Source organism: Streptomyces sp. NPDC052701, assembly GCF_040678355.1.
In the GTDB taxonomy this organism is placed as follows: Bacteria; Actinomycetota; Actinomycetes; order Streptomycetales; family Streptomycetaceae; genus Streptomyces.
This window is the reverse complement of sequence record NZ_JBFATO010000006.1, coordinates 28683-86353: the sequence shown is the minus strand read 5'-3', so window position 1 is coordinate 86353 and position 57671 is coordinate 28683. Positions and strand designations below refer to the sequence as shown.

The 57671-nt window shown below is 74.6% G+C and carries 41 protein-coding genes, 1 other RNA gene and 2 pseudogenes; 21 read left to right on the top strand and 23 right to left on the bottom strand.

Translation table 11 applies throughout. The features are described from left to right. Window positions 1-3: 3 nt before the first annotated feature. From AB0L29_RS10040 to AB0L29_RS09995, 10 genes are all read right to left on the bottom strand, one after another. Window positions 4-2289, bottom strand: coding sequence for a UvrD-helicase domain-containing protein (locus AB0L29_RS10040; protein WP_365825276.1), 2286 nt, complete (start codon window positions 2287-2289; stop codon window positions 4-6). Window positions 2290-2349: 60 nt separating this feature from the next. Further along, window positions 2350-3183: a zf-HC2 domain-containing protein gene (locus tag AB0L29_RS10035; protein WP_365825274.1), complete on the bottom strand. Its 834-nt coding sequence runs from the start codon at window positions 3181-3183 to the stop codon at window positions 2350-2352. After that, window positions 3183-3704, bottom strand: coding sequence for a sigma-70 family RNA polymerase sigma factor (locus AB0L29_RS10030; RefSeq protein WP_010039908.1), 522 nt, complete (start codon window positions 3702-3704; stop codon window positions 3183-3185). The genes AB0L29_RS10035 and AB0L29_RS10030 overlap by 1 nt, the downstream gene beginning before the upstream one ends. A gap of 370 nt (window positions 3705-4074) precedes the next feature. After that, window positions 4075-4668: an ABATE domain-containing protein gene (locus AB0L29_RS10025; protein ID WP_365825272.1), complete on the bottom strand. Its 594-nt coding sequence runs from the start codon at window positions 4666-4668 to the stop codon at window positions 4075-4077. Between the two features lie 172 nt (window positions 4669-4840). Further along, window positions 4841-5992: a uroporphyrinogen-III synthase gene (locus AB0L29_RS10020; protein WP_365825270.1), complete on the bottom strand. Its 1152-nt coding sequence runs from the start codon at window positions 5990-5992 to the stop codon at window positions 4841-4843. Window positions 5993-6114: 122 nt separating this feature from the next. Further along, window positions 6115-7497 (bottom strand): nitrate/nitrite transporter, encoded by a 1383-nt coding sequence (locus AB0L29_RS10015; RefSeq protein WP_365825268.1) that lies wholly within the window; start codon window positions 7495-7497, stop codon window positions 6115-6117. 417 nt (window positions 7498-7914) lie between these two features. Next, the gene (locus AB0L29_RS10010) at window positions 7915-9132 is read right to left on the bottom strand and encodes an acyltransferase (RefSeq protein WP_365825266.1); all 1218 of its coding nucleotides are present in this window, start codon (window positions 9130-9132) and stop codon (window positions 7915-7917) included. Between the two features lie 71 nt (window positions 9133-9203). Then, window positions 9204-11402, bottom strand: coding sequence for a glycosyltransferase (locus AB0L29_RS10005; protein WP_365825264.1), 2199 nt, complete (start codon window positions 11400-11402; stop codon window positions 9204-9206). Next, window positions 11402-12544: a hypothetical protein gene (locus AB0L29_RS10000; RefSeq protein ID WP_365825262.1), complete on the bottom strand. Its 1143-nt coding sequence runs from the start codon at window positions 12542-12544 to the stop codon at window positions 11402-11404. Before AB0L29_RS10000 ends, AB0L29_RS10005 begins: the two co-directional genes overlap by 1 nt. Window positions 12545-12733: 189 nt before the next feature. Continuing rightward, complete coding sequence (locus tag AB0L29_RS09995) at window positions 12734-13711, bottom strand: LysR family transcriptional regulator (protein ID WP_365825260.1); 978 nt, start codon at window positions 13709-13711, stop codon at window positions 12734-12736. An 83-nt stretch (window positions 13712-13794) separates the two neighbouring features. Between AB0L29_RS09995 and AB0L29_RS09990 the strand changes: the two genes are divergently transcribed. The 4 genes and pseudogenes from AB0L29_RS09990 to AB0L29_RS09975 all read left to right on the top strand — a co-directional run bounded on the left by AB0L29_RS09990 (window position 13795) and on the right by AB0L29_RS09975 (window position 16909). Beyond that, on the top strand, window positions 13795-15081 hold the full coding sequence (locus AB0L29_RS09990) for an MFS transporter (protein ID WP_365825258.1): 1287 nt from the start codon (window positions 13795-13797) through the stop codon (window positions 15079-15081). Window positions 15082-15318: 237 nt separating this feature from the next. After that, window positions 15319-15771 (top strand): annotated as a pseudogene (locus AB0L29_RS09985) (hypothetical protein); the annotation flags it as partial. Between the two features lie 5 nt (window positions 15772-15776). Continuing rightward, a complete protein-coding gene (locus tag AB0L29_RS09980; RefSeq protein ID WP_365825256.1) occupies window positions 15777-15905 on the top strand; it encodes a hypothetical protein in 129 nt (42 codons plus the stop codon). Beyond that, window positions 15899-16909, top strand: a complete 1011-nt coding sequence (locus AB0L29_RS09975) for a LacI family DNA-binding transcriptional regulator (RefSeq protein WP_365825254.1) — start codon at window positions 15899-15901, stop codon at window positions 16907-16909. Before AB0L29_RS09980 ends, AB0L29_RS09975 begins: the two co-directional genes overlap by 7 nt. Before the next feature lie 161 nt (window positions 16910-17070). Here the strand turns inward: AB0L29_RS09975 and AB0L29_RS09970 are convergent, their stop codons facing one another. The 6 genes from AB0L29_RS09970 to ftsE all read right to left on the bottom strand — a co-directional run bounded on the left by AB0L29_RS09970 (window position 17071) and on the right by ftsE (window position 22149). Then, window positions 17071-18051: a PHB depolymerase family esterase gene (locus AB0L29_RS09970; RefSeq protein WP_365825252.1), complete on the bottom strand. Its 981-nt coding sequence runs from the start codon at window positions 18049-18051 to the stop codon at window positions 17071-17073. 105 nt (window positions 18052-18156) lie between these two features. Then, window positions 18157-18562, bottom strand: a transfer-messenger RNA (tmRNA) gene (gene ssrA, locus AB0L29_RS09965). 151 nt (window positions 18563-18713) lie between these two features. Beyond that, window positions 18714-19193, bottom strand: a complete 480-nt coding sequence (smpB, locus tag AB0L29_RS09960; RefSeq protein WP_365825250.1) for an SsrA-binding protein SmpB — start codon at window positions 19191-19193, stop codon at window positions 18714-18716. Window positions 19194-19239: 46 nt separating this feature from the next. Further along, window positions 19240-20430, bottom strand: a complete 1191-nt coding sequence (locus AB0L29_RS09955) for a S41 family peptidase (protein WP_365825248.1) — start codon at window positions 20428-20430, stop codon at window positions 19240-19242. A gap of 68 nt (window positions 20431-20498) precedes the next feature. Next, a complete protein-coding gene (ftsX, locus tag AB0L29_RS09950) occupies window positions 20499-21416 on the bottom strand; it encodes a permease-like cell division protein FtsX (RefSeq protein ID WP_365825246.1) in 918 nt (305 codons plus the stop codon). Window positions 21417-21459: 43 nt separating this feature from the next. Then, complete coding sequence (gene ftsE / locus AB0L29_RS09945; protein ID WP_190202671.1) at window positions 21460-22149, bottom strand: cell division ATP-binding protein FtsE; 690 nt, start codon at window positions 22147-22149, stop codon at window positions 21460-21462. A 303-nt stretch (window positions 22150-22452) separates the two neighbouring features. On the opposite strand from ftsE, the gene AB0L29_RS09940 reads away from it, so the two are divergent. Then, on the top strand, window positions 22453-22644 hold the full coding sequence (locus AB0L29_RS09940) for a hypothetical protein (protein WP_365825245.1): 192 nt from the start codon (window positions 22453-22455) through the stop codon (window positions 22642-22644). Between the two features lie 121 nt (window positions 22645-22765). Here AB0L29_RS09940 and AB0L29_RS09935 read toward each other — a convergent pair whose 3' ends face one another. The 4 genes from AB0L29_RS09935 to AB0L29_RS09920 all read right to left on the bottom strand — a co-directional run bounded on the left by AB0L29_RS09935 (window position 22766) and on the right by AB0L29_RS09920 (window position 28352). Then, on the bottom strand, window positions 22766-23380 hold the full coding sequence (locus tag AB0L29_RS09935) for a hypothetical protein (RefSeq protein WP_365825243.1): 615 nt from the start codon (window positions 23378-23380) through the stop codon (window positions 22766-22768). Window positions 23381-23741: 361 nt separating this feature from the next. Then, window positions 23742-24848 carry a peptide chain release factor 2 gene (gene prfB, locus AB0L29_RS09930; RefSeq protein WP_365825241.1) on the bottom strand — a complete coding sequence of 369 codons (1107 nt, stop codon included), beginning with the start codon at window positions 24846-24848 and terminating at the stop codon, window positions 23742-23744. Between the two features lie 367 nt (window positions 24849-25215). Further along, window positions 25216-26466, bottom strand: a complete 1251-nt coding sequence (locus AB0L29_RS09925; RefSeq protein ID WP_365825239.1) for a serine/threonine-protein kinase — start codon at window positions 26464-26466, stop codon at window positions 25216-25218. Window positions 26467-26642: 176 nt separating this feature from the next. Beyond that, window positions 26643-28352 (bottom strand): serine/threonine-protein kinase, encoded by a 1710-nt coding sequence (locus AB0L29_RS09920; RefSeq protein WP_365825238.1) that lies wholly within the window; start codon window positions 28350-28352, stop codon window positions 26643-26645. A 391-nt stretch (window positions 28353-28743) separates the two neighbouring features. On the opposite strand from AB0L29_RS09920, the gene AB0L29_RS09915 reads away from it, so the two are divergent. The 9 genes from AB0L29_RS09915 (at window position 28744) to AB0L29_RS09875 (ending at window position 46435) form a co-directional block, all read left to right on the top strand. Continuing rightward, complete coding sequence (locus tag AB0L29_RS09915; protein ID WP_365825236.1) at window positions 28744-32628, top strand: FHA domain-containing protein; 3885 nt, start codon at window positions 28744-28746, stop codon at window positions 32626-32628. 184 nt (window positions 32629-32812) lie between these two features. Beyond that, complete coding sequence (locus AB0L29_RS09910) at window positions 32813-34213, top strand: ABC transporter substrate-binding protein (protein WP_365825234.1); 1401 nt, start codon at window positions 32813-32815, stop codon at window positions 34211-34213. A 67-nt stretch (window positions 34214-34280) separates the two neighbouring features. Further along, a complete protein-coding gene (locus AB0L29_RS09905) occupies window positions 34281-35564 on the top strand; it encodes a sugar ABC transporter permease (RefSeq protein ID WP_365825592.1) in 1284 nt (427 codons plus the stop codon). Then, complete coding sequence (locus tag AB0L29_RS09900) at window positions 35561-36475, top strand: carbohydrate ABC transporter permease (protein WP_365825232.1); 915 nt, start codon at window positions 35561-35563, stop codon at window positions 36473-36475. The genes AB0L29_RS09905 and AB0L29_RS09900 overlap by 4 nt, the downstream gene beginning before the upstream one ends. A 139-nt stretch (window positions 36476-36614) precedes the next feature. Further along, window positions 36615-38879, top strand: a complete 2265-nt coding sequence (locus AB0L29_RS09895) for a bifunctional glycosyltransferase family 2 protein/CDP-glycerol:glycerophosphate glycerophosphotransferase (protein ID WP_365825230.1) — start codon at window positions 36615-36617, stop codon at window positions 38877-38879. A gap of 140 nt (window positions 38880-39019) precedes the next feature. Beyond that, window positions 39020-41263, top strand: a complete 2244-nt coding sequence (locus AB0L29_RS09890; protein WP_365825229.1) for a bifunctional glycosyltransferase family 2 protein/CDP-glycerol:glycerophosphate glycerophosphotransferase — start codon at window positions 39020-39022, stop codon at window positions 41261-41263. Window position 41264: 1 nt separating this feature from the next. Further along, complete coding sequence (locus AB0L29_RS09885) at window positions 41265-43496, top strand: bifunctional glycosyltransferase family 2 protein/CDP-glycerol:glycerophosphate glycerophosphotransferase (RefSeq protein ID WP_365825227.1); 2232 nt, start codon at window positions 41265-41267, stop codon at window positions 43494-43496. Next, window positions 43493-44776 (top strand): hypothetical protein, encoded by a 1284-nt coding sequence (locus AB0L29_RS09880; protein WP_365825225.1) that lies wholly within the window; start codon window positions 43493-43495, stop codon window positions 44774-44776. Before AB0L29_RS09885 ends, AB0L29_RS09880 begins: the two co-directional genes overlap by 4 nt. Window positions 44777-44854: 78 nt before the next feature. Further along, the gene (locus AB0L29_RS09875; RefSeq protein ID WP_365825223.1) at window positions 44855-46435 is read left to right on the top strand and encodes a hypothetical protein; all 1581 of its coding nucleotides are present in this window, start codon (window positions 44855-44857) and stop codon (window positions 46433-46435) included. Here AB0L29_RS09875 and AB0L29_RS09870 read toward each other — a convergent pair. Then, complete coding sequence (locus AB0L29_RS09870) at window positions 46425-46838, bottom strand: organic hydroperoxide resistance protein (RefSeq protein WP_365825221.1); 414 nt, start codon at window positions 46836-46838, stop codon at window positions 46425-46427. The genes AB0L29_RS09875 and AB0L29_RS09870 overlap by 11 nt on opposite strands. Window positions 46839-46942: 104 nt before the next feature. Here AB0L29_RS09870 and AB0L29_RS09865 point away from each other — a divergent pair, with 104 nt between their 5' ends. The 3 genes and pseudogenes from AB0L29_RS09865 to AB0L29_RS09855 all read left to right on the top strand — a co-directional run. Continuing rightward, window positions 46943-47401 carry a MarR family transcriptional regulator gene (locus AB0L29_RS09865; protein ID WP_365825219.1) on the top strand — a complete coding sequence of 153 codons (459 nt, stop codon included), beginning with the start codon at window positions 46943-46945 and terminating at the stop codon, window positions 47399-47401. Between the two features lie 164 nt (window positions 47402-47565). Next, the gene (locus AB0L29_RS09860) at window positions 47566-49167 is read left to right on the top strand and encodes a glycosyltransferase (protein ID WP_365825217.1); all 1602 of its coding nucleotides are present in this window, start codon (window positions 47566-47568) and stop codon (window positions 49165-49167) included. A gap of 79 nt (window positions 49168-49246) precedes the next feature. Beyond that, window positions 49247-49375, top strand: a pseudogene (locus tag AB0L29_RS09855) (UDP-glucose 4-epimerase GalE); the annotation flags it as partial. 21 nt (window positions 49376-49396) lie between these two features. Here AB0L29_RS09855 and AB0L29_RS09850 read toward each other — a convergent pair. Next, entirely contained in the window at window positions 49397-50023 is a 627-nt protein-coding gene (locus tag AB0L29_RS09850; protein ID WP_365825216.1) for a TetR/AcrR family transcriptional regulator, read from the bottom strand. 230 nt (window positions 50024-50253) lie between these two features. Between AB0L29_RS09850 and AB0L29_RS09845 the strand changes: the two genes are divergently transcribed. From AB0L29_RS09845 to AB0L29_RS09830, 4 genes are all read left to right on the top strand, one after another. Next, entirely contained in the window at window positions 50254-51177 is a 924-nt protein-coding gene (locus AB0L29_RS09845) for an ABC transporter permease (protein WP_365825214.1), read from the top strand. Continuing rightward, window positions 51170-52060, top strand: a complete 891-nt coding sequence (locus tag AB0L29_RS09840) for an ABC transporter ATP-binding protein (RefSeq protein ID WP_365825212.1) — start codon at window positions 51170-51172, stop codon at window positions 52058-52060. The genes AB0L29_RS09845 and AB0L29_RS09840 overlap by 8 nt, the downstream gene beginning before the upstream one ends. 87 nt (window positions 52061-52147) lie before the next feature. After that, on the top strand, window positions 52148-54343 hold the full coding sequence (locus tag AB0L29_RS09835) for a CDP-glycerol glycerophosphotransferase family protein (RefSeq protein ID WP_365825210.1): 2196 nt from the start codon (window positions 52148-52150) through the stop codon (window positions 54341-54343). Next, complete coding sequence (locus AB0L29_RS09830; RefSeq protein ID WP_365825208.1) at window positions 54340-56004, top strand: glycosyltransferase family 2 protein; 1665 nt, start codon at window positions 54340-54342, stop codon at window positions 56002-56004. Before AB0L29_RS09835 ends, AB0L29_RS09830 begins: the two co-directional genes overlap by 4 nt. Window positions 56005-56041: 37 nt before the next feature. On the opposite strand, the gene AB0L29_RS09825 is transcribed toward AB0L29_RS09830, so the two are convergent. After that, the gene (locus AB0L29_RS09825) at window positions 56042-57514 is read right to left on the bottom strand and encodes a hypothetical protein (protein ID WP_365825206.1); all 1473 of its coding nucleotides are present in this window, start codon (window positions 57512-57514) and stop codon (window positions 56042-56044) included. Window positions 57515-57671 lie beyond the last annotated feature (157 nt).

Genomic DNA, 57671 nt, shown 5'->3' with positions numbered 1-57671 from the left:
GAATCAGTCCCTGAGCAGATCCGGCACCCCGTCCGCGTCCGGCTCGTCGCGTTCGCCCGACACCACCGTCAGCTGCTGCGTGGCCCGGGTCAGGGCGACGTACAGCACCCGCAGTCCGGCGGGGCTCTCGTCGGCGATCTCCGCGGGCGACACGACGACCGTGGCGTCGTACTCCAGGCCCTTGGCCTCCAGGCTGCCCAGCGCCACCACCCGGTCGCCGAGCCCGGCCAGCCAGCGCCGGGCCTCCTCGCGCCGGTTCATGGCGACCACGACGCCGACCGTGCCGTCGACCCGGCCGAGCAGACGCGCCGCCTCCTCGCGGACCGTCTCCCCGAGGGAGTCGCCCACGACCGCGAAGCGGGGCTCCACGCCGGTCGAGCGCACCGCGGCCGGCGACTCGGACCCCGGCATCGCCAGGGCGAGCACCTTCGAGGCCAGCTCGGCGATCTCCGCGGGGTTGCGGTAGTTCACGGTGAGCCGGAAGCGGCGGCGCGGACGGGTGCCGAGGGCCTCGTCGCGGGCCTCGGCGGCCTCCTCGGGGTCGGACCAGGAGGACTGGGCGGGATCGCCGACCACCGTCCAGGTGGCGTGCCGGCCGCGGCGGCCGACCATGCGCCACTGCATCGGCGTGAGGTCCTGGGCCTCGTCGACGATGACGTGCGCGTACTCGGTGCGCTCCTGCGCCAGGCGCTCGGCCCGCTCGCGCTGCGACTCCTCGCGCACGGGCATCAGCTCCTCCAGGCCGGTGAGCTGGTCGAGCGGGTCGATCTCGCGCTTCCTGCGGGGGCGGGCCGGGGTGCCGAGGACGGCCTGGAGCTCGTCGAGCAGGGCGATGTCGTGCACGGAGTGGCCCTCCCGTCTGAGCGAGCGGGCCACCTTGCGCACCTCGCCCGGGTTCAGCACCCGCCGGGCCCAGCGGCCCAGCCGCTTCTCGTCGGCCATGGCGCGCAGCACGGCCTGCGGGGTCAGCTCCGGCCACCAGGCGTCGAGGAACGCGAGGAAGTCGTCCTCGGAGGCGACGTCCTCGTCGAAGGAGGAGCGCAGCTCGGCGGCCAGCTCCGGGTCGATGTGCCGGGCGGCCTGGCCGGACTTGTCCCACAGGGCGTCCAGGAGGAGCCTGCGGGCCCGGGGGCGCAGGAGGTTGACGGGCGCGGTGCCGCCCAGGGCGCTGCGCCGGATCCGGTCCAGTTCCCCGGCCTCCAGCTCCAGGCGGCGGCCGAAGGCGACGACCCGCAGCCGGGCCGGCGGGTCGTTCAGTTCCAGGGCGCCGCGCGCGGCCTTGCGGAGCACCTTGAGCATGCGGGAGGAGCCCTTGGCGCGGGCCACCGACGGGGAGTCGTACAGGGTGGCCTCGGCGCCGTCCACCAGCGAGCCGATGGCGCGGACGGCGACCTGGCCCTCCTCGCCGAGGGAGGGCAGCACGCCCTCGGTGTACGCCACGAGCAGCGGGGTCGGCGAGACGATCAGGATGCCGCCCGCGTACCGGCGCCGGTCCTGGTAGAGCAGGTACGCGGCCCGGTGCAGGGCGACGGCGGTCTTGCCGGTGCCGGGGCCGCCCTCGACGTACGTCACGGAGGCGGCGGGGGCGCGGATGACCAGGTCCTGCTCGGCCTGGATGGAGGCGACGATGTCCCGCATGGTGTGGCCGCGGGCGCGGCCGAGCGCGGCCATCAGGGCGCCGTCGCCGATCACGGGCAGCTCGTGGCCGCGCAGGAACGCCTTCAGCTCGGGGCGCATCAGGTCGTCCTCGACGCCGAGCACCCTGCGGCCCTTGGAGCGGATGACGCGGCGGCGCACGACCCGGCCGGGGTCGACCGGGGTGGAACGGTAGAAGGGGGCCGCGGCGGGGGCCCGCCAGTCGATGACCAGCGGGGCGTAGTCCTCGTCGAGGACGCCGATGCGGCCGATGTGCAGGGTCTCGGCGATGTCGGCGGTGTTGTCCGGGCGCACCGCGCCCTCGGCCGGCTCGACGGCGGTGTACGCCCCGTCGGGCCCCTTCTTGCCGTCCTTGCCGGGCAGCAGGTCGATACGGCCGAAGAGGAAGTCCTCGAACTCGTTGTTCAGCCGGTTGAGGTGGACGCCGGCCCGGAAGACCTGCGCGTCGCGCTCGGCCAGCGCGCCTGGTGTGCCGACCTGGCCGCGCCGGGCCGCGTCGCGCATGAGGAACTCCGCCTCGTGGATCTTCTCCTCGAGGCGGCGGTACACCCGGTCCAGGTGTTCCTGTTCGACGCTGATCTCACGGTCGCGGACGGAGTCGAGCGCGGTTTCCTGTTGAGCCTGAGCGGCCACCGGGCCCCCTTCTGACGTGCTGGGCAGCCGTCAACCGTACGCGAAGGGGACCCGGAAAGGCTACGCGTCGACCTCGACCAGCCGCTGGCCGTCGAAGGTCATGACCTCGAAGTGGTCGATCTCGTTCGGCTGCGGGGCGGCGGCGCCCTGGATGTACAGGGGCTGCTTGGCCCGGTCGGTCTTGGCGTCCGGCAGGCCGTAGCCCCAGTCCGGCACGGACCAGGAGGTCAGCGTCCAGCGCTCGCCGTTCTTGCCGACGGCGATGAGCGAGCACTTCTCCGGCCCCTTGACGTTCTTGAGCTCCATGACCGCGTCGGTGCCGTAGGGCTTCTCCTGCAGCGCGATGGTCGCGGTGACCTTGGTGTTCGGGTCGGTGGCGGAGACCTTGTCGGTCATGAGGCGGAAGGCCTCCTTGGCCGGACTCGCCGCGAGCGGCCGGTTGGCGCCGCCGCCACCGCCGCCGCCGTCCGCGCCGCTCGTCGCCACGGCGACGAACGGACCGCCGATGATCAGCGCACCCGCGGCGGCCACCATGTAGAAGCTGCGGCGGCGCTTGCGGGCGCGGTGGTCGGCCACCTCGTCGACGAGTTTCTCCACCACCCGCGGGCTGGGCCTCGCCGACAGCGACTCGCCGATCGCGGGCGTACCGGCGCCCGGCAGGTCCGCGAGCGCGGCCAGCATCGGCTCCATCCCGGCGAGCTCGTCGAGCTGCTGGGCGCACCACTCGCAGGTCGCGAGGTGGGCCTCGAAAGCGGTTGCTTCGGCGTCGTCGAGAATCCCGAGGGCGTAGGCGCCGACGGTCTCGTGCTCGTTCGGCACCGGAGATCCCTGCATGGAGCCAGACATACCCGCACCGCCCGCGCCGAATCCCTGATATCCCCCGTACTCGCTCATCACGCCGTCACCCCCCGCTCCTCCAGTGCCAGCTTCATCGAACGCAGGGCGTAGAACACCCTGGAGCGGACGGTGCCGCTGGGTATGCCCAGGGTCTCGGCCGCCTCGTTGACGGTACGCCCCTTGAAGTACGTCTCGACGAGCACCTCCCGGTGGGCCGGGGTCAGGTCGTCGAGCGCGTCCGACAGCGTCATCAGCCACAGCGCCTTGTCGATCTCGTCCTCCGCGGGGATGACCTCCAGCGGCGACGGATCGACCTCCTGCGGCCGGGCCTGCCGGCTGCGGTGGCCGTCGATGACGATGCGCCGGGCGACCGTCACCAGCCAGGGGCGTACCGATCCGGTCGCACGGTTGAGCTGACCGGCGTTCTTCCAGGCACGGATGAGCGTCTCCTGCACGACGTCCTCGGCGCGCTGCCGGTCTCCGGCGACCAGGCGCAGCACGTAGGCGAGCAGGGGTCCGGCGTGCTCTCGATACAGCGCACGCATCAGCTCCTCGTCAGGCTCCGAGGGCTGGGACATGCGATGTCGGGCCCTCGTTCCACGTTCATTGGCCACGGCCGCATCCTTGCGCACGCCCACCTCCGGTGTCCGGGGGTTCCCCCAGTCGGTCGCTCGACCACCGGTACGCAGGAGGGGGTTGGAGTGTTCAAAGTGAAGTGACAGTTTTCCGCCGGGTGACGTGACGAGCGGGACATGCGGCTACATTCCCCCCGCTCGTTCTTTACATTTCCGACACGGACGGCAGGGGCGCGCCGCCTCCCCCTGCGAGGCCGCAGGCAAACGGCGTGTAATCGAAATCACTTCGACGGCGAGGGCTCAACTTCCATACACAAGCCGCGAAACCGGCATCCAGGGCCTGTCGTCGAACTCCCGTCCGCCCCGCCAGGCGCTAGGCGCGGGCGAGGGCCGCGCGGCGGCGGTGCCGGGCCACCCGTTCGCGGTTCCCGCAGACCTCGCTGGAGCACCAACGCCTCCTGCGTCCCCGGGAGGTGTCCAGGTACACGATCGGGCAGTCGTCGCCGGCGCACTGGCGCAGGCCCGCCCGGGCGACGGGATCGGTGAGCAGGTCGACGGTGTCCCGGGCGACGGCCGCGAGGAGGGCGGCGCAGCCGGGCGGGCCGTCCAACCGCCTCACCAGCAGCCCGTCTTCGCCGAGGACCGCGCGCGGGGCCGGGGGCGCCGGGCGGGCGAGGTCGTTGACGCGGGCGAGCGCGAGGTCGTACGCCCGTCCCCCGGGCGCCGGCCGGGCGCGCACCAACCGGCCGGTCTGGCAGCGCAGTTCCCTGAACCCGGCCAGCCAGGAGGCGTCGGCGTGGGCCAGCGGGGTGCCCGCCGGGACGAGTCCGGAGCCGGCGATCCAGGCGCGCAGCGCCTCGACTGAGTCGAGCCGTTCCCCGGGATGCGTGGTCGACAGGAGGTCCAGGCAGACCCGCCCGGCGTCGAACCGCAGCTCGTGGGGGGCCGTGGCCGTACCCAGTGCCATGTTCCTTTCACCGCCTAGGGGTTCACCCCGGTCGCGAGGGGCCGGTGAGACGCCGGTGGGGGGCCGGGAAACCGTTCCCTCCCACAGTGCCCGCCCGCCGCCGCGCCCGGAACCCCTGCGACGGCCGCGCACGCGCCGGGGCGCGCCCCGGGCGCCGGAGCGGCGCGGGCCGTCACCCGTCCGCGTACTTGGAGCCGGCGGCCGGATCCAGGGCCAGCCGGTATCCCCGCTTGACCACCGTCTGGATCAGCTTCGGCGTCCCCAGGGCCGCGCGCAGCCGGGCCATCGCCGTCTCCACCGCGTGCTCGTCGCGCCCGGCGCCCGGCAGGGCGCGCAGCAGCTCGGCGCGGGCGACGACCCAGCCCGGCCGCCGGGACAGGGCCCTCAGCAGCGCCATGCCGGCCGGCGGCACGGGCCGGAGCTCGCCGTCCACCAGCACCGCGTGCCCCCGGATCTCCACCCGGTGCCCGGCGATCGGCAACGACCGCGCCCGGGCGGGCAGTTCCCGGCACAGCAGCTGCACGAGGGGGCCGAGCCGGAAGCGCTCCGGCTGGACGGTGTCGATGCCGCGGGCCTGCAGGGGCAGCGCGGTGACCGGGCCGACGCAGGCCGGCAGCACGTCGTGGCCGAGGGCGGCCAGCACCTCGGGCAGCAGCCCGCGCTCCTCGGCCCGCGACAGCAGCGACGCCGCGGCGGGCGCGCTGGTGAAGGTGAGCGCGTCCAGGCCGCGGGAGACGGTGGCTTCCAGGAGCCGGTCGACGGGCCCGAGGTCCTCCGGCGGCATCCACCGGTAGACGGGCACCCCCACGACCTCGGCCCCGCCGGCCCGCAGCGCCTCCACGAAGCCGGGCAGCGGCTCGCCGTGCAGCTGGACGGCGACGCGCAGACCGTCGACGCCCTCCTCCATCAGCCGGTCCAGCACCTCGGCCATGGACTCGGACGAGGGCGACCACTCCTCCGTCAGCCCGGCGGCCCGGACCGCGCCCTTGACCTTGGGCCCGCGCGCCAGGATCCGCACGTCGCGCAGCCGCGCCAGCAGGTCCTCGCCCAGCCCCCAGCCGTCGGCGGCCTCGACCCACCCCCGGAAACCGATCGCGGTCGTGGCCACGACGACGTCCGGCGCCTGGTGGACGATCTCCTTGGTGGCCGCCAGCAGCTCGCCGTCGTCGGACAGCGGCACGATGCGCAGGGCGGGGGCGTGCAGGACGGCGGCGCCGCGCCGCCGGAGCAGCGCCCCCAGCTCGTCGGCCCGGCGCGCGGCGGTCACGCCCACGGTGAATCCCGCGAGTGGACCGTGTTCTGGTCGCTGTTCCTGCTCGTCCATGGTGGCTCTCGTCCCGCACTCGAGTCGTCGTACAGGTATCCGTACGGCCGTACCTGCATGCCGGTCGAGCCTGTCAACGGCGCGTGACAGGCTCGGTTCGGCGCGATGTCGCCGGTGTTACGTCACACCTCGGCGTAGCCGAGCTGCGGCTTCGCCCCGGCGGCGACCACCGTACGGCGCCGGGAGGCCGAGCGGCGAAGGTATACGGCCCAGGTCACGGCGAAGCAGACGCCGTAGTAGGCGAGGAAGGCGACGAACGCGCCGGTGCCGGAGCCGGAGGAGAGGAACGACTGCCGGAAGGCGAGGTTGATCCCGACGCCGCCGAGCGCGCCGACGGCGCCGATGAGCCCCATGGAGGCGCCGGACAGCCGGCGCCCGTAGGAGGCGGCCGCCTCACCGGTGAGCCCTCTGGCGTGCGCCTTGGCCTGGAAGATGCCGGGAATCATTTTGAACGTCGAGCCGTTGCCCAGTCCGCTGAGCACGAACAGCACCACGAACGCGACGGTGAACAGCGCGAGCGACCTCTCCACGGAGGCGCCGATCAGGACCGCGGTCGCCACCCCCATGCCGACGTAGTTCCACAGGGTGATCCTCGCGCCGCCGTACCGGTCGGCGAGCCGGCCGCCCAGGGGCCGGATCAGGGAGCCGAGCAGCGGGCCGACGAAGGTGACGTACGCGGCCTGCAGCGGCGTCCGGCCGAACTGGTTCTGCAGCACCTGCCCGAAGGCGAAGCTGTAGCCGATGAACGACCCGAACGTGCCGATGTAGAGGAACGCCATGATCCAGGTGTGCGCGTCCCCGGCGGCGTCCCTGGCGGCGCCGGTGTCGTTCCTGACGTTCTCCAGGTTGTCCATGAACAGCGCGGCGAGGACGGCGGCCACGACGATGAGCGGGATGTAGATCCCGAGCAGCACCCGCGGGCCCCCGCCGGCCCCGATGATCGCGAGCGCGACGAGCTGGATCACGGGCACGCCGATGTTGCCGCCGCCGGCGTTGAGCCCGAGCGCCCAGCCCTTCCTGCGCAGCGGGAAGAAGGCGTTGATGTTGGTCATCGAGGAGGCGAAGTTGCCGCCGCCGACGCCGGCGAGCAGCCCGACGAGCAGGAAGGTGGAGAAGGACGTGCCCGGCTCCATCACCGCGAACGCGGCGACGGCCGGGACGAGCAGCAGGCCGGCCGAGACGATCGTCCAGTTGCGCCCGCCGAACAGCGCGACGGCGAAGGTGTAGGGGACGCGGACGACGGCGCCCACGAGCGTGACCATGGACGTCAGCATGAACTTGTCGGCCGGGGTCAGCCCGTACTCCGGCCCCATGAAGAGCACCAGCACGGACCACATCGTCCACACCGAGAACCCGATGTGCTCGGACAGCACGGAGAGCAGGAGGTTGCGCCGGGCGACCCTCTCCCCGGTCTGCTTCCAGAAGGTCTCGTCCTCCGGATCCCAGTGCCGGATCCAGCGGCCGCCCCTGCTCGGGGGTGCGGGGGCCGTGCTCGGGGCTGTCATGTCGCCTCCACGGTGCTCCGGGGCTCGGGTGTGCCTGGGGAACGGCTGAGTCCCGAAGGTAGGGAGGGCGCGTTTCCTGCCTGTGGCCCTGGGTGACCGGCAGGGAACTTTGCTCTCACCTCGGGCGGGGGCGGGATGAGAGGTCCGGGCGTGCCGTCCGCGCCGCCGCGCGGGGAGCGGCGGCACGGCGGCGCGGCGGTGCGGTGAGGCGGTGAGGCGGGGCGGCGCGGTGAGGCGGTGAGGCGGGGCGGCGCGGTGCGGTGAGGCGCGGCGCGGCGCGGTGAGGCGGCACGGCGGGGCGGTGACGAGCGGGCCCGCCCGGTGCGCCGCGGCGGCCGGTTCCGGGGCCCTCCTCACCGGTGTGCCGGTGAGGAGGGCCCCGGTGCGGGAGGCCGTGCGGTCACCGCCCGGTGTCCGTCACCCGCGGCGTGCCGCGCCCCCCGCACCCCCGCGCCCCGGTTCCGGGCCGTCCGGCCACAGGCGCGGACCGCGCCCGGCGGCCAGGTCCTCCATCCAGCCGAAGCAGAGGACGCAGCCCCCGATCAGCACCCAGGTGAAGGCCAGCACCGGCCAGGGGCTCTCCAGCAGCCAGGAGAAGTGCTGCCACAGCACGTCGATGCCCCACAGCCGGTCCCACATCGTCGCGGCCGCCAGGATGCACACGTTGTGCCACAGGTAGATCGTCACCGCGCGGGAGTTGAGGAGCGTGATCACGCGGTCCCAGCGGCGCAGGCGGCGGGGCCACTCGGCCCAGGAGGGGCTGACGTGCAGGAGCAGCAGGACCGTGGCGAAGGACCACACGCACTGCGCGAAGGGCAGGGCGTCCAGGTCGTGGCCCTCCTCGAAGCCGTGCGTCAGCGCGTACCACAGGCCCAGGCAGGCGATCGCCGGGGCCACGGAGGGGACGACGTAGCCCGGGAGGCGCTTCAGGACGCCCTGCTGGTGGGCCATGCCCAGGATCCAGCAGGCGCCGAAGGTGCTGAAGTCCGTGAGGGCGGAGGGGATCCGCTCGCCGGGCAGGGTGAGGTACCCGAACTCCAGGGCCGCCGACAGCGCGATCGGCGACAGGACCGTCGCCCACGGCAGCGCGCGCAGCGCCTTGAGCAGGAACGGGGAGAGCAGGACGTACCAGAGGTAGGCGCGGATGTACCACAGGGGACCGGCGAGGTCCGAGGCCCAGTCGTCGCCGAGCACGCCGTGGATGCCGGGCAGGCCCTCGGCGTACGGCGGGTCGCTCAGCGGCAGGATCCAGAAGGTGAGGTGCAGCCACCACCAGCCGGGGTGCCCGTCCTCGTCCGGGCCCCAGCCCTGCAGCAGCATGCCGGTCACGCCGATCGCGCCGAGCAGCCACAGCGGGGGCAGCAGACGGCGCAGCCGGCCGCGTACGACCTGCAGGGGCGGGCGTTTCAGGGAGCGGGCCATCAGGTTGCCGGCCAGGGCGAACATCACGCCCATGGAGGGGAAGACCAGCGGCAGCCACGCCCAGCCCGTGAGGTGGTAGAGGACGACGCGGAAGAGGGCGACCGCGCGCAGCAGGTCGAAGTACCGGTCGCGGACGGGCGCGCGGCGGGCCGGTCCGGCCCCGGTCCGCGCGGCCGGGTCGTCCGTGCCGGGCGGCGCGGCGGGTGCGGTCATGTGCGGTGTTTCCCGGGTCGTCGTGGGCGCGGGCGTCGCCGGCGGGTCGAAGGGCGGGGAGGGCGGCGTGCTCACCGGGCCGGCCCGCCGTCCAGGACGCGCTCGCGGGACTCGTCCCGGGTGACGGGCGGGGCGGACACCGCGCCCATCCGCCGCAGCTTCTGCCAGCGCAGCCGGCCCCCGGTGAGGGCGGTGATCCAGGACTGGAGCAGCACGACGTACATCAGCTGCCGGTAGAGGATCTGCTGCAACGGCAGCGAGATGAGCGGGGTGAGCTTCTCGCGGTCCAGGACGAAGGCGTACGCCGCGCAGGCCGCCTGCACGGCCAGCACGCCGAACCAGGCCAGGACCGTCTTCTGCGTCGGCCCGAAGACCAGGCCGTAGACGAGGAACACGTCGATGAGCGGGGCCAGCAGCGGGGCCAGGACCATGAACAGGGAGACCAGGGGCAGGCCCACCCGGCCGAAGCGGCCCGAGGGGCCCTTCTCGACGAGGGCGCGGCGGTGCTTCCAGATCGCCTGCATGGTGCCGTACGACCAGCGGTAGCGCTGGGACCACAGCTGCTGGACCGACTCCGGGGCCTCCGTCCAGGCGCGGGCGTTCTCGGCGTACACCACCCGCCAGCCGTCGCGGTGGATCGCCATGGTGATGTCGGTGTCCTCGGCGAGGGTGTCGTCGCTCATGCCGCCGACGCGCTCCAGCGCGCTGCGCCGGAAGGCGCCGACCGCGCCCGGGATGGTCGGCATGCACTGCAGGACGTCGTACATCCTGCGGTCGAGGTTGAAGCCCATCACGTACTCGATGTGCTGCCAGGCGCCGATGAGGCTGTCCTTGTTGCCGACCTTGGCGTTGCCCGCGACGGCGCCGACGCGCGGGTCGGCGAAGGGCTGCACCAGTTCGCGGACGGTGGACGGTTCGAAGACGGTGTCGCCGTCCATCATCACGATCAGGTCGTGGCGGGCGTTGGCCACACCCCGGTTGAGCGCGGCCGGCTTGCCCGCGTTGAGCTGCCGGATCACCCGGACGCCCGGCAACCGCATCGCCTCGACGATCCGCGCGGTGCCGTCGCTGGAGCCGTCGTCGATGACGAGGACCTCGATCGGGTGGTCGCTCTCCATCAGGGAACGGACCGTGTTCTCGATGCACTTGGCCTCGTTGTACGCCGGGACCAGCACCGACACCGGTTCGGTGACCGGGTGCGGGCCCCAGCGGAAGTCCGGGCGGCGGGTCCGCCGGGCGTGCAGGCCGGACAGCAGCAGCATCAGGCCGAAGCGGGCGAGGACCAGGACGCCGACGGCGGCGAGCCCGACGACCAGGATCCCGGTGATGTTCTCGGAGGCCTTGACCAGGACGATCCAGGCCCTGCCCTTCCACAGTTCGGCACCGGTGACCCGGGTGTGCGCGCTGGGCGCGTCGAGGGCCTCGGTGAGGTTCTGGAACTCGTACCCCTGGCGGTCGAGCCGGGGCAGGAACTTCTCCAGGGCCTCCACCGTCTGGTGGCGGTCGCCGCCGGAGTCGTGCATCAGCACGATCGCGCCCTTGCCGCCCTCGGGCGTGGCACGGCGGATGATCTCGTCGACGCCCGGCTTGCGCCAGTCCTCGCTGTCGGTGTCGTTGACGACCGTGAGGTATCCGCGGTCGCCGATGTACTCCGTCACCGGCCAGGTCCTGTTGTCCAGGGCGCGGGCGAAGGAGGAGTAGGGGGGCCGGAACAGGGAGCTGCGGATGCCGGCCGCGCCCGCGAGCGCGAGCTGGTTCTGGGACAGCTCCCAGTCGATGCGCTTTCTGGACTGGTAGGAGAGGTCGGGGTGGTTGAAGGTGTGCAGCCCGATCTCATGGCCCTCGTCGACCATGCGGCGCACCAGCTCCGGGTGGCGGGAGGCCATCGTGCCGGTGACGAAGAAGACGGCGTGCGCCCGGTGTTCCTTCAGGACGTCCAGCACCTTCGGCGTCCAGACGGGGTCGGGGCCGTCGTCGAAGGTGAGGACGATGCGGTGGTCCGGCACGCGCAGGCTGGTGGTGCGGTCGCCGCGGGTGTCGATGACCGGGCCGCCCTCGAGGATCTCCTGCGGCACCTTGTCCTTGGCCGCCGGCGGCTGGACCCGGTGGTCGGCCAGGATCTCGCTGTGCACGAAGCCGCGCAGCAGGAGCATGGCCGTCAGGGCGACGAGGACGAGCACCGGCAGCAGCAGGCGCATGGGCAGGCGGCGGCGCCGGAAGCCGGCGCGGGCCGCGGTCGCGGGCCCGGGACGGCGGGTGCGGGATGCCATCAGAGGACGTGCTCCGGGGAGGGTGCGGGGGCGGCGGGCGGGGCCGGCTGCCCGGCGGGGCTCTCGGCGGCGGGCGGCGGGGTGGCCTGGCCGCCGGCGACCGTGCCGGTGCCGTCGCTGCCGCCGCCGTCCGGGGTGCCGGTCGGGCCGGTCGTGGGTTCGGCCGTCGGGGTCGGTTCGGGGTCCGGGGTGGCCGACGGGTCCGCCGGCTCGGTCGGCTTCGTCGGAGCCGGGTCGGTCACGCCGCCGCCGGACGGCTTCGGGGTCGCCGGCCGGACCGGGGCCGGGGCGGGGTCCGGGTCCGTGCCCGGCCCGGCGGGGTTCGCGGTGACGCCGGGCACGGTGGCGGCGGCGCCCGGCGGCGGGGTGGTGGCCGTGCCGGTGGGGGGCGTGCCGCCCGGCGCGGTGGTGCCGGTGCCGGCGGGCGGCCCGGACCGCGCGGGCCGCGGCGGGGTGTCGACCTGGCCTGCGGGCCGGTCGTCCTGCTGGCCCGGCACGGGCAGCCAGGGCGCGTCGGAGTTGCCCGACAGCATCGTGGCGACGATGACGACGGCGTAACCCGCGCAGGCGAGGGCCACGGCCATGCCGATCCGGCGGAAGCGGCGGCTGCGGCGGCCGGAGGCGTCGACGAAGACCGGCCCGTCGGAGGAGGACGCGGGTCCGGCGCCCGGTGCGCCGCCGGCCCGGCGCACGAACCCGTCGCCGAGCTGCACGGCGTCGAGCTGGACGGTCACCTCGTGCGGGTCGTGGGTGTGCCCCGCGGTGCCGGCGTCCTGCTGCCAGGGATCGCGGACGTCACGGACGGCGGGGCGGCCGGCCGCCGGGAGGGGGCGGGTCCCGCCCCCGAGGACTTCGGTGTCCGGGCTCCCGGTGGCGGCGGGGGCCGCGCCGGACACGGAGGAGAGCACCTCCGTGGCGGCCTCGCCCTCGCTCTGCCGGGGGATGCCCGGCAGGAGCCGGGTCTCGGCGGCGGAGGCCAGGCGCTTCGCCGCGCCCGCGGCGTCCCCGTCCGCGGGGACCGCGCCCTCGGGCAGGACCTGTGTGTCACCGCGGTCCCGGCCTCTGCCGCCGGCCGGGATCTCCTTGGTGGCGGATGCGGCCTCGGGCCACACTCGTTGGGCGTCTTCTCGCCAATTTTTCACGCGCGCACTTCCCCCCACGGGACGTTCACGGGTACGCATGCGACGTGAGCACCTGCCGCCGGAACGGGCCCCCACCCGTTCCTAGCGCCCCGTTTATCACACTGTGCTCGGGCGTCGAATGTAGCGCACGCGGAGGATGTGTGTTTGCACTGTGCCGATTCGTATCAGCCACGAGACGACATCCGGACCTCAGGAAGACATGGACAGATCATCCATGGCCGGAATCCATCCCCCGGTGGGCCGCCGCAGCCACCCCTCCTCGGCCGCGACCTGAGCCGCCGCCCGTCGAAGCGCGTCGAGCGCGGGGTGCGCCAGCCCTTTGCGCCACACCAGGGACACCGGCGACAGCGGGACCGGGTCGACCAGGGGCCGCAGCACGGTGGAAGGCAGCGGCGGGAAGTCGACCACCGCGAGGATCGGGTGACCGGTCCTCGCCATGATCCGCTGGAACTCCTCGTCCCCGACGGCCAGCGGCACGGGGGGCGCGAGCTCGATGCCCCGCCCCTCGAACAGCAGCCGCGCCAGGTCGGTCCACTCCGGGGTGCGCGGGTTCCCGGCGCCGGCGTACACGGTCTCACCGGCCAGCGCGGCCAGCGGCACCTGCGCCAGGGAGGCCAGCGGGTGGTCCTCGGGCAGGACGACGGCCATCGGCTCGTACCGCACGGGCTGCCGGCACAGGCCCGCCCGCAGCGCCGGGGGCAGGCCCGCGTACCGGCCGAACGAGGCGTCCAGGCGACCCGCGAGCAGTTCGCCGGCGGCGCCGGTCAGGCCGCTCTCGTAGCGGGCCATCAGCTCGTGCTCGGGGGCGAGTTCGCGGGCCCGGTGCAGCACCCGGCGCGGGGTGGCCAGGCCCGGGGAGTTGAGGTCGACCAGCAGCGGCCGGGCCTGCCCGAAGGCGGCGAGCAGCTCGTCCTGCGCCTGGAGCACGCGCCGGGCGTGCGGCAGCAGCCGCTCGCCGTCGGCCGTGAGCGTCACCTGGCGGGTGGTGCGGACGAACAGTTCGGCGCCGAGCTCCCTCTCCAGGCGCCGGACGTCCCGGCTGAGCGCCTGCTGGGCGACGTACAGGCGCGCCGCGGCCCGCGTGAAGTGCAGCTCCTCGGCGACCGTGACGAAGGCGCGCAGGAGGCGGGGGTCGAGGTGGGCGCGTGTCGGGGGTGTGCCGGGCATCCGGCGAACTTACAACGGGAACGCGTGAATCGGTACCGAGCAGGTGTTGGACCCCTTGATCCCCCGGGGGCGACGGTGGACGCATGCCGCAGCCGACCCCGCCACCGACGTCCCCCACGCCCCTGCTCCTCACCGTCACCGGCGACACCCTCGTGGCCGCCGACTTCAGTCCCCGTGTCCGCCGTCGCCCGCCCGGCCCGTACCGCCGTCTCCTCGCCCTGCCGGGCGCCCGGGCCTTCACGCTCGGGAACCTGATCGCCCGGCTGCCGATGGGCATGTTCAGCGTGAGCGCGGTCGTCATGATCGCCGGTGCGCGCGGCTCGTACGCCCTCGCCGGCGCCGTCACGGCGACCGGGCTCGCGGCGACCGCGGTGGCCGGCCCGTGGACGGCGCGGCTCGTCGACCGCCACGGCCAGGCCCGGGTCGCCGTGCCCGCCACCGCGCTGGCCGCCCTCGGCTCCGTCGCGCTGGTGCTGTGCGTGCGTCACGGGGCGCCGGACTGGACCCTCTTCGCCGCGTACGCCGCCACCGCCACGACCCCCAACACCGGCGGCATGTCCCGCGCCCGGTGGGCCCACCTGCTCAAGGGCGACCCCGGGGCCCTGCACACCGCCAACTCCTTCGAGCAGGCCGTCGACGAGCTGTGCTTCATGCTCGGGCCGGTGCTCGCGGCCCTGCTGTGCGGGGCGTGGTTCCCGGAGGCGGGCACGCTCGTCGGCGCGGCGCTGCTGATGACCGGTGTCCTGCTGTTCGCCGCGCAGCGCTCGACCGAGCCGCCGCCCCGGGGGCGCGCCGGGACCGCCGGGCCGCCGCTGCGCGCGCCCGGCATGCCGCCGCTGCTGGCCGTGTGCCTGGCGACGGGCGCGGTGTTCGGGGCGATGGAGGTCGTCACCATCGCGTTCGCGGACGCACAGGGCCACCGGGCGGCGGCCGGTGTCGTCCTCGCCCTGCAGGCGGCCGGCTCCTGCGCGGCCGGCCTGGTGTACGGGGCGATCCGGCCGGCCGGGCCCGCGCGGGAGCGGCTGCCCTGGTGCGTGGCCGCGATGACGGCCCTGCTGACCCTCCCGCTGCTGGCCGCCGCCCTGTCCGGCTCGCTCCCGCTGCTGGCCGGCGCGCTGCTGGTGGCGGGGATGGCGACCGCCCCGACGATGGTGACCACCATGACGCTGGTCCAGCAGTACACCCCCGGCGACCGTCTGAACGAGGGCATGACCCTCGCGGTCACCGGCCTGCTCGGCGGCATCGCCTGCGGCAGCGCGCTCGGCGGCTGGACGGCGGAGCACGCCTCGGCCGCGGCGGGCTTCGGCGTGCCGGTGACGGCGGCCGCGGTGGCGCTCCTGCTCGCGCTGGCGTCGGCGGCGCGCCGCTGAGCGGGCGCCGGAGGACGCCCGCGGCGGCCCGCGTCCGGCGCCCGGTGACGGCGGCGGGGCGGGCCCTGCGCCCCGGTCGCCCCGTCGAATCGCTTCACCGATTCTCGCGCGACCCATTGACGGTCCCACGACCCGCGCATACCTTCCCCCGTCGAAGCGCTTCGATGCCGCGTGTCGAACCGTTCGACGACACGTGTGGTGCCCGACCTGCCCATCCGGCTCCCCTGGAGGCACGGGATGTTGACGGTACGAAGGCGTGCGGTGGCGGCGGCGGTGATCCTGGCCGGAGCACTGCCGGCGACCTCCTGCGACGCCCCGGACCTCATGGAGGACGACAAGGGCGACGCGACGGCGGGCCTGCTCCCCCGGCAGGGCCTGCTCACCGATCCGACCGCCGAGGCCGCCGGGCGCGGCTGGGACCGGAGGACCGCCCCGGGCGTGCGCACCACCAGCGTGTACGACACCGACGGCGTCATGGGCTCCGGCAAGTGGTAGGGCGTGTCCGGCCACGCCGAGTACGCGCTGGTCCACTACGACAAGGACCTGTTCGAGAGGTACGGCCGCCCCGGGCCGGGGACGTTCGCCGAACTGACCGCCGTGATGGACGCCTTCGTCGAGGAGGGCGTCACCCCGCCGGCCGACGCGGGCGCCGAGTACACGGCCCAGCAGTACCTGTGCCAACTGGCCCTGGGGTCGTGACGGTCCGCGTGCACGCGCCGCTGCCCGGCGTCACCGGCGTCGCCCTCACCCGCTTGGGCGGCGGGCGCGAGGTGCGGGCGCGGGCCGGTACCGGTGTCCTGGCGCCGGAGCCGGGCCGGTGGTGAAGATCACGGACGTGGCGCGGCGCGCCGGGGTCTCCCCCAGTACCGTGTCCTACGCGCTGAGCGGCAAGCGCCCGATCTCCCGGGAGACCCGGCTCCGCGTCGAGGCGGCCGTCCGCGAGCTGGGCTACCGGCCGCACGCCGGCGCCCGGGCCCTGGCCGGCAGCAGGTCGAACGTACTGGCGCTGGTGGCCCCGCTGCGCGCCGGGACCCACGTGCCGGTCGTGATGCAGTTCGCGGTGTCGGTGGTGACCACGGCCCGCCGGTACGACCACGACGTCCTGCTGCTCACGCAGGAGGAGGGCGAGGAGGCGCTGCGGCGGGTGGCGGACACGGCGCTCGTGGACGCGCTGATCGTGATGGACGTCGGACTCCAGGACCCGCGGCTGCCCTTGCTGCGCTCCCTGGGGCGGCCGTCCGTGCTGATCGGCCTGCCCGCCGAGCCGGCCGGGCTGACCTGCGTCGACCTCGACTTCAGGGCGGCGGGCGAGGTGTGCGTGGAGCACCTGGCGCGGCTCGGGCACCGGGTGGTGGCGCTGGTCGGCTCGCCGCCGGAGGTGTACGTACGGCGGACCTCGTACGCCCGGCGGCTCGTACAGGGCTTCACGGCCGCCGCCGACCGGCACGGGCTGTTCTGCGCCGTGCACCCCTGCGGGACGGGCCCCGGTGCGGCCCGCCGCATCGCCGAGCGGCTGCTGCGCGAACAGCCCGCGCTGACGGGTGTCGTGGTCCACAACGAGCCGCTCCTGGAACCGCTGATCGACGCCTTCGAGCAGCTCGGGCGGCGGGTGCCCGGCGACCTGTCCGTCACCGCCGTCTGCCCCGGCGAACTCGCCGCCTCGCTGCGCGTCCCGGTCACCTCCGTCGCCCTGCCGTCCGCCGAGGTGGGCGAGCGGGCGGTGGAGCTGCTGATGGGCAAGCTGGGCGGCACGGCCGTACCGGAGGCGACCCTGCTGGCGCCGCGGCTGACGCGGCGGGCGAGCACGGCACGGCGGGCGCCCGCGTGACGGGGCCGGGACCGGCGCCCTCCTGCCCGGGGGAGGACGCCGGCACCGGCGGGCGGGCGGCCCGGCAGGTGAGGGGCCGCACGGACGCGTGCCCGGTGCCGGACGGCGGTCCGCGTCCGCCGGCGCTCACCCCGCGCCGGCCCGCGGGTGCGCGGGCCGGGTCAGCCGAGCCCCCAGGCCCGCCCGAGCCGGTACGCGGCGCACAGGTCCACGTCGAGGGCGTACGCCCCGGCCGTACCGCACTGCTCCGGCCCGCTGCCGGGATCGACGGGCTGGCCGTGCCCCATGCCGGTGAGGGCGTACGTCTCGACGACGGCGTCTCCGGCCGGGTTGCGGAAGACCTGGTGGGGATGCCCGCCCACGGTGTCGGTGGTGTCCGCCGTCGGGTCGGCTCCGTGGACGTCGGTCCACTGCTCCACCAGGTCCGTCATGGTGGCGGGTGTGACGGTGCGGTCGGCGGTGCCGTGCAGAACGGTGAGCCTGGGCCAGGGGCCCGGGTGGCCGGGCCGCGCGGCCCGCACCCGGTCGCCCCACTGCCGGGGCGTCTGGGTGGCGCCGACGTACATGCACACGTACGGCGACCCGGCGGCCTGCGCGCACCCGTAGGGCAGCCCGGCGACGATCCCGCCCGCCGCGAACTTCTCCGGGTACGCCGCCATCATCACGGCGGTCATGCCGCCCCCGGCCGACAGCCCGGTGACGTACACCCGCGACGGGTCGCCGAGGACGTCGGCGAGCTGCCGGTCGACCATCTGGGCGACGGACGCGGCCTCGCCCCGGCCGCGCTGGATGTCCCCGGTCTGGAACCAGTTGAAGCAGGACGAGGCGTTGTTGGCGCTCTGCTGCTGCGGCAGCACGAGCGAGAATCCCCACCGGTCGGCGAGCTGGAGCCAGCCGCTGCCGGTGCCGTACCCGGCGGCATTCTGCGTGCAGCCGTGCAGGGCGACGACGACGGGGCGCCCGGCGGGCAGCCCGTCGGGCACGTAGCGGATCATGCGCAGGGCGCCCGGGTTGGAGCCGAAGCCGGTGACCTCCTGGAGGGAGGCGGCGGCGGCCCGGCCGGGGGTCAGGAGGGTGGTGATCAGGGCGGCCAGCAGGGTCGCCAGGAGGATGCGGCGGTCTGCCGCTCTGGTCTGGGTCATGGGGAGGGACCGTAGAAGCCTGAACGATCCCTCGGTATGTTCTCGGACCCCACAAACACAACGAGGGCCCGGTGGCGCGCAGCCACCGGGCCCTCAACATGGAGATTGTGGAGATGGCGGGAATCGAACCCGCGTCCAACGGTGTGGAACCAGGGCTTCTCCGTGTGCAGTCCGCTTCGCTTTTCTCGGCCCCGGAGATCACGCGGACAAGTCTCCGACGGGCTCAGTCACTGTGTGGTTTCCCTCTTCACCCCGTGACCGGGATCGAGGTTTAGTTCCCTAGCTGATGCCAGGATCCGGGTCGGGAACAGCCCCGGGCTGACACTCCCTTAAGTAAGGGGCAGTTGCCTAGCTACCTGAGATCAGGCAGCGAGGGCGAACTGCGTCGCCTTGGGAGAATCGCTCTTGATAGTGGCGATTATTTTTTTCGGCCTGTGGTTTACGAGATCATGGCCGCTTCCTCGACACGCTTCCCCTGCTTCGACAGCCGCTGTCGAAACCGATCATCCCCATGTTGATTTCTCAAGGTGCGCACCCGCTGTGAGGTGCAGGTGCCATCTTACGTGACCGACGTCCGTCGGTGCCACCGTGTTTCCGGCGGTCACCCGTCGTCGTACCGGGTCCAACGCGGCCCGGCCCCGGCACATTCCCGGCCCGGCGCGCTAGGCGCGGGCCTTGCGGCGCACCGCCGACATGGCGCGCTCAGCCTCGCGCCGGTCCTGCTTCTCACGGAGGGTCTGGCGCTTGTCGTACTCCTTCTTGCCCTTCGCCAGCGCGATCTCGATCTTGGCCCGGCCGTCCTTGAAGTACAGCGCCAGGGGCACGATCGTGTGACCGGTCTCCTGGGACTTGGACTCCAGCTTCTCGATCTCGTGGCGGTGCAGCAGCAGCTTGCGCTTGCGGCGGGCGCTGTGGTTGGTCCAGGTGCCCTGGCTGTACTCCGGCACGTGCACGTTGTGCAGCCAGGCCTCGCGCCCGTCCATCTGCACGAACCCGTCGACCAGCGACGCCCGCCCCTGGCGCAGCGACTTCACCTCGGTCCCGGTGAGGACCAGACCGGCCTCGTAGGTGTCGATGATGAGGTAGTCGTGCCGCGCCTTCTTGTTCTGGGCGATCAGCTTGCGCCCTTTTTCCTTAGCCATAGTGCCGCCCATTTTCGCACTGCGCGGGGGGTGCGGGGGAAGTCGATTAACGCGGCTCCCCGGGGCCGCCGGCGGGGCCCCCTATGCCGCTCAGGACCGTCCCGGCCTGCTGCAGGGCGTCCTCGCCGGCCTCCAGGTCGGGCGTGATGCCGCGGCCGTCGACGCTGCGGCCGGAGGGGGTGCGGTAATGGCCGACGGTGAGCTCGGCGACGGAGCCGCCGGGCAGCCGGCCCGGCATCTGGACCGAGCCCTTGCCGAAGGTGCGCGACCCCACCACGATCGCGCGGCCGCGGTCCTGCAGGGCCCCGGTGAGGAGCTCGGCCGCGCTCATCGTGCCCCCGTCGACGAGCGCGACCACGGGCCTGGCGGTGTCGCCGCCGCCCTCGGCGTGCAGGGCCCGCTGCTCGCCCTCGACGTCGTAGGTGGCGACGAGACCGCCGTCGAGGAAGGCGGAGGCGGCGGTGACGGCCTCGCCGACCAGGCCGCCGGGGTTGCCCCGCAGGTCGAGGACGATCCCGGCGCCGGCCGGGGCCCGCCGCACGGCGCCGCGCACCCGGTCCCCGGTGCCCTTGGTGAACGCGGCGACCTTGATGACGGTGACCCCGCCGGCGAGTTCCCGGACGGTGACCGGCTCCGTGGACAGGCGGGCCCGGCGCAGGGTGACGTCCCACACGCGCGTGCCGCGCTGCAGGCCGAGGCGGACGGTGGTGCCGGCGGGCGCGTCGGTGGTGTCGCCCCGCAGCAGGGAGACGACCTCGGTGACGGGCCGCCCGTCGACCTCGTGCCCGTCGACGCTGCGCAGCCGGTCGCCCGCGCGGATCGCGGCCTCGGCGGCGGGCGACCCGGCCCGCACCCGCGTCACCTCGATCCGGCCGTCGCGCTCGCGCCGCGCCCACAGGCCGACGCCGGTGTACCGGCCGTCGAGGGCCTCCTCGAACTCCTCGTACTCGTCCGGGGAGTAGACGGCGTCCCACCGGTCGCCGCTGCGGCTGACGGCGCGCCGCGCGGCCTCCACGGGGGACTTCCCCTCGGCCATCGCCTCCTCGGCCGCCCTGGCGACGTCCGCGTGGCGCCCGGCGGGGACGGCCGCACGGACCGCGTCCGGTGCGGACTTCCGGTCGGCCTCGGGGAGGGTGCCGGTGGCGGCACCGGCGACGAGCACACTGGTGAACACGAAGGTCAGGGCGGCCCCGCGGCGTAGGCGGCGGGGCTGACAGAACAGGTCACGACCTGACATGCCGGTGAGTCTAGGACAACGCGAGGGGCCGTACGGCGCGTTGACCGCACGGCCCCTCTTGGCATGCGTCACACCTTCAAGTACTTGCGCAGCGCGAAGAACGCGGCCAACGCGGGCATCAGCACGCTCGCGGCCAGGATCAGCGGGAGCTTGGTGACCACGGCGTCCCAGCCCACGAAGTTGATCAGGTTCAGCTTCGAGGACAGCGCCATGCCGTGGTCGATCGTGAAGTACCGGCCGACCACCAGGAAGAGGCACGCCAGGCAGCCGCCGATGAGTCCCGCGACGGCGGCCTCCATGATGAACGGCGCCTGGATGTAGAAGCCGGAGGCGCCGACCAGCCGCATGATCCCGGTCTCCCTGCGGCGGCTGAACGCGGAGACGCGGACGGTGTTGACGATCAGCAGCAGCGCGACGACCAGCATCAGCGCCATCACGCCGAGCGCCGCCCGGTTCATCAGGTTCAGCAGCTCGAACAGGTTGTCCAGGATGCCCTTCTGGTCCTGCACCGACTGCACGCCGTCCCGCCCGTCGAAGGCGGTCGCGATGACCTGGTACTTCTCCGGGTCCTTCAGCTTGATGCGGTACGACTCCTGCATCTGGTCCGGCGTGAGGGAGGCGGCCAGCGGCGAGTCGCCGAACTGCTCCTTGTAGTGCTTGTACGCCTCGTCCTGCGACTCGTGGGTGACCTTGTCGACGACCGACATCTTCTCCAGGTCGGTGCGGATCTGCTTCTTCTGGTCCTCGGTGACCGCGCCCTTGGCGCAGCTGGGGTCGGACTCGGCGTCGCTCTTGTTGCAGAGGAAGATCGAGACGTTGACCTTGTCGTACCAGTAGCCCTTCATGGTGTTGACCTGGTCGCTCATCAGGAGCGACCCGCCGAACAGCGCGAGCGACAGGGCGACGGAGACGATGACCGCGAAGGTCATCGTCAGGTTGCGGCGGAGACCCACACCGATCTCCGACAGGACGAACTGGGCGCGCATGGCGTCTGGTTATGCCTTTCCGTGGAGCGTCTTCAGACGGCGGTCAGTGCTGGTAGCCGTAGACGCCGCGTGCCTGGTCGCGGACGAGGCGGCCCTTCTCCAGCTCGATGACGCGCTTGCGCATCTGGTCCACGATGTTCTGGTCGTGCGTGGCCATCACGACGGTCGTGCCGGTCCGGTTGATCCGGTCGAGCAGCTTCATGATGCCGACCGAGGTCTGCGGGTCGAGGTTGCCGGTGGGCTCGTCGGCGATCAGCAGCTTGGGCCGGTTGACGAAGGCCCGCGCGATGGCCACGCGCTGCTGCTCGCCGCCGGAGAGCTCGCCGGGCATCCGGTCCTCCTTGCCGCCGAGCCCGACGAGGTCGAGCACCTGCGGCACGGACTTGCGGATCTCGCCGCGCGACTTGCCGATGACCTCCTGCGCGAAGGCGACGTTCTCGGCGACCGTCTTGTTCGGCAGGAGGCGGAAGTCCTGGAAGACCGTGCCCAACTGGCGGCGCATGTGCGGCACCTTCCAGTTGGACAGGCGTGCGAGGTCCTTGCCCAGGACGTGCACCTGCCCGTGGCTGGCCCGCTCCTCGCGGAGGATCAGCCGCAGGAAAGTGGACTTTCCGGAGCCGGAGGACCCCACGAGGAACACGAACTCGCCCTTCTCGACCTCCAGGGAGACATCCCTGAGGGCGGGGCGGTTCTGCTTGGGGTAGACCTTGGAGACGTTGTCGAATCGGATCACGGATGCACCACGGGTCGCCGGGGGTAGATGAGCGTGACCATACGCGAACCGGGGAGGACACCGCAGTCACCGACCGGTGTTGTGGGAAGGTTGTGCGCATTTGTGGTGACGCAGGAGTGTCATCCGAGGGGTACGGGGTATCGCGCGCCCGGCCGTGTGCGCCCCGCGGCCGGTGCGTGGCCGGGACCGCCTCCGTGACGGTGCCCCGCGCAGCCTCCGGAGGAACCTGGCACAGTGGAGGGGAACGTTCGCGCCCCCGCGAGCGTTGAGACACAGGGAACCGGTGCAAGGAGGGCGAAGCGCATGACGTACGACCGGCTGGTGTGCGCGAACTGCGCGGCGCCCGTGAGCGAGGGCCGGTGCCCCGTGTGCCGGGCGAACCGCGAGCGGCTGCAGCAGGAGAACTTCTTCGCGGGGCTCACCCCTGTGACGCTGATCGCACTGCTGGCCGTGCTGATCGCGGCCGTGGCCCTGCTGGCCCACCAGAGCGCGTAGGACCGTACCGGAAGGCCGTACGAAGCCGCCTCCTCCCGGGGGACGACGGGCATGACGAGGGGCCCGGAGCGATACGCTCCGGGCCCCTCGTCGCGTACGGGCCGTACGCGGGCGGCTACCCTCAGGCGGCCGCGCCGCCACGGCCGCCCATCAGGCGCGGAAGCACGCGGAAGCCGACACCGCCGGCGATCATCGTCGCGGCGCCGACCACCAGGAAGGTGGTCTGCGCGGCACCGGTCTCGGCGAGCTCCTCACCGCTGCCCTGGGCCGACGTGCCGGCCGCCGGGGTAGTGTCCGAGCCGGTGTCGGTGAGGGCCGACGAGCCCTGCTCCTGGGTGGAGGTGCCGGAGCCGCCGTCCGGGTCGGCGGCGTTGCCGCCACCGTTGCCGTTGCCACCGCCGTTGCCGGGGGCGGTCGGCTCGACGGTCGGCTCCTCGGGCTCGGTCGGCCCTTCGGTCGGCTCCTCCGTCGGCTCCTCGGGCTCGGTCGGCTCCTCCGTCGGGTCGGTGGGCACGTCCGTCACGGGCGGGTCGGTCGGGACCTCGGTCGGCGGGTCGGTGGGGACCTCCGTCGGCGGGTCGGTCGGGGTCGGCGACTCGTCGGCGCACAGTACGCCGAGCAGGCAGTCCTCGGACTCCGTGGCGGATGCCGCGCCCGCGGCGGTCAGCGAGGCACCGGCCGCGATCACGGCGCCGGCCGCGATGCGCGCGACGCGGATCCGCGTCTTCTTGGTCATGGGTTGCTACCCCCAGTAGCTGAATCGTCAGTGAGGCGGCGCCCGGGGCCGTGATCGACGGAGGTAGCTGCAGTGGAAGCCCCCCGGTTCACATGCGCCCCAGAGATACGCATGCCACGCTTCACCCTTCCCACTTTTCAAAGCAACGTCAAGGCCGTTGCGTGCGCGATGCCCAAGTACGAGCGTTTTGCGGGATGTTGGAGCCTGTGAGTGTGATGTAAAACCCAGACATCCGGCGCGGAGCCGACAGGGGGCCCGGAACGCGACAAGGCAACTGCCGCCAGGAAGGCGGCAGTTGCCTTGTCGACAAAACGTTCTTCGCGCTTCGCGCCGTTGCCCGGTGCTGCCCGGTGCTGCCCGGTTACTTCTCCCGCTGCTTGCGCCAGCGGATCCCGGCCTCGAGGAAGCCGTCGATCTCACCGTTGAACACGGCCTCGGGGTTGCCGACCTCGTGCTCGGTCCGCAGGTCCTTGACCATCTGGTACGGGTGCAGCACGTACGAACGCATCTGGTTGCCCCAGGAGTTGCCGCCGTCGCCCTTGAGGGCGTCCATCTTGGCCTGCTCCTCCTGGCGGCGCCGCTCCAGCAGCTTGGCCTGGAGCACGTTCATCGCGGTGGCCTTGTTCTGGATCTGCGAGCGCTCGTTCTGGCAGGAGACGACGATGCCGGTCGGGAGGTGGGTGATGCGCACCGCGGAGTCCGTGGTGTTCACGCCCTGGCCGCCGGGACCGGAGGACCGGTAGACGTCGATGCGCAGCTCGGACTCGTCGATCTCGACGTGGTCGGACTGCTCGACGACGGGGAGCACCTCGACACCGGCGAAGGAGGTCTGCCGGCGCCCCTGGTTGTCGAAGGGCGAGATGCGCACGAGCCGGTGCGTGCCCTGCTCGACGGAGAGGGTCCCGTAGGCGTAGGGCGCCTGCACGGCGAAGGTGGTCGACTTGATGCCGGCCTCCTCGGCGTACGACGTCTCGTAGATCTCGGTCTTGTAGCCGTGCTGCTCGGCCCACCGCAGGTACATCCGCTGGAGCTTCTCGGCGAAGTCGGCGGCGTCGACGCCGCCGGCCTCGGCGCGGATGTTCACCAGCGCCTCACGGGCGTCGTACTCGCCGGAGAGGAGGGTGCGCACCTCCATCTCGTCCAGCGCCTTCTTCACGGCGGCGAGTTCGGCCTCGGCCTCGGCCCGGGTGTCCGGGTCGTCCTCCTCCTCCGCCATCTCGAACAACACGGCGAGATCGTCGATCCGCCCGCGCAGCGCCTCCGCCTTCCTGACCTCGGCCTGGAGGTGGGAGAGCTTGCTGGTGATCTTCTGCGCCTCGTCCGGGTTGTCCCACAGGGACGGCGCGGCCGCCTGCTCCTCGAGCACGGCGATGTCTGCCCTCATCCTGTCGAGGTCCAGAACGGCCTCGATCGACTCCATGGTCGAGGAGAGGGACTTGAGCTCTTCGGATACATCGACGACTGCCACGCATCCAGCGTAACGGCTCCGCCGGCCGGCGAGCGCCGGGCCGCCGGCGCCCGGACGGCGGGCCCCGGCGGCCGCGGGGCCCGGCCGGGACGGCCCCCGGCGCGAGGGCCCGGCCGGGAGGGGAGCCCCGCCGGGGCCCCGGATCCGCCGGAGGAGGACCGGGAGGGCGGGGCGCCGCCCGGGCACCGCGGGTGAGGGCCGGGGTGAGCCGCGGGCGGAACCGCCTCCCCCCGGCGACCGCGCCGGCGGACGGGCGAGGCCCGAGGCGCCGGGCCCCGGGCAGGGTCGGTCCGCCGCGGCCGGTGGGCGGGGTCAGGGGAGACCGCGGTGGGTGGGCGGGGTCAGGGGGAGACCGCGGTGGGCGGGGTCAGGGGGAGGCCGGGGCCGAGTTCCTCGTGTCGTGGGGGGTCGCGTCCGCGTCGTCGCCGGACGTCGCCAGCCAGGTGCCGAGGCCCACCGCGGCGACCAGGGCCACCGCGCCCGCCCCGAGCGCCACCCGGCGGCGCCGCGCCGCCGCCCGGTTGCGGGCGGAGCCCGGACGGGGCGCGCCCGCGGCACGCGGGGCCCGGGCCGTGCCACGCGCTCCCCCGGCCAGCTCGTCCGGCCCCGGCACCCTCATCGACGTGTGCGTGTCCCGGTTGGAGTCGGCCGGCTTCGCTCCCGGCACCAGCGGGACCGCGCCCCGGCGCCGCACCCGCTCCCCGGTCCCCGGCTCGGGTCCGGCGGCCGGCGGCTCCTCGCGCGCCTCGTCCGCCTGCGCGGTGTCCGGCTCGTCCACGTCCAGCGGCGGCATCCCCGCCAGCATCGGCAGCAGCTCCCGCAGCCGCGCCGCCAGCTCGGAGGCGCGCAGCCGCGAGGCCGGGGCCTTGGCCAGGCACTGCACCAGCAGCTGCCACAGCTCGTCCGGGATGCCCGGGAGCGGGACGACCCTCTCGGTCACGTGCCGGCGCAGCACCGCGCCCGGGTGGCCGCCGCCGAACGGCGTGAAGCCCGCCAGGAGTTCGTACAGGACCGTGGCGAGCGCGTAGATGTCGACGGAGGCCCGCGGCGGCAGGCCCTCCACGATCTCCGGCGCCAGGTAGTCCGGCGTGCCGATGATCTTCGTGGCCCGGGTGCGGCGCGGCGTGTCGATGAGCTTCGCCACGCCGAAGTCCGTCAGCAGCGCCCGGTGGGAGCCGCCCGGGCCCAGCGGGCCCTGCATGTCCAGCAGGACGTTCTCGGGCTTGACGTCCCGGTGCACGACCCCGGCCGCGTGCGCCGCCGCCAGCCCGTCCGCGACGTCGGCCACGATCGCGACCGCCGCCTCGGGCGCCAGGCGCCGGTCCCGCTCCAGCCGGGTGCGCAGATCCGTGCCGCGGACGAGGTCCATGACCAGTGCCAGGTCGCTGCCGTCGACGACGAGGTCGCGCACGGAGACGACGTTGGGGTGCTCCAGGCCGAGCAGGGCAGTCCGCTCCTGCACGAAGCGTCCGACGAGCTCCTCGTCGGACGCGAGGTCCTCGCGCAGCAGCTTGATGGCGACGGGGCCCTCCGGCCCCTCGCCCAGCCACACCGTGCCGGCACTGCCCCGCCCCAGGATCTGGTGGGCGGTGTACCGGCTGCCGATCTTCCGTGCCAAGGCTGCTCCTACCGACGCGTGTTGTCGTTAAAAACTACGCGTCCGGCGAGCCGGCCTTCACGGCGGAGGCGGAAATCACCCGCCGGGTGTCGACAAATCCCCTGAGTCGCCTCCCGGGAGCCGCTCCCCCGGACGGAGCCGCTCCCGGATCCGCTCCCGGAGCCGCTCCCCCGGAGTCACTGCTGCGGCGAGCTGCTGCCCAGGTCCTCGATCCAGCGGGTCACGTCGCCGAACCACTCGCTGAGCTGTCCCCAGTAGCTCTTGCCGGTGCCGATCCAGTCCTGCAGCGGGCTCAGCTCCCAGATCAGCCAGCCCGCGACGAACAGGATGACCAGGGTGAACAGGCACCCCTTCAGACAGCCGAGCCCGGGGATCCGCATCGGGTTGGCGCTGCGCTGCCGCCGCTGCCGGGGCTCCCGCGCGGGCCGCTGCGGCTCGGGCGGCGGAGGGGGCGGCGCGTACCGCTGCGGCTGCGGCTGCCGGGACCGCTGCGGCGCGTACGGCTGCGGCTGGTGCTGCTGCGGGTGGCCGTGGTCGGGCTGGGGCCGGGACCGGCGCTGGGGCCGGCGCGGTTCCTGCTGCGGCTGCTGCGGCTGGCGCGGCTGCTGCTGGGGCCGGGCGACCTGGCGCTGGGGGCGGCGGCGCAGCGGGTCCTCGTCGGGGTCGAGGTACTGCACCTGCGTCTGCTCGTTGCGGTCGCGCGCGGCCCGCAGCTGGTTCTGCCAGGGGTGCGGATCCTCGGGCTGACCGGGCTGACCGGGCTGTCCCGGGGGCACCGGCGGCATGACCGCGGTCGGGTCGGCCGCCCCGCGGTGGGGCAGGACGGCGGTGGGGTCGGCGGCACCGGCCGGGGCTCCGGTCTGCGGCAGGACGCTCGTCGCCGCGTTCGGGTCGTACGACCCCGCCCCCCGGGGCAGCACCTGCGTCGGGTCGGCGTCCCCCGGGCCGCCCGGCGTGCCCGGCACGGGCGCGGGCGCCGGGTCGGGCGCGAGGAGCGCGCCGACGTTCTCGGCGGCGGCGATCTGCGCGGAGGTGGCGTGCACGCCGATGCCGTCGGCGACGACCCGCAGGCCGCGGGCGAGGTTGACGGCGCTGGGCCGCTCGTCCGGGTTCTTGCGCAGGCAGCGCTCGATGACCGTCCAGAGGGGGTCGGGGACGGTGGAGGGGCGGCGCGGTTCGGCGCTCAGGTGCTGGTGCAGGACTTCGAGCGCGGAGCCGCCGCCGAACGGCGGGCGGCCGGTGACCAGCTCGTAGAGCAGGATGCCGGCGCCGTAGATGTCGACGGCGGACGTCTGCGGGTGGCCCTCGGCGGACTCGGGCGCGACGTACGCGGGCGTGCCGACGAACTCGTGGGTGCGGGTCAGGCCCGGGGAGTCGGCCAGGCGGGCGATGCCGAAGTCGGTCAGCATCGGGTGCATCCGGCCGTCGTCCTGCTTGAGCAGGACGTTCGCCGGCTTCAGGTCGCGGTGCACCACGCCGTCGGCGTGGCTGGCGGCGAGCGCGTCGGCGATCTGCGCGGTCAGCAGCGCGGCGGCCACGGGCGTGAACGGACCGTTCTCACGCAGGTGGCGGTGCAGGTCGGGGCCGTCGACCAGGTCCATGACCAGTGCCAGCAGGTCCCCCTCGACCACCAGGTCGCGGACCCGGACGATGTTGGGGTGGGTGAGCCGGAGCAGGACGGAGCGCTCCCGCAGGAACCGCATGACGACGTCGGCGTCGTTCGCGAGTTCCTCCTTGAGGACCTTGATCGCCACGGTCTCGCCGGGCTGTCCGGGCACGGCCGCCTCGGCGCCCGCGGTCTCCCGCTGGCGGGCTCGCCAGACGGTGCCCGTGGCGCCGCGTCCGAGCGGCTCCTCGAGCAGGTACTTGCTGCCGACTGGCCGCACGTCACGCGCTCCCTGCTGCTTGCCTTGTCCTGTCTGCCTGTGCTCCGACCCACTGTAGTGCCGTGGCGGGAGGGCCGGGCTGTCGTCTTCCTGCGGGTCTTGCGTACCCGTCCCCGCACACGTTCGAAGGAAAGACGCTCGCCTCGGTCTCCAGGTTGCCGAAAACCGACGTGACCGATCTCAAGCGGTCGCCGGTGTGGCGTCCGGCAGGCATTTTTGCGGGCAGAGCCGACCAATCAAGATCACTTGCCACCGAGCGGCGGGCGCGTTGTCGGTGGCAGGTGCGAGGATGCGTGTCAGTACTGGCCGACGTGCTCACGCGGGGTGGGGGATTCGTGCCCGCGCCCGCGCAGACCCGCGCAGACCCGCGCAGAAGGGACCGCTGACGGCGATGCAGATCCGGCTGACCGTCGTAGACCCGCTGGGCCCGCCCGGCCGGACGGGCCGCGCCGCGAGCTGCGACGTGCTGGTCACGGCACCCGCCGGTACGGCCCTGGCCGCGGTGACGTCCGCACTGGCCTCGGCGGTCGCCGGCGAGGGCGCCGCCGCCCGGGAGGCCGGCGGCCCGGTCGTGCTGTACGCCGGGGCCCAGCGGCTCGACGCCCAGCGCTGCACGCTCGGCGAACCCCCGCTGACCGACGGTGCCGTGCTGTCCGTGGGCGCCCCGGGCGAGCCCGAGCCGCACCCCGAGCTGGACGGCGCCCCGGCCCGGCTGCAGGTCGTCGCCGGTCCCGACGCGGGCGGGGTCCACCTCCTGCACGGCGGCGAGATCCGCGTCGGCCGCTCCGCCGACGCCGACGTCCCGCTCGACGACCCGGACGTCTCCCGGCTGCACTGCGCGGTGACCGTGGCCGCCGACGGCCGCGTCTCGGTCGCCGACCTCGGCTCCACCAACGGCACGACCCTGGACGGCAGGCCCGTGGGCCCCCGTCCGGTCCGCTTCGCCCCGGGCGCGCTGCTGCGCATCGGCGAGTCGGCGCTGCGGCTCGCCCCGGCCGGGGGTGCGGGAGCCCGGGTGCGGACGGCGCCGGACGGGGAGGGGCACGTGCGCGTGTCCGGGCCTTCCGAAGGCACGACGGCTCACCCGTCCCCCGGGCTCTCCGGCACCACCCACCACACCCACGGCTCGGCGGACTGGGCCGCCCCCGGCCCGGCCGCCCCCCGGGGGCACACCCCCGGCGAACCGCACGCGGTCCCGGAACAGGGCGCGGCACCGCGGATCGAGGACCGGGGAGCGGACCACCGGGCCGCCGGGGCACCCGGTGCGTCCGGCCCGGCATCCGCCGGAGGCGGCGCGCCGTGGGTGCGGGCGACCGAGGCGGACGACGCGCGCCGGGCCCCGCGTGAGGAGGCCCCGCGGGCTCCCCGGGGCCGTGGCGCGCGGCAGGCCGTGCCCGGCGACGGCGACACCCCCGCGGGACGTCCCGGAGCGGCGGCCCGCACCGGGGCTCCGGCCGGCGCGGGCACGGTCCCGCCCGCCCGGACCGCCGAGGGGAGCGCCCCGCGCGCGGCGGCTCCCGGGGGCACGGCAGCGGATGCGGCGCCCCACCCCGGACCGCGCCCCGGTGCGGCGGCTCCGGCCGGCGGGGCATCGCACCCACCGGCCCCCGGCGACCCCCGCCCCGGCACCGCGGCCCCCGGCGGCACGGGAGCCTCAGGTGCCGCGGGCCCCCGCACACCGGCCCCCGGCGCCCCGCTTCCCGGCCCGGCCGTCCCGGGCGGCACGCCCCCGGGGACACCGGTCCCCGGCGCACCGGCCGCCCGCACTCCCGCCCGTGACGGCTCCCCCGGCGGTGTGGCGGCCTCCCCCGGCACGGCCGCCGACGGCGCATCCCCTCGCACCGGCCCCGACGGCGGCCGCAAGGGCACCCCTCTGCGGGGCACCGACATGCCCCAGGGCATACGCCGACGCGGGGGCCTGGCGGCCTGGGCGCGGCGGCTGGCCGGGGGGCGCGGGGAGCAGGAGGAGGCCGGGCGCGAGGCGTACGGCGAGGAGCCGGCCGGCGTGGCCGAGGAGCATACGGCCGCCGCGCACCCCGTGCGGGAGACCTGGCCGGACCCGGCCACGCTGCTGCTGACCGCGCTGGGCCCGGGACCGCGGCTGTGGGAGCGCGGGCCGGGGCATCCGGAGGCGCTCGCGGTGCGGCTCGGCACGGCCGACCGGGCGGCGCCGGACGGCACGGGCCTGCTGCCCGCGGTGCCGGTGACCGCCGGGCTGCGCGAGGTCGGCGCGCTGGGCCTGGCCGGCCCGCGTGCGCGGCTCGCCGGGCTGGCCCGCGCGGTGCTGGCCCAGCTCGCCGCGCTGCACTCGCCCGACACCCTGGAGATCGTCCTGATCGGCGCGGACCCCTCCCGCCCCGTGGCGGAGCGCACCGCCGAGTGGTCCTGGCTGGGCTGGCTGCCGCACGTCCGCCCGGGCCACGGCCAGGACTGCCGGCTGCTCCTCGCCTACGACCTCGACCAGGCCACGGCCCGTACCGACGAACTCCTGCGCCGCCTGGAGGACCTCTCGGCGGAGGACCGGCACGGGTCCGTCCCCGGCATCCCGGCGCAGGCCGCCCCGGGCGATCCGGCACACCGGGACCGGTCCCGGGGCGCCGCCCGGCGGCCCTCCTGGGCCCGGGACGGCGACGGGGAGGGGGAGGGCTTCCCGGGGCCGTACACCGTGGTCGTCGTGGACGGGGACCCCGGCGACGACGCCGTGCGCGCGGCGGTGGCGCGGCTGGCCCTGGAGGGGCCGCGCGCCGGGATCCACCTGGTGTGCCTAGCCGAGACGGCCGCCGCCTCCCCGTCGTCACCGGTGACGGAGACGTACGAGGCGGCCTGCGCGGTGTCGCCGGCGTTCCGGGAGTGCGGTGCGGTCGCCCTGCTCAGCGGTGACGTGGCGACGGCCCTGCGGCTGATGCGCGTGGCCCGCACCGGTCCCGCGCGGGCCGCCGAGGCCCCCGCCCCCATCAACCACGGCACCGTCGCCACCGTCGACGCCGTCTCCCTCCCCTGGGCCGAGCGGTTCGCGCGGGCCCTGGCGCCGCTGCGTCCCGAGGCGGCCGCCGACGAGCGGCACACGCGGGTGTCCGCGCCGCTGCCGCAGGCCGCGCGGCTCCTCGACGAGCTGGGGCTCGCCCGGGCCACGCCGGCGTCGCTGATGGCACGCTGGGCGGACGCGGCCGACGACCCGGCGGCGCTCGGCGGGCGGGTGTGCGCCGTGCTGGGCGCCGGGCCGCGCGGTCCGGTCGGGGTGGACCTCGCGGCCGAGGGACCGCACCTGCTGATCGAGGGGCCGGCGGGCAGCGGACGCACGGAGCTGCTGCGGGCGGTCGTCGCGTCGCTGGCCGCCGCCGAGCGCCCCGACCGCCTGGGCATCGTGCTGGTGGACGGCCGCGGCGGCACCGGCGCGGGCGGCGGGCCCGGCGACGGCCTGCGCGTGTGCACGGACGTGCCGCACGTCACCACCCATCTCACCGCCAGCGACCCGGTCCGCATGCGGGAGTTCGCCCAGTCGCTGAGCGCTGAGCTGAAGCGGCGCGCGGAGCTGCTGGGGCGGTCCGACTTCGCCGAGTGGCACGCCGGCCGGGTGCTGTCGGGCCGGCTGGTCGCCCAGCGCGGCACCCCGGCGCGCGGCGGCACGACGGCCGGGGACCCCACCGGCGACCTGGACTCCCCGGCCAGTGCGACGCTGCGGCTGCGGCCGGGCAGGTCCGGGCGGCGGACGGAGGCCGCGCCCCCGCTCCCCCGGCTCGTCGTGGTCGTCGACGACCTGGACGCCCTGGTCTCCCCCGCGCTCGGCTCACCCGGACGGCCCGCCGCCGGATCGGTGATGCGCGCGCTGGAGGCCGTGGCCCGGGAGGGCGAGCGGCTGGGCGTGCACCTGGTGGCGGCCACCGGCCCCGGGGGCCGTGCGGCGCAGTCCGAACCGGCCCGGCAGGCCGCGCTGCGGATCACGCTCGACGCCCCGGCGCCGGGCCGTGCGGGCGTCCCCCTGTTCGAGGGGGGCCGGGACCCCGGAGGAGAACCGGCACCCGGGCGCGGGCGTCTGACCTGCCCGGACGGGAGCGTCATCCCGTTCCAGGGCGGGCGGGTCACCGGCCGCATCCCCCGGACGGCGACGCTGCGCCCCACGGTGGTGCCGCTGGAGTGGCACCGGATGGGTGACCCGCCGGCCCGGCGCCCGGTGCGGGAGCTGGGCAACGGGCCGACGGACCTGGCCCTGCTCGCCAGCGCCCTGGAGCGGGCGGCGCGGGAGGTCGCGGCGGTCAGGGTGCCGTCCCTGCTGTAGGGGACGAGACTGGCCCGGGGGACGGCCGGGTACGGCTGCCCCCCGGCCCGACGCCGCGTCACGACGCGGTCACGATCTCCGCCTCGACGGCCGACGCGCTCTTGCCGACCCGATCTCCCGGGCGTACACCAGATCGCACGGGACAGCGCTCGACGTTCGACGAGGAACGAAGAACGGGGCAGTGATGCGCAGCACGAGCAGCACCATCCGGACACGCAGGTCTCCCAGGCGCGCCACGGCGGGCAGAGCCGCGGCCGCCCTCGTGGCGGGAGCGCTCGCGTTCTCGCTCACCGCCTGCGGCGGAGGCGACGACGACGGCGACGACAACGACACGGGCGGCGGCACCCGGGAGACCACCACCACCGTCACCCTCCCCAAGCTCGACGGGCAGAGCCTGGAGGTCGCCGCCGTGTGGACCGGCGCCGAGCAGGCCAACTTCAAGAAGGTCCTCGCTGAGTTCGAGAAACGCACGGGCGCCAAGGTGACCTTCGTCCCCGCCCAGGACCCGATCGTCAACTTCCTCGGCTCGAAGATCGCGGGCGGCCAGCCGCCGGACGTGGCCCTGCTCCCGCAACCGGGCGCGATCAAGCAGGCCGTCGACCGGAACTGGGCCAAGCCCCTGGGCGGCGAGGCGCAGGAGCAGCTCGCCAAGAACTACTCCCAGGCCTGGCAGGACATCGGCAAGGTCGACGGCAAGCAGTACGGCGTCTACTACAAGGCCGCCAACAAGTCGCTGATCTGGTACAACACCCAGGCCTTCGAGAACGCGGGCGCGAGCGAGCCCAAGACCTGGGACGAGCTGCTCAGCACCGCGCAGACGGTGTACGACTCCGGCGTCACCCCGTTCTCCGTCGGCGGCGCCGACGGCTGGACGCTGACCGACTGGTTCGAGAACGTCTACCTCTCCCAGGCGGGCCCGGAGAAGTACGACCAGCTCGCCCGGCACGAGATCAAGTGGACGGACCGGTCCGTCGCGGACGCGCTGACCACGCTGGCGCAGATCTGGGGCAAGAAGGACTACGTCGCGGGCGGCGCGAACGGCGCGCTGCAGACCGAGTTCCCGGCGTCCGTGACGCAGACCTTCACCGGCGGCGACCAGCCCAAGGCGGCCATGGTCTTCGAGGGCGACTTCGTCCAGGTCAACATCGGCGAGACCGAGGCGAAGGTCGGCACGGAGGCGAAGGTGTTCCCGTTCCCGGCGGTCGGTGACACCGCGCCCGTGGTGACCGGCGGCGACGCGGCGGTGATCCTGAAGGACTCCGAGGCCGCGCAGGCGCTGGCCACCTTCCTCGCCTCCCCGGACGCGGCGACCATCCAGGCCGAGCTGGGCGGCTACCTCTCGCCGAACAGGAACGTGCCGAACGACGCGTACCCGAACGACGTGCAGCGCAGGATCGCCAAGGCGCTCGTCGACGCCGGCGACGACTTCCGCTTCGACATGTCCGACCAGGCCCCGCAGGCGTTCGGCGGCACGCCCGGCAAGGGCGAGTGGAAGGCGCTGCAGGACTTCCTGAAGAACCCGAAGGACGTCTCGGGCACGCAGCGCAGGCTGGAGGCCGACGCGGCCGCCGCCTACGGAGGCTGACGCCATGACGTCGGATCTGGCGGCAGGGGTCCCCCCGACCCCTGCCGCTCCCCAGTCGCGCAAGAGTGTGACGGGCACCCGCAAGACCGTGGCGGCCCTGTTCCTGCTGCCCGCCCTGGTGCTGCTCGGCGCACTCGTGGTCTACCCGATCGGGTACTCGCTCGTCCGCAGCTTCTACGACCAGTCCGGCGACGGCTTCGCCGGGTTCGACAACTACCAGGCCCTGTTCACCGACGAGGGCATCCGCACCGCCCTGAAGAACAACGTCATCTGGGTGGTGTTCGCGCCGACGGTCGCCACCGCGCTCGGCCTGGTCTTCGCGGTGCTGACCGAACGCGTGCGCTGGGGCACGGCGTTCAAGCTGGTCGTCTTCATGCCGATGGCGATCTCGATGCTGGCGGCCGGCATCATCTTCCGCCTGGTGTACGACCAGGACCCTGACAAGGGCGTCGCCAACGCGGTGTGGGTGGGCGTGCACGACACCTTCGCCCAGTCGTCGGCGTTCCCGAAGGCGCACCCGGGCCGCCAGTCGCCGCTGGAGGCGGCCGGCGGGGGCGCGTTCGTCACCAGGGAGCCGGTGCGCGCGGGAGAGGTCGTCGACCTGCCCCTGGTCGGTGTCGCCCCGGACCAGATGCCCGGCGACGCGAAGGACGCGGTGGCGGCGAAGCCCGAGCCGGGCAGGATCACCGGCACCACGTGGCAGGACTTCACCCGCGGCAAGGGCGTCGGCCGGCTCAACGGGGTCGACGCCTCCGAACAGGGCTACGCCGGCATGCGGATCGAGGCCGTCAAGGACGGCAGGGTGGTGGCCTCGGCGACGGCCGCCGCCGACGGCACCTTCACCCTGCCCGCCGCGGCCGACGGCGCGCGGCTGCGGCTGCCGGCGAGCAACTTCAAGGAGCCGTACAACGGTCTGGACTGGCTCGGCCCGTCCCTGGTCACGCCCGCGATCATCGGCGCCTACATCTGGATGTGGGCGGGCTTCGCGATGGTGCTGATCGCGGCCGGGCTCGCGGGCGTGCCCCGGGAGCTGCTGGAGGCCGCCCGGGTGGACGGCGCGAACGAGTGGCAGGTGTTCCGGCGGGTCACCGTGCCGCTGCTGGCGCCGGTCCTCGCGGTCGTCACCGTCACCCTGATGATCAACGTGCTGAAGATCTTCGACCTGGTCTTCATCATCGCCCCGGGCTCCTCCCAGGACGACGCGAACGTCCTCGCCCTGGAGCTGTACCGCAAGGGCTTCTCCGAGGACCAGCCGGGCGTGGCGAGCGCGATCGCGGTGTTCCTGCTGCTGCTCGTGATCCCCGTCATGTGGTTCAACGTCCGCAGGCTCAGGCGGGAGGTGCGGCGATGACCGCGGACACCGCAGGTCTCACGAAGGCGGCACCGCCGCCCGCCACCACCGCCAAGGCCCGGCAGTCGCTGGGCTCGCGGCTCGCCGAGGGCGTCAGCGGCGGTCTGCTGCGCGTGTTCCTCGTCGTCGTCGGCCTGTTCTGGCTGGTCCCGACGATCGGCCTGCTGCTGGCCAGTCTGCGCACCCCGCGGGACATGGCGGCGGACGGCTGGTGGAACGTCCTGACCGAGCCCTCCCAGCTCACCTTCGACGCCTACCAGCGGCTGCTGGAGAACGACGACATCACCGGCTCCCTGCTGAACACGGTGTACATCACCGTCCCGGCGACGCTCCTGGTGGTGGTGATCGGCTCGCTGGCGGGCTACGCCTTCGCGTGGATGGAGTTCCCCGGCCGCGACTGGTGGTTCCTGGCCGTGGTCGGCCTGCTGGTGGTGCCGGTGCAGGTGGCGCTGATCCCGATCGCCGAACTCTTCGGCGAGCTCGGCATCTTCGGCTCCCTGGCCGGCGTGGTGCTGTTCCACGTCGGTTTCGGCCTGCCCTTCGCGGTGTTCCTGCTGCGGAACTTCTTCGCGGAGATCCCGCGGGAGCTGCTGGAGGCGGCCCGGCTGGACGGCGCCGGTGAACTGCGCCTGTTCGTGCGGGTCGTGATGCCCCTGGCCGGGCCGGCGATCGCCTCGCTGGCGATCTTCCAGTTCCTGTGGGTGTGGAACGACATGCTGGTGGCGCTGATCTTCACGGACTCGGGGAGCCAGCCGATCACGGTCGCCCTGCAGACGCAGGTACGGCAGTTCGGCAACAACATCGACGTGCTGGCGCCCGGCGCGTTCATCTCCATGGTGGTCCCGCTGGTCGTGTTCTTCGCGTTCCAGCGGCAGTTCGTGTCCGGTGTGATGGCGGGCGCGGTGAAGTAGCCGGCGGCGCGCGGCTGTTGGAGGGGCGGACCCGGAAGGGTCCGCCCCTTCGCGTCCCCCGTATGCAGCAGCCGCCGTAACCGGGACGGCCCATCGGCCGTTCCCGGGCCGAACGCCCGCGCCGACCGATGGATGCCCCTTGCCCAGGTTCAGTGTCATTGTCCCCGCGTACCAGGTCCAGGCGTACCTGCACGAGTGCCTGGAATCGGTGCTGTCCCAGTCCTACGCCGACCTCGAGCTCATCGCCGTCGACGACCGCTCGCCGGACGCCTGCGGCGCGATCATCGACGAGTTCGCCGCCCGCGATCCGCGCGTACGGCCCGTCCACCTGCCGCGGAACGCCGGGCTCGGACCCGCCCGCAACGCCGGCATGGAGCGGGCGACGGGCGACTACCTGCTCTTCCTGGACGGCGACGACACCCTGACGGACGGCGCGCTGCGGTCGATCGCCGACCGCCTGGAGGAGACCGGCGGACCGGACGTCCTGGTGCACGACTACGCGCGCACGTACTGGACCGGCGAGACCGTGCGCAACCAGGCCGCCGCCCAGCTCACCGAGCAGGGGCCGGCGCCGTTCCGCCTGGCGGACCGGCCGGGGCTGCTGCGCCTGCTGATGGTCGCCTGGAACAAGGCCTACCGGCGGGAGTTCGTCGAGCGCGAGGGCTTCTCCTTCCCGCCCGGCTACTACGAGGACACGCCGTGGACGTACCCGGTCCTGATGACCGCGGAGTCGATCGCCACCCTGGACCGGGTGTGCGTGCACTACCGGCAGCGGCGGCGGGGCAGCATCCTGCGCACCACCAGCGAGCGGCACTTCGACATCTTCGAGCAGTACGACCGGGTCTTCGCGTTCCTCGACGAGCACCCCGAACTGGCGCGGTGGCGGCCGGCGCTGTTCCGCCGCATGGTCGACCACCTGGTGACGGTGTACGCCCGGCGGGACCGGCTGCCGAGCGGCTCGCGCGCGCGGTTCCTGCGCCGGGCCCGCGCCCACTACCGCCGCTACCGCGCCCCGGGCGCCCCCGTCGCGCCGCGCGCCCGGATCCACCACGCCCTGGTCCGCTTCGGCCTGCACCGCACCTACGGCGCCCTGCGGGCGGTGTCGGCCCTGCGCCGCAGGGCGGCCGGGTTCGCCGGGCTCCTGCTGCGGGGCGCCCGTCCGACCGCGCTGAAGCTGTTCTACCGCTTCCAGCGGTGCCTTCCGCTCCGCGCCGACCAGGCCGTCTTCGCCGCCCACGGCGGGCGCGGCCACGGCTGCAACCCGGGTGCGCTGGAGGAGGCGTTCCGCGCGTTCGCCCCGCACATCCGCACGGCGTGGATCGCCCACCCCGAGCACCACCACACGATCCCGCCGGGCCCGCGCCCCCTGGTCCCGGGTTCGGCCGCCTACTGGACGGCCCTCGCGCGCGCCACGTACCTGGTGAGCAACGCCGGCTTCGACACCCGCCTGGTCAAGCGCCCCGGCCAGGTCCTGGTGCAGACCCAGCACGGCACCCCGCTCAAGCACATGGGCCTGGACCTGCAGGAACGCCCGGCGGCGGCCCGCGGCAGGGACTTCGCCGAGCTCCTGCGCCAGGTCGACCTGTGGGACTACGTGGTGTCCGCCAACCGCCACTCCACGCTGACCTGGGAGCGCGTCCACCCGGGCCGCTACACCACGCTGGAGTACGGCTGTCCGCGCAACGACGTCTTCCAGACGGCGACCGAGGCGGACGTGGCCCGGCTGCGCGAGTCGCTCGGCATCCCCGAGGGCGCGGTGGCGATCCTGTACGCGCCGACGCACCGCGACCACCGGCGCACCCAGCGCGTCCCGCTGGACCCGGAGCGCGTGGCGCGCCGCCTGGGCCCGCGCTTCGTGGTCCTGGCCCGCGCCCACCGCCTGCACGGCGGGCCCCTCGCCGCCACCCGCGGCCGGGTCGTCGACGTCACCGGCCACCCGAGCGTGCAGGCGCTGTGCCTGGCCTCGGACGCGCTGGTCACCGACTACTCGTCGCTGATGTTCGACTACGCGGGCCTGGACCGGCCGATCGTGATCCACGCCGAGGACCGGGAGGCGTTCGAGGCGGTCCGCGGCACCTACTTCGACCTGCGGTCCTTCCCGCCGGGCGCGGTCGCGCGCGGCGAGGACGAGCTGATCGACATCTTCGCCACCGGCCACTGGCGCGGCTCGCGCTCCACGCAGCTGCGCTCGGCGTTCCGCGAGCGGTTCTGCCCGTACGACGACGGGCACGCCGCCGAGCGCGTCGTCCGCCACGTGGTGCTCGGCCAGCGGGACGTCCCCCCGGTCGTGCCTCCGGAGGAGCGCCGCCCGGCGCGCTCGGCCGCCGCCTCGCCGGCGCAGTCCCCGCCGGCGGCCGTGCCGCAGCAGTCCGCCGGTCCCCTCACCGTCACCGACCGCCCCTGACCGCCGTTTCCCTTCCGGGAATCCGTATGCCCCGCAGCCCGTCGCGGCCCACCCCGACCCGGCCGCCCACCCGGCGGCCGGCGGGGCGCCCCGGCCGCCGCCCGGCGTGAGAGCAGCAGAACCACGACAGAAAGAGCAGAATGCCCCGCTTCAGCATCATCGTTCCGTCCCACGGGGTCGCGGGCCGGCTGTCCCTGGCACTGGACTCGGTCCTCGCGCAGTCCTTCGGCGACTTCGAGCTGATCCCGGTCTGCGACGGGGACGTCCCCGGTGCGGGCGGCACCGGGGACGCGGCGGAGCCCGGCTCCCCCGCGGCGGACGTCGCCGCCCGGCACGCCGAGCGGGACTCCCGGGTGGCGCCCGTGCGCTCCCCCGCGTCGGACGGCCTGGCCGGGGCGCGCAACGCCGGGATGCGGGCGGCGACCGGCGCGTACCTGCTGTTCCTCGACGGCGACGACGTGCTCGTGCCCGGGGCGCTGGCCCGGCTGGACGCGCGTCTGGCCGAGACGGGCGAGGTCGACGTGCTGCACTTCGAGCACGAGCGCGTCCCCTGGTGGGAGGGCGAGCCGGCCAACCCGGCCGCCCCGCTGCTGCGCGGGGCGCCGGACGGGGCGTTCTCCCCCGGCCGGGCGCCCGGGCTGACGGGCGTGCAGCTGCCGGCGTGGAGCGCCGCCTACCGCCGCGCCTTCGTCACCGAGCGGCGGCTGGCCTTCCCCGACGGCCGTTTCACGGACGTCGGCTGGGGCGGCCTGGCGGTGCTGGGCGCCGAGCGGATGGCGGTGCTGCGCTCGGTCGTCGTACGGCACCTGGTGCGGCGCCAGGGCAGCCGGCTGAACCTGCCCGGCGAGCACCACGCCGAACTGCTGGACCAGGTGGAGCTGGTGCTCACCCGGGCCGCCGAGCAGGGCCTGCCGCCCGAGCGGTCGGGGCCGCTGTTCGAGCAGCTCTTCGCCGCGGTGCTGAAGACGGCCGCCCACCCCCGGCGGCTGCCGGCCGGGCGCCGGGCCTTCTTCCGCCGGGCGAGCACGCTGTACCGCCGCCACCGCCCGGCCGGTTTCCGGTTCCCGGGCGGCAGCCTCGGCGTGCAGCACCGGCTGCTGGCGGCCGGCTCGTACGCGGCGTTCCACGCCCTGCGCGGGGCCAACCGGTCCGTGTCGGGGGTGATCGGGCGCCTGCCCCGGCCCCGGACGCTGCGCACCCGCCTGCTGTACCGGGTCCACCTGCGCCGCCCGCTGGACCCGCAGCTCGCCGTGTACTGCGCGTACTGGGGCCGCGGCTACGTCTGCAACCCGGCCGCCATCCACGCCAAGGCGCGCGAACTCGCCCCGCACATCCGCTCGGTGTTCCTGGTGGAGGCCGGCCAGGCGCACGCCGTGCCGGAGGGCGTCGACCACGCCGTGATCGGCAGCCGCCGCTCCTGGGAGGTCCTGGCCAGGGCGAAGTACCTGGTCAACAACGCCAACTTCGCGGAGGGCGTGGTCAAGCGCCCCGGCAGCGTCCACCTGCAGACCCAGCACGGCACCCCGCTGAAGACGATGGGCGTCGACCAGGCGACGTACCCGGTGGTCGCGGCGGCCACCGGCAGCTTCGCCAAGCTGCTGGGCCGGGTGGACCGCTGGGACTTCAGCCTCTCCGCCAACCGCCACTCCACCCAGATGTGGGAGCGGGCCTTCCCGGGTTCGTACGAGCACCTGGAGTACGGCTATCCGCGCAACGACGTCTACTACACGGCGACCGCCGAGGACGTGGCCCGCGTCCGCGAGGAGCTGGGCGTCCCCGAGGGCAGCACCGCCGTCCTGTACGCCCCGACCCACCGCGACTACCGCACCGGCTTCGAGACGGGCGGCCTGGACCTGGAGGCGTTCTGCGAGGCCGCCGGCGAGGACGTCGTGGTGCTGCTGCGCGCCCACTACTTCTACGACCGGGGCGGGCGCGGCGGCGGCGGCCGGGTCATCGACGTGACCGCGCACCGCTCCTCGGAGGACGTCTGCCTGGCCGCCGACGCGCTGGTCACCGACTACTCGTCGATCATGTTCGACTACGCCAACCTCGACCGGCCCATCGTCGTGTACGCCGACGACTGGGACGTCTACCGGGAGACCCGGGGCGTCTACTTCGACCTGATGGTCGCGCCGCCGGGCCCGGTGGCGCGGACGCCGGAGGAACTGGCGCGGGTGTTCCGCGACGGGTCGTACGCGGGAGCCGAGTCGGCCGCGCGGCGGGCCGCCTTCCGGGAGCGCTTCTGCGAGTTCGACGACGGCCGGGCCGCCGAGCGCGTCGTACGGCGGGTGTTCCTCGGCGAGCCGCCGGAGGCGCTGCCGCCGGTGACCCCGCTCGCCGAGCGGGTGCCCGCCCCCGCCGCGACGACCCTGGCAAGGAGCTGACGTGCCGCGCTTCAGCATCATCATCCCCTGCTTCAAGGTGCAGGGCTTCCTGCGCGAGTGCCTGGACTCGGTCCTGGAGCAGTCGTTCCGGGACATCGAGGTGATCGCCGTCGACGACCGCTCCCCGGACGGCTGCGGCGCGATCCTGGACGCCTACGCGGCCCGCGACGAGCGCCTGCGGGTGCTGCACCTGACGGAGAACGTGGGCCTCGGCCGGGCCCGCAACGCCGGGATGCCGCACGCCACCGGCGACTACCTCTTCTTCCTGGACAGCGACGACACCCTCACCCCGGGCGCGCTGCGCGCGATGGCCGACCGCCTGGAGGAGGCCGGCGACCCGGACGTGCTGGTCTTCGACTACGCCCGCACCTACTGGTGGGGCGGGACGCGCAGGAACGTCCTCGCGCACGTGCTGACCGGGGCCCGCGACGGCACCTTCACGGCCGCCGAGCGGCCCGAGGTCCTCGACCTGCTGATGGTGGTGTGGAACAAGGTCTACCGGCGCGACTTCGTCGAGCGGGAGGGCTTCACCTTCCCGCCCGGCTACTACGAGGACACGCCCTGGACGTTCCCGGTCCTGCTCAGCGCCGGGCGGATCGCCGCGCTGGACCGGATCTGCCTGTACTACCGCCAGCGCCGCCGGGGCAGCATCCTGTCCACCACCAGCCGCAAGCACTTCGACGTCCACGAGCAGTACGAGCGGGTCTTCGCGTTCGTCGACTCCCGTCCGGAGCTCGCGGGCTGGCGGCCCCTCCTGCACGCCAAGATGGGCGAGCACTGCCTCGACATCCTCGCCAAGCCGGACCGGCTGCCCCCGTCCGACAGGGGCGAGTTCTTCCGCCGCACGGCCGAGCTGTTCCGCCGGCACCGGCCCGAGGGCGCCGAGGTGCCCGCCGGCCTGCGGGTGCTGGAGGGCGGCTACGCGGCCTACGCGGTCCGGCGGCAGGCCGGGCGGGCGGCCCGGGAGCTGGGGCGGCGGGCCGGGCAGGCGCGCGCGGCGGCCGCCGGGCGCGCCGGCCGTGTCCGGTCCGCGCTGAACGCCCGCCGCCCGCTGGATCCGCACCTCGCCGTGTACTCGGCGTTCTCGCACCGGGGCGTGCTCGGAGACCCCGCGGCGGTCTACCACAAGGCCCGCGAGCTCGCCCCGCACATCCGGGGCGTGTGGGTCCTGGCCGACGGGGAGCAGGCGGCCCTGCTGCCGCCGGACGTCGAACACGTGCTGCTCGGCTCCGCCGCCTACCGGCGGATCACCGAGCGGGCCACCTACTTCGTCAACAACGTCAACTGGCCCGGAACGCTGGTCAAGCGTCCCGGCAGCGTGCACGTCCACACCCACCAGGGCACCCCGCTGAAGTACATGGGCGCCGACCTGCTGGACAAGCCCGGGGCCCGGTACGGCCTCGACGTGCCGCAGATGCTGCGCCGCGCCGACCGCTGGGACTACAGCCTGGTCGCCAACCGGTACTCCGAGCTGGTGTGGGAGCGGGCCTACCCCTGTCACTTCACGTCCCTGCGGACCGGCAGCCCGCGCAACGACGTCCTGGTCGGCGCCGGACCGGACCGCGGGGCGGCGGTCCGCGCGCGGCTCGGCATCCCCGACGGCCACACGGTCGTGCTGTACGCGCCGACCCGCCGGGACTACCGCCGCAGCGGCCACGTGGACCGGATCGACCCGGCCCGTTTCGCGCGGGACCTGGGCGAGGGCCACACCCTCGTGGTCCGTCTGCACCCCTCCCTCGCCACCGGCCCGGCGCGCGGCCTGGGCCTGTCCGAGCTGCACCGGCGCGGGGTGCTCGTCGACGCGACGGACGAGCCGCACGTCACGGACCTGATGCTCGCCTCGGACGTGCTGGTCACCGACTACTCGGCCCTGATGTTCGACTACGCCAACCTGGACCGGCCGATCGTCGTGCACGCCGACGACTGGGGCGCGTACACGGCGAGCCGGGGCGCCTACTTCGACATCACCGCCGAACCGCCGGGCCACGTCTCGCGCTCCTACCGGGAACTGGCGTGGCTGTTCGCCTCCGGGGCGTGGCGGGACGAGGAGGCGGCGCGGCTGCGGGCCGCGTTCCGGGAGCGGTTCTGCGAGTTCGACGACGGCCGGGCCGCCGAGCGGGTGGTGCGCACGCTGATGCTGGGCGAGGCGATGCCCGCGCCGGTGGCCGTCCGGGGCGTGCTGCCCTCCCCCACGTCCCCGGCCGCCGGCCGTGACCTGCTGACGCCGTCGTGAGGCCGCGCACCTGGGTGCTGGTGCTGGCCGCGGTGTTCGCCGTGCTCCAGCTCGCGAACGTCGCCGGGCGGGACACCCCCGACACCAAGAACTACCTGTCGTACGCGCTGAGCCTGCGCGGCGACGGCAAGCGGGAGGCGGCGGCCGCCACCATCGACTACGTCTGCATGGGCAGGGCGGCGATCGCGCTGCGCGACCAGAACGTCGACGTGGTGCGCTTCCACCGTCCGGACCCCACCCCGCGGGTGGTGTCCGAGTGCCGGGCCCGGGAGCTGCAGCGGGTGGAGGCGCGGCTGCGGGCCGGGCAGACCGGCGGGCACACCGTGCCCTTCACGTCGGAGCGCTTCATGCGGATCTTCGAGGCGAGGCCCGGGTATCCGCTGGTGCTGGTGCCCTTCGTGACGCTGCTCGGCGTGATGTGGGGGGTGTGGGCGGCCGGCGTGGTGATCACGGTCGTGGGCGGGGTCCTGGCCTTCCTGGTCCTGCGCACGCTGGCGGTGCCGGTGCCGCTCGCGCTGACCGGGCAGGCGCTGTTCTACGTCCTGCCGTGCGGGACGACCGCCATGCGCCCCATGACCGAAGGGCTGATGATGACCCTCACGCTGGCGGCGCTGTGGGGCTGCGCGCTGGTGCTGGACGGGCGGCGGGTGCGGGCGGGGGTGGCGCTGGTGGCCGGCGCGCTGCTCGCGCTGTTCGCGGTCAAGCACTCCCAGGCGCTGTTCCTCGGGGTGTGCACGGCGGCGGCGGGCGCGCTGCTCGCCGTACGGCGGTGGCGGCGGGGCCGGCCGCCGGGGCGCGGGGTGCTCGCGCTCGCCGGGGCCGGGTGCGCCGCGGCGCTCGGGACGCTGCTGCTGGCCCGGGCGCTGCGCTACCCGTCCGGGTCGGAGAGCGTGCAGGACCTGCTCACCCACCACTTCGCCCGGCCCGACCGGGCCGATCCCTGGCCGGAGTTCCTGCAGCTCCAGGTCAACTTCTGGGTGGAGTGGCTGCGGCGGCAGCTGTGGGAGCCGCTGTTCCTGGCGTTCCTGGCGGCCGGTGCCTGGGGCGCGCGGCGGCGGCCCGCCTTCGGCTGCTTCCTGGCCGCCGCCGCCTTCACCGGGTTCCTCAACCAGGCCGGGCACCCGGACATCAACATCTGGGGCGAGCGGCTGATCGTGCTGGCGTGGCTGCTGCCGGTGCTGGGGGTGCCGCAGCTGCTGGAGCCGGTGGTGCGGGAGCGGGTGGTGCGGGAGCGGACGGCGGTGCCGGCGCGGGGGGCCGCGGCCGGGCTCACTCGATGAGGTGACGCGAGGTCAAGCCGCCGGCCCGCGCGGGAACATTCGGCAAATGCCTCAGACGCTCCGATCCCTCTCGAACCGATGAGCGCCCAAGTCCTGGTCCGGCAGACCGCCCGCGGTGCCACGGCGCTGCGCGGCGGCCGCACCTGGCGCCCCACCCCGTACCAGGCCGTCGGCCTGCTGTTCTTCCTGGTGATGTGGCTGGCGTACTGGCGTGTGCCGCTGTGCTGCGACGCCGGCCAGCACGCGGCGGTCGTCGAACGCCTGAAGGCCGACCTCCTGCGTCCCCGCCATCCGACGGCGGACCTCCCCGGCGCGGGCAGCCCCTACTACTCGCCGTACGCCCTCGCGCAGGGCGTGTTCGCCCGGCTGACGGGGCTGACCGGCTGGGAGGTGGTCAGGCTCGCCGGGCCGGTGAACCTGCTGGTGCTGCTGACCGGCCTGGGCCGGTTCGTGCGCGTGCTGACCGCGCGGCCGTGGGCGCCGGTGCTTGCGCTGGGCGCGATGACCCTGCTGTGGGGCACCGAACGGGCCTGGTGGAGCGGCTACCTGGGCCTGATGTCGATGACGGGCACCCTCGGCTACCCGTCGGCGTTCGCGGTCGGGCTGACCTTGTGGGCCTGGGCGCTGACGGGCGCGCGGGCCCGGGACGCCGGGCCGGTGCGGTACGTGGGGCCGGGCGGGATGCCCGGGCTCGCCGGGTACGCGGGGCTCGGCGCGCTGTACGGGCTGATCCTGCTCGTCCACCCGATCACCTCGGTGGCGGCGGCGCTGGGGGCGGTCGCGCTGGTGGCCGGGTGGCAGCGGGGCCGGCCCGGGGCGGTCGCCGGGCGGTGGGCGCTGGCGGCGGCCTGCGCGCTGACGGCGGCGTCGGCGTGGCCGTACTTCGACGTGCTGGCCCTGGCCGGGGACGGCAGCGTGGACGCGATGCACCGGGGGCTGTACGAGGACCTCGGCGGACGGTTCTGGCTGGCGCTGCTGGGGCTGCCGGCGCTGTGGCTGCGGGCGCGGCGGGGCTCGTGGCGCGACCCGCTGGTGGTGATGTTCGTCCTGGACTGCCTGGCGGTGGCGTACGGCTGGGTCAGCGGCCACTACACCTACGGCCGGATCCTCGGGCTCGCGGTGCTGCCGCCGCAGTTCGCGCTGGCGGTGGAGCTGGCCGCGGCGCGGCCGTGGCCGGTGTGGCGGCGGCTGCTGGGCGGGGCCGCGGCGGCGGGGGCGTGCGCCGGGTTCCTGACGGTGCACGCCGGGGCGGTGGTGCCGCGCTCGCTGGACCCGGTCGGCTTCGCGCAGCCCCCGCGCTGGCCCACGTACGAGTGGGCCGCGCGGCACATCGGGCCCGGCGAGGTGGTGATCACCGACGGCTACTACGCCGTTCACGCGATCGCCGGGTACGGACCCAACCTCGCGGCGCCCGCCTGGCCGGACCGGGCGCTGGACGAGCGGGAGCGGCGCCGCCGCCTCGCCGACGTCCGCGCCTACCTCGCCCCGGGGTCGACCCGCGCCGGGCGCACCGCCGTCGCCCGCCGCTACGGCGTGCGCTGGCTGCTCCTGACGCGCTGGCATCCGGTGCCCGAGGAGGCGGTGGTGGTGGCGTGGAGCCGGCGGACGGGGGAGGTGCTGGCGCGGGTCGGGGGTGAGCGGCCGGTGCCTACTCGATGACGAGGTCGACCGGGATGTTGCCGCGGGTGGCGTTGGAGTACGGGCAGACCTGGTGGGCCTGCTCGACCAGCTTGCGCCCGGTCGCCTCGTCCAGGCCGTCGGGCAGCTCGACGCGGAGGGTGACGGCGAGCGCGAAGCCCTCGCCCTGCTTGCCTATGCCGACCTCGGCGGTCACCGCGGCATCGCTGACGTCGACCTTCGCCTGCCGGCCGACCAGCCCGAGGGCGCTGCCGAAGCAGGCGGCGTACCCGGCGGCGAACAGCTGCTCCGGGTTGGTGCCCCGGCCGTTGCCGCCGAGTTCGACGGGCATGCCCAGAGCGAGGTCCAGCGTGCCGTCGGAGCTGACGGCGCGGCCCTCGCGGCCGTGGGTGGCGGTGGCGACAGCGGTGTAGAGCGCGTCCATGGAGAACCGTCCCTGGGTGAGGAGAGGAGTCGTTGACGGGAACGATTAGAGCACACAATTTAGTTGTGCACAACTGAATTGCTCGTCCGAGTTATCCTGGACGCATGACCACGCCCACAGCGGACTGGCTCCGCCTGGACCAGCAGATCTGCTTCTCCCTGCACGCCGCCTCGCGCGCCTTCGGCGGCGTCTACCGCGTGATCCTCAAGGACCTCGGGCTCACGTATCCGCAGTACCTGGTGATGCTGGTGCTCTGGGAGCACGGCACGCTGCCCGTCAAGAAGCTGGGCGAGCACCTGCGCCTCGACTCCGGCACGCTGTCCCCGCTGCTCAAGCGGCTGGAGGCGGCCGGCCTGATCCGCCGGGAGCGCAGCGCGCGCGACGAGCGCTCGGTGGAGGTGGGACTGACCGGGGAGGGCGCCGCACTGCGGGAACGGGCACTGGAGGTGCCGCGCCGGATCGCCGCCGCGACCGGCTGCGACGTCGACGAGATCCGCGCGCTGCGCGAACGCCTCGACCAGCTCACCACGGCCCTGGACGCGGCGGTGCGGGAGCAGCGGTAGCCGGGCGGCGGACCCCGCGCCCCGCCGTCCGGCCCGGGGCCGAAGGCGTGTCCTCGGGGCACCTCCACCGGATGTCGATGGAATATCGGCACGGTTGCGGCATTCGCCCGGTTTACGATCCGTCGTAGGCAGGCCCCGCCTCCGCATCCGGCCCTTGGACGTCCATGAACGCTCCCTCCTCCCAGGTCGCCGTCGTCGTCATCGGCTACGACGACGCCGCCCATGTGACGGACGCCGTGCGCTCGGCGCTCGCGCAGGGCCCCGCCGTGCGCGAGGTCGTCGCCGTCGACGACTGCTCGGCGGACGGCAGCGCCGAGCTGCTCGCCCGCCTCGCCGCGGCCGAGCCGCGCCTGAGGGTGGTCCGGCGCCGGGTCAACAGCGGGGGCTGCGGCACGCCGCGCAACACCGGGCTCGACACGGTCACGGCGCCGTACGTGATGTTCCTGGACAGCGACGACGTGCTGCCGCCCGGCGCGGTGGACGCGCTGCTCGCGGCGGCGGCCGGGGCGCGGGCGGAGGTGGCGGGCGGACTGTGCGTGCGCCGGGAGCTGCCCTCCGGGCGCGAAGTGCCCTGGGAGGGGCGCCTGTACGCGGCGCCCGCCGTGATCGCGCGCCCGGCGCTGCGCCCGCGCCTGGTCCACGACACGCTGTGCGTCAACAAGCTCTACCGCACCCGCTTCCTGCGCGAGCACGGCATCCGCTTCCCCGAGGGCCGCTTCCGCTACGAGGACCTGGTCTTCACCGCGCGCGTGCTGGCCGCGGCCCCGCGCATCGCCCTGGTCCCGGACCGGGTGTACGTGTGGCACGTGCGCCGGTCCGCCGCGCGGCTGTCGATCTCCCTGGACCGGGCGGGCGTCGACAACTGGCGGGCCCGTACGCGCGCGTGCCGGATGGTGGACGAGATCCTGCTCGGCGCCGGGCAGAAGGACCTCGCGCGGGCGGCGCGGGCCAAGTTCCTCGACCACGAGCTGCGGATGTACGCGCGCGAGCTGGGGCTGCGCGACGCGGAGCACCGGCGCGCGTGGTGGGAGCTCACCCGGGCGCACCTCGCCCGGTACGACGCGGCCGACTGGGCGCGCAACCCCACCGCGCCCGGGCGCCTGATCGGACGGGTCGTGCTGGCCTCCCCCGAGCCGCGCGACCTGCCCCGGCTGCGCGAGCTGGCGGCCCGCCCGGCCCGCCTGCTGCCGCCCTACGCGCGCGCCGCGGACGGCACACCCGTCTGGTCGGACGACCTCCCCCAGGTCGCCCTGGAGCCCCTGCTGACCCGGCCCGTCCGCCTCCTGCCCCTCGCCGTCGACGCGGAACTGCGGCCGGACGCGCGCACCGTGCGGCTGCGGCTGCGGCTGCACGAGCTGTACGGCCGGCTGGCGCAGGCGGGCCCGGAGGCGGTCGAGGTGGAGTGGCGGCGCCGGGAGGACGGGCGGGCGGCCCGGCGCCGTACCGCCGCCCTCGCCCCGTCCGCCGGCGCCACCTGGTCGGCCGGGACGACGGTGGACCTGGCGGACCTGGCGACGCACGGGCCGGGCACCTGGGACCTGCGCCTGCGGGTGCGCTTCCGCGACGGCGCGAGCCGCGAGGTCACGGCGCACGCGCGCACGGGCGGCGGCCTGCTGCGCCGTCGCGCCGTCCCGAGCGCCCGCCACGGGGTGGTCCTCCTCCAGCCCTACGCCACCCACTCCGGCGCGCTGGCCCTGCGCGTGGCGCCCGGCCCGCGCGGCGCGGCGTCCGTGGTACGCGGCAGGCTGCGGCGCCTGTTTCACTGAGAGCCGCCTGCTTCACTGAGCGCCGCGACAGCCACGGGCGCGTACCGCACCGGGCCGACCGACGAGGGGACGACCGCGCATGACCCGGCTGATCGCCGGCGGCGCCGGCCACCCCGGGGCGCACGTCGTACGGGCGGTGGCCGAGGCGGGGGAACGGGCGGTGGTGTACGACGGCCTGTCCACCGGGACCGCCGGGCGCGTGCCGGACGCCCGGGCTTCGCGGACCGGCTCACAGCGCCTTCAGCGCCTCGGTGGTGGCCCGGGCCAGCGCGTCCAGATGGCCCTCGGGCAGCTCGGGGCTGCGGATCACCACCGAGCGCCAGTACAGGGGGCCGGAGATCAGGTCGAGGGCCAGGTCGTGGTCGATGCCCTCGCGGACCTCGCCGCGTCGCTCCGCCGCCGCCACGATGCCGCTGGCGACGCCGTCCCGGCCTTCCCGCAGGGCCTTCTGCAGGGCCTGGTCGATGTCCGGGTTGCGGGCCGCCTCGGCCTGGAGGTCGGGGAGGATCTGCGAGGCGACGGGGTGGCGCAGGGCGCGGGAGGTCACCTCGTACAGCAGGCGCAGGTCCCGTTCGAGCGAGCCCGTGTCCGGCGCGGGCAGGCCCTGCACGGCGAGCGCCGAGACGATGTCCAGGACCAGGTGCAGTTTGGAGCGCCAGCGCCGGTAGACCGCGGTCTTGCCGACACCCGCCCGGCGCGCGATCCCCTCGATGGACATCCGCGCGTAGCCGACGGCCGCGAGTTCCTCGAAGACGGCCGCCCGGATGGCTTCCGTGACGTCCTGCCGCAGCACGGCCGCCCCGGCGGGGGCCCGGCGGCGCGGACGCGGCTGGGGCTCGTCGGCGTTCGTCGTCATGCCGACCAGCATAGGGCGCCGCGACGATACGGTGCCGTCCTCACGCAACCCCGCCCCCTCCGCCGCGACGGAACGGTTGCGTTCCGACGTCCGTTCGCCCTACGCTCGCGTTGCGACGATACGGTCCCGTCCCGACGTAAGAGAACGTGCGGTGCCGCGTGGGCGAACGCCGGGCCACGGACGCGGAAACCGCACGCGCCACCCCCTCCCCCCTAGTGAAAGCAGCGGATGTGAGTCAGGTCCTCTCCACACCGCCCCCGACCCGGACACCGGTCCCGGCCGACGACGACCTCGCGGCTCTCGCCGCCCGCCACGGCCTCTCGGTCAGCGGGGCCCGCCCCTCACTGCCCCGGTACGTGCGCCAGTTGTGGGCGCGCCGCCACTTCATCTCCGCGTTCGCCACCGCCAAGCTCACCGCCCAGTACAGCCAGGCGAAACTGGGCCAGGTCTGGCAGGTGATGACGCCGCTGCTGAACGCGGCCGTGTACTACTTCGTCTTCGGCGTGCTGCTCCAGACCAAGAAGGGCGTGCCCGACTACGTCCCGTTCCTGGTCACGGGCGTGTTCGTCTGGACGTTCACGCAGAGCTCGATCATGGCCGGCACCCGCGCGATCTCCGGCAACCTCGGCCTGGTGCGCGCCCTGCACTTCCCGCGCGCCGCGCTGCCGCTCTCCTTCTGCCTCCAGCAGCTGCAGCAGCTGCTGTTCTCGATGGCCGCCCTGGCCGTCATCCTGCTCGCGTTCGGCGTGCCGCCGGCCGCGTCCTGGGTGCTGGCGGTCCCGGCGCTGGTGCTGCAGTTCACCTTCAACGCGGGCGTGTCGATGATCATGGCCCGGGTGGGCGCGAAGACCCCGGACATCGCCCAGCTGATGCCGTTCGTGCTGCGCACCTGGATGTACGTCTCGGGCGTGATGTGGAGCATCGACCAGCTGGTCGGCCGGCACGACGACCTGCCGTCGTGGCTCGGCCCCGTGCTCCAGGCCAACCCGGCCGCCGTCTACATCGACCTGATGCGCTTCGCCCTGATCGACAGCTTCGACGCGAGCCGGCTCCCGGCGCACGTGTGGGCGATCGCCACCGGCTGGGCGCTGCTCGCCGGCGTGGGCGGCTTCATCTACTTCTGGAAGGCTGAGGAGACGTACGGCCGTGGCTGACAGCAACGCGCTCGCGAGCGAGAAGATCCCCACCGTGATCGCCGACGGCGTCGACGTCGTCTACCGGGTCAACGGCACCGGCGCCGGACGCGGTTCCGCGACCGCCGCCCTCAACCGCATCCTGCGCCGCAGGCAGGCCGAGAAGGCGGCGGGCGTGCGCCGGGTGCACGCGGTGCGGAACGTGTCCTTCGTCGCCTACCGGGGCGAGGCGATCGGCCTGATCGGCACCAACGGATCCGGCAAGTCGACCCTGCTCAAGGCCGTCGCTGGGCTGCTCCCGGTGGAGAACGGCCGGATCTACACCGACGGCCAGCCCTCCCTGCTCGGCGTGAACGCGGCCCTGATGAACGACCTGACCGGCGAGCGCAACGTGCACCTCGGCGGCCTGGCGATGGGCATGTCCCGCGAGCAGATCAGGGAGCGCTACCAGGAGATCGTCGACTTCTCCGGCATCAACGAGAAGGGCGACTTCATCACGCTGCCGATGCGCACCTACTCCTCCGGCATGGCGGCCCGGCTGCGCTTCTCCATCGCCGCCGCCAAGGACCACGACGTCCTGCTCATCGACGAGGCCCTGGCCACCGGCGACCGCTCCTTCCAGAAGCGGTCGGAGGCCCGCATCCGCGAGCTGCGCAAGCACGCGGGCACGGTGTTCCTGGTCAGCCACAACAACAAGTCGATCCGCGACACCTGCGACCGGGTGCTGTGGCTGGAGCGCGGCGAACTGCGCATGGACGGACCGACGGAGGAGGTCCTCAAGGAGTACGAGGCGTTCACCGGGGACAAGTCGGCCAAGCCCAAGCCCAAGCCGAAGGCCGCGCCCGAGCCGCCCGGGCGGGCGCGGCCGGAACCCGGGGGGACGAAGGTTCCTCTTCCCTCGTGAGGCGCAGCCCGGTCGGCCCTTTCGCCGCATCGGTGGCACTATGACCGAATAGGTGCGTCCGGAGCGACGAGACGAAGGAGTCCCGTGATGCCCGAGCTCAGCGTCGTCGTCCACGGGCCGAACACCCAGGACCACCTGACCGGACTCCTCGACTCCCTCGTCGCCCACCCCTTCCCGGACGCCGAGGTCATCGTGGCCGCGGTCGGCGACTGGGCGCGGGAGACGGCCGAGCGGCACGCCCCCGGCGTCCGGGTGCTGCCCCTGCCGGACGGGACCGGCGACGCCGCCTCCCGGGCGGCCGGGGCGGCGCGGGCCACCGGCCGCTGGCTGCAGTTCGTGCGCGCCAAGGACGGGCTGCCGGCCGGCGCCCCGCGCACGGTCGCCGAGCGCGCCGCCGAACTCCCCGACACCGTCGACGTCCTCCTGCTCGACCACGTCCGCAGCACCTGGCACACCCGCGGCCTGCCCTCCCCCGACGGCCCCCTGCTCGCCCGCGCCGGCCGTGCCGGCCTCGCGCTCGACGACTGCGCGTCCCTGCTGCGCCTGACCCCGCTGCTCGGCACCCGCGTGCTGCGCGCCGGCTTCTGGCGGGCCCACCGGGAGCTGCTGGCCACGGACGACGAGGCGTTCGCGGCGTACGCCGCCCCGCTGCTCGCCGAGCGCGTCGCCTGCCTGCCCCACCCCGCCTACGAGGACCGCCGCCTGCGCCCCGCGAGCCTGCCCCCGGTCACCCCCGGGCAGCGCTACGCCCTCGTCGACCGCTACGAGCGCCTCCTGGACCTCACCCGGGACCGCCCGGCCGTGCACGCCGTGCTCTACGACGTCATGGTCCGCGACTGCCTGCGCACCTTCGCGCGCGGCGGCATGCCGGAGGAGGTGGCACGCGAGTTCTTCCGCCGGGCCTCCCTCGCGGCCCTGCGCCGCCGCCCCGAGGGCCACCGGCACCCGGACGGCCCGGAGGGCGTCCGCCGGTCCCTGCTCGAAGAGGGCGCCTACACCAGGTACCGGGCCCTCCAGGCCGCCAACCGCACCCGCCGCGCCGCCCGGTCGGCCGTACGGGCCGGGAAGCGGCGGATCGGCGCCCGGCTCCACGACCACCGCTACCGCAGGGCGCTGAGCCGCCCGGTCGACCCCCACCTGGCCGTCTTCGCCGCCTACTGGAACCGGGGCGTGGCCTGCAACCCGGCCGCCATCGCCGCCAAGCTGGCCGAACTGGCCCCGTGGATCCGCCCGGTGTGGGTGGTGACGGCGCGGAACGCGGCCCTCCTGCCGCCCGGCACCGACCACGTCGTCCCCGGCACCCGCCGCTACTGGGAGGTCCTGGCGACCGCCAGGTACCTCGTCAACAACGTCAACTTCCCCAACGAGGTGGTCAAACGCCCGGACGCGGTCCACCTCCAGACCCACCACGGCACCCCCCTCAAGCGCATGGGCCTGGACCAGATGCAGTTCCCGGCCGCCGCGCAGGGCCTGGACTTCCGGGCCCTGCTGGAGCGCGTCGACAAGTGGGACTACAGCGTCTCCGCCAACAGCCACACCACCCGCATGTGGGAGCGGGCGTACCCGTCCCGCTTCGTCTCGCTCGACCACGGCTATCCGCGCAACGACGTCTACTACACGGCCGGCGCCGGCGACGTCCGCGCGGTCCGGGAGCGCCTCGGCATCGCGCCGGGCCGCCGGGCGATCCTGTACGCGCCCACGCACCGCGACTACGAGGCCGGCTGGACCCCGCGCCTGGACCTCGCCGCCCTGGCCGACCGGCTCGGCGAGGACACGGTCCTGCTGGTGCGCGGCCACTACTTCTACGACCGCGCGGCCTCCCCGCTCACCGGCCTGCGCCGCGCGGGCCGCATCCTCGACGTCTCCTCCTACGACCCGGTCGAGGACCTGTGCCTGGCGGCGGACGCCCTGGTCACGGACTACTCCTCGATCATGTTCGACTACGCCAACCTGGACCGCCCGATCGTGATCCACGCCGACGACTGGGAGACCTACCGCACCACCCGCGGCGTCTACTTCGACCTGATGGCCGAGGCGCCGGGCGCGGTGGCCCGCACCCAGGAGCGGCTCACGGAGATCCTCACCACCGACGCCTGGCACGACGAGGGCGCGGCGAAGGCGCGGGCCGCCTTCCGGCGCCGGTTCTGCGAGTACGACGACGGACGCGCCGCCGAACGCGTCGTACGCCGGGTCTTCCTCGGCCAGGGCGAGGAGCGGCTGCCGTCGGTGCTGCCGGTCGAGGACCGCACCCCCGCCCCGACCCCGCAGGAGGCGAGCACATGAGCAGACCCGACGTCACCGTGACGGTCATCGTCCACAACGACGCCGAACGCCTCCCCCGCGCGGTCGCCTCCGTCCAGCGGCAGACCCACGCCGAGCTGGAGATCGTCATCAGCGACGACCACTCGACGGACGGGACAGCGGCGGTGGCGCGGCGGCTGGCGGCCGGGGACCCCCGCATCCGGGTGGTGCGCCTGGAGCGGAACAGCGGCGGCTGCAGCGCCCCCCGCAACCGCGGCCTGGAGATCGCCCGGGCCCCGTACCTGATGTTCCTGGACAGCGACGACGAACTCCCCGGCAACGCGGTCGAGGTGCTGCTGTCCGCCCACCGCGAGCGCGAGATCGACTTCGCGATGGGCGCGGTGGAGCGGATCCGGGTGGACAGCGGGCGCCGCTCCACGTGGATGCCGCACCTGGTGTCCGAGCGCCGCACGCTGGACGGCATCGAGGCCGACCCTCGGCTGTTCTTCGAGCACCTGGCGACCAGCAAGATGTACGCCCGCGCCTTCCTCGACCGGCACGGGCTGCGCTTCCCCGAGGGCATCCACTACGAGGACCAGCTGTTCTCGGCGCAGGCGTACTGCCTGGCCAAGAGGTTCACCATCGTCCCCGAGCCGGTCTACCGCTGGTACGTGGCGCCCTACGCGGCCTCGGACGCGGCCTCGATATCCAACCGGCGGCACCTGCTGAGCAACGTCCGCGACCGCGTCCACGTCCAGCGCCTCATCGACGCGTTCCTGGCCGAGAGCGGGCACGAGTCGCTGCGCGAGGACAAGGACCACAAGTTCCTCAAGCACGACTTCCGCATGTACGCCGGTGACCTGCCGTTCCGTGACGACGCGTGGCTGGAGTCCTTCGCGGACCTGGTCAACCCCTACCTGGCGACCCTGGCCCCGGGCGCGTACGCCCGCCTCCCGCGCGCCGAGCGGGTCGTCCTCCAGCTGGTCCGCGACCGGCGCCTGCGGGACGCGCGGCTGGCGGCGCGGGGGCTGGGCCACGGGGTCGCGCCGCGGGAGGTCACGACGGACGCGCAGGGCCGGACGTACTGGGGCGACCGCGTCCCGCCGGACGACCGGTCGCGCCGCGAACTGGACGTCGGCGACCTGGAGCTGGACACGCGCCCCTTCTTCAGCGCGCAGTTCCGCCACGAGATCACGGAGATCACGCGGGGCCCGGGCGCCGCGCTCGACCTGACCGTCCGCACCTACGACCCGGGCCTGCGCCTGCCGGTGGGCCCGCAGCGCGCGACCCTGCTGCTGGCCCCCGGCCGGCGCCGTCTGCGCCTCCCCTTCCGCCTGTCCCCGGTCCGGCCCGGCGTGTTCGAGGGCCGCGCCCGCCTCGACCTGGCCGCGGCGCCCGTCCCGGTGCACGGCTTCGCCGGCGTACGCCACCCGCTGCTCCGCCTCGAACACCGGGGAGCGGCCCACACGGGCCTGCTGCTGGCGCCCCTGGTCTTCCCGTCGCTGACCGCCCGCGTCGGCTACCGCCGCGGCGCGGCCCCGCACCGCGTCACGGTCGAGCCGGAGGGCCACGGCCCGGGCCGCCTGCAGGTGCGGTGGGAACCGATGGGGGTGACGGCCGCGGTCGTACGGCCGCTGGTGCGGCGGCTGGCCCGTCCCGGGGTGCGCAGGGCGGCGCGGCTGGTGGCGGGCGCGCTGCGGTAGGCCCCGCCCTCAGCGGCGCCACGGGAGCCGCGCGGCCTCACCGCACCACCGCGTACAGCACCTGCCCACCGGGCCCCCGGGCCACCTCCCGCAGCCCCGTCCCGGCCGGCGCCGCCTCCGTGGCCACCACCCACCGCACCCCGTACTCCCGCACGATCCCCCGCCGCACGCTCCCCGGCGTGTCCGCCGCGAAGTACCGCCGCACCGCCGCCGCCCGCCGCCCCTCGTCCGGCAGGAAGAAGTCGGGATAGCCGGGCGCCACGGTGTACGGCCCGTACGCGGGGATCTGCCGGGCCGGCCGCGTCCGCGCCATGACGACGTCTCCGTACCGCACCCACGGCGTGATCCAGTGGTAGCCCGTCCACGGCTCCCGGTACCGGGCGGCGACCGGCCCCGGCAGGTCCCCGCGCGGCACGACGTAGCCCACCGTCCCGGCCTGCGTCCACGCCCCCACCGCCAGCGCCCCGGCGAGCGCGCCGGCCCAGACCGCGCGCACCGCGCGCCGCGCCGCCTCCAGCGCCTGCAGCGCCGCCGCGAGCTGCGCCGGGATCAGCGCGGCGGGCAGCGCACGCCCCCACGAGTAGTGGCCGCTGAGCCCGCCCGCCGCGACCACGGCCGCCCCCAGCGCGAAGAACAGCGCCAGAGGGTCCCACCGGTCCCGCCGCCACCGCAGGGCCAGGGCCGCCACCCCGAGCAGCGCCAGCCAGTACCGCCCGGGCAGGTCCCGGTACAGCGGACGGTGCACCGACTCCAGGCCGGACCCGGCGCCCAGCAGCGCGAAGAAGTCGTAGTACGGCCACAGCGCCAGGACCGGCAGCCCCAGCGCGAGCGCGCCGCCCGACCGCACCCACACCGCCCGGGCGGGCCGCGCCGCGGCCACCGTGGCGAGCGCGCCCAGCGAGGCCACCACCCCGGAGAACTGGTGACAGAGCAGGATCACCGCCCACAGGACCCCGAGTGCGAGCCACGTCCCCCATCCGGCCGGGCCGCGCACCGCCCGGGCCAGCCACGCCCACAGGTGGAAGGCGAGGCCGAGCGCGAGCACGCTCGGGTACGACACGGTCAGCGCGAGCGAGTTCAGGCCGAGGAAGCCGCTCCAGGTGAAAAGGGCCGTCCCCCACAGCAGCAGCAGGCTCAGGACGGCCAGGGCGGGCGCGGCCGGATGGGCGCTCAGGGTGCGGACGTACCGCCACACGCCCGTCAGCAGCAGCCCGAGGGCGGCCAGCGCGCCCAGGCGCAGCACGACGAAGACCGGCAGCCCGCCGGCCCGCGCGACCGCGCCGAGCAGCAGCGTCCACGGCGAGTAGTAGGGGCTGGGCGTGTCCGCGTCGACCAGGGGGTTGCCGGGGTGGAGGAGGTCGTGCCGCAGGCGTTCCACGGTCGCCGCGTGCATGCCGAGGTCGCCGGCCCAGGGGAGGCGGACGATCACCAGGAGCAGCAGCAGGACGACGGCCGCGGTGATCGCCTGCGCGGCGATCACCGCAGGTCTCCGGGAAAGGTCGACGGTCATCCCACAAGCCTCGGCCGGAAACGGCCGGTCCTCCACCCGGATCCCCCCGAAGCCCTCCGACCGCGCGCCGGGGGAGCTCCCGGGGCCCGCCGGTACGCGTGACAAGGGGCGCCCCGGGCCTTCGCGGCCCGGGGCGGCCAAGTCGGCCAGCGAGGAG

Bases quoted from the DNA above. Each gene is read 5' to 3' on its own strand.
- AB0L29_RS10030 (WP_010039908.1), bottom strand. From the start codon at position 3,704: ATGTCCCAGCCCTCGGAGCCTGACGAGGAGCTGATGCGTGCGCTGTAT.
- AB0L29_RS09900 (WP_365825232.1), top strand. From the start codon at position 35,561: ATGACCGCGGACACCGCAGGTCTCACGAAGGCGGCACCGCCGCCCGCC.
- smpB (WP_365825250.1), bottom strand. From the start codon at position 19,193: ATGGCTAAGGAAAAAGGGCGCAAGCTGATCGCCCAGAACAAGAAGGCG.
- AB0L29_RS09995 (WP_365825260.1), bottom strand. From the start codon at position 13,711: ATGCCCGGCACACCCCCGACACGCGCCCACCTCGACCCCCGCCTCCTG.
- AB0L29_RS09825 (WP_365825206.1), bottom strand. From the start codon at position 57,514: ATGACCGTCGACCTTTCCCGGAGACCTGCGGTGATCGCCGCGCAGGCG.
- AB0L29_RS09890 (WP_365825229.1), top strand. From the start codon at position 39,020: ATGCCCCGCTTCAGCATCATCGTTCCGTCCCACGGGGTCGCGGGCCGG.
- AB0L29_RS09955 (WP_365825248.1), bottom strand. From the start codon at position 20,430: ATGTCAGGTCGTGACCTGTTCTGTCAGCCCCGCCGCCTACGCCGCGGG.
- AB0L29_RS09940 (WP_365825245.1), top strand. From the start codon at position 22,453: ATGACGTACGACCGGCTGGTGTGCGCGAACTGCGCGGCGCCCGTGAGC.
- AB0L29_RS10035 (WP_365825274.1), bottom strand. From the start codon at position 3,183: ATGAGCGAGTACGGGGGATATCAGGGATTCGGCGCGGGCGGTGCGGGT.
- AB0L29_RS10010 (WP_365825266.1), bottom strand. From the start codon at position 9,132: ATGACCGCACCCGCCGCGCCGCCCGGCACGGACGACCCGGCCGCGCGG.
- AB0L29_RS09830 (WP_365825208.1), top strand. From the start codon at position 54,340: ATGAGCAGACCCGACGTCACCGTGACGGTCATCGTCCACAACGACGCC.
- AB0L29_RS09935 (WP_365825243.1), bottom strand. From the start codon at position 23,380: ATGACCAAGAAGACGCGGATCCGCGTCGCGCGCATCGCGGCCGGCGCC.
- AB0L29_RS09910 (WP_365825234.1), top strand. From the start codon at position 32,813: ATGCGCAGCACGAGCAGCACCATCCGGACACGCAGGTCTCCCAGGCGC.
- AB0L29_RS09860 (WP_365825217.1), top strand. From the start codon at position 47,566: ATGAACGCTCCCTCCTCCCAGGTCGCCGTCGTCGTCATCGGCTACGAC.
- AB0L29_RS09870 (WP_365825221.1), bottom strand. From the start codon at position 46,838: ATGGACGCGCTCTACACCGCTGTCGCCACCGCCACCCACGGCCGCGAG.
- AB0L29_RS09850 (WP_365825216.1), bottom strand. From the start codon at position 50,023: ATGACGACGAACGCCGACGAGCCCCAGCCGCGTCCGCGCCGCCGGGCC.
- AB0L29_RS10025 (WP_365825272.1), bottom strand. From the start codon at position 4,668: ATGGCACTGGGTACGGCCACGGCCCCCCACGAGCTGCGGTTCGACGCC.
- AB0L29_RS09835 (WP_365825210.1), top strand. From the start codon at position 52,148: ATGCCCGAGCTCAGCGTCGTCGTCCACGGGCCGAACACCCAGGACCAC.
- AB0L29_RS10020 (WP_365825270.1), bottom strand. From the start codon at position 5,992: ATGGACGAGCAGGAACAGCGACCAGAACACGGTCCACTCGCGGGATTC.
- AB0L29_RS09875 (WP_365825223.1), top strand. From the start codon at position 44,855: ATGAGCGCCCAAGTCCTGGTCCGGCAGACCGCCCGCGGTGCCACGGCG.
- AB0L29_RS10005 (WP_365825264.1), bottom strand. From the start codon at position 11,402: ATGGCATCCCGCACCCGCCGTCCCGGGCCCGCGACCGCGGCCCGCGCC.
- AB0L29_RS09915 (WP_365825236.1), top strand. From the start codon at position 28,744: ATGCAGATCCGGCTGACCGTCGTAGACCCGCTGGGCCCGCCCGGCCGG.
- ftsX (WP_365825246.1), bottom strand. From the start codon at position 21,416: ATGCGCGCCCAGTTCGTCCTGTCGGAGATCGGTGTGGGTCTCCGCCGC.
- AB0L29_RS09865 (WP_365825219.1), top strand. From the start codon at position 46,943: ATGACCACGCCCACAGCGGACTGGCTCCGCCTGGACCAGCAGATCTGC.
- AB0L29_RS09970 (WP_365825252.1), bottom strand. From the start codon at position 18,051: ATGACCCAGACCAGAGCGGCAGACCGCCGCATCCTCCTGGCGACCCTG.
- AB0L29_RS09990 (WP_365825258.1), top strand. From the start codon at position 13,795: ATGCCGCAGCCGACCCCGCCACCGACGTCCCCCACGCCCCTGCTCCTC.
- AB0L29_RS10015 (WP_365825268.1), bottom strand. From the start codon at position 7,497: ATGACAGCCCCGAGCACGGCCCCCGCACCCCCGAGCAGGGGCGGCCGC.